At 50.0% G+C, this 57,671-nt stretch carries 51 protein-coding genes and 1 pseudogene (2 of these 52 only partly in view); 34 read left to right on the top strand and 18 right to left on the bottom strand.

Translation table 11 applies throughout. The annotated features are described in order from the left end of the window. The 5 genes from S7335_RS20940 to S7335_RS20920 form a co-directional block, all read right to left on the bottom strand. Positions 1 to 1,425, bottom strand: the 5' portion of a protein-coding gene (locus S7335_RS20940) for a CHASE2 domain-containing protein (protein WP_006458438.1). 702 nt of this gene lie to the left of the window's left edge; 1,425 of the gene's 2,127 nt are visible here — the first part of the coding sequence; its start codon is at positions 1,423 to 1,425; its stop codon lies off the left edge, out of view. A 159-nt stretch (positions 1,426 to 1,584) separates the two neighbouring features. After that, positions 1,585 to 2,568 (bottom strand): DUF928 domain-containing protein, encoded by a 984-nt coding sequence (locus S7335_RS28045; RefSeq protein ID WP_038019691.1) that lies wholly within the window; start codon positions 2,566 to 2,568, stop codon positions 1,585 to 1,587. 382 nt (positions 2,569 to 2,950) lie between these two features. After that, positions 2,951 to 5,593, bottom strand: a complete 2,643-nt coding sequence (locus S7335_RS20930; RefSeq protein WP_006458466.1) for a CHAT domain-containing protein — start codon at positions 5,591 to 5,593, stop codon at positions 2,951 to 2,953. A 233-nt stretch (positions 5,594 to 5,826) separates the two neighbouring features. After that, positions 5,827 to 8,283: an S-layer family protein gene (locus tag S7335_RS20925; protein ID WP_198011473.1), complete on the bottom strand. Its 2,457-nt coding sequence runs from the start codon at positions 8,281 to 8,283 to the stop codon at positions 5,827 to 5,829. 176 nt (positions 8,284 to 8,459) lie between these two features. Continuing rightward, complete coding sequence (locus tag S7335_RS20920; protein ID WP_006458121.1) at positions 8,460 to 8,822, bottom strand: sulfite exporter TauE/SafE family protein; 363 nt, start codon at positions 8,820 to 8,822, stop codon at positions 8,460 to 8,462. Between the two features lie 520 nt (positions 8,823 to 9,342). Here S7335_RS20920 and S7335_RS20915 point away from each other — a divergent pair. Together S7335_RS20915 and S7335_RS20910 are read left to right on the top strand one after the other, a co-directional pair. Then, the gene (locus tag S7335_RS20915) at positions 9,343 to 10,878 is read left to right on the top strand and encodes a hypothetical protein (RefSeq protein WP_157620603.1); all 1,536 of its coding nucleotides are present in this window, start codon (positions 9,343 to 9,345) and stop codon (positions 10,876 to 10,878) included. A gap of 126 nt (positions 10,879 to 11,004) precedes the next feature. After that, on the top strand, positions 11,005 to 11,499 hold the full coding sequence (locus S7335_RS20910; RefSeq protein ID WP_006458396.1) for a putative molybdenum carrier protein: 495 nt from the start codon (positions 11,005 to 11,007) through the stop codon (positions 11,497 to 11,499). 908 nt (positions 11,500 to 12,407) lie between these two features. On the opposite strand, the gene S7335_RS20905 is transcribed toward S7335_RS20910, so the two are convergent. Then, entirely contained in the window at positions 12,408 to 12,602 is a 195-nt protein-coding gene (locus S7335_RS20905; RefSeq protein ID WP_038019340.1) for a hypothetical protein, read from the bottom strand. On the opposite strand from S7335_RS20905, the gene S7335_RS20900 reads away from it, so the two are divergent. Next, positions 12,601 to 12,957, top strand: coding sequence for a hypothetical protein (locus S7335_RS20900; protein ID WP_006457792.1), 357 nt, complete (start codon positions 12,601 to 12,603; stop codon positions 12,955 to 12,957). The genes S7335_RS20905 and S7335_RS20900 overlap by 2 nt on opposite strands. Positions 12,958 to 13,165: 208 nt before the next feature. Here the strand turns inward: S7335_RS20900 and S7335_RS20895 are convergent, their stop codons facing one another. Then, positions 13,166 to 13,915, bottom strand: coding sequence for an IS6 family transposase (locus tag S7335_RS20895; RefSeq protein WP_006457764.1), 750 nt, complete (start codon positions 13,913 to 13,915; stop codon positions 13,166 to 13,168). A 132-nt stretch (positions 13,916 to 14,047) separates the two neighbouring features. Then, the gene (locus S7335_RS28040; RefSeq protein WP_006458450.1) at positions 14,048 to 14,530 is read right to left on the bottom strand and encodes a hypothetical protein; all 483 of its coding nucleotides are present in this window, start codon (positions 14,528 to 14,530) and stop codon (positions 14,048 to 14,050) included. An 810-nt stretch (positions 14,531 to 15,340) separates the two neighbouring features. Here S7335_RS28040 and hoxU point away from each other — a divergent pair. The 8 genes from hoxU (at position 15,341) to S7335_RS20850 (ending at position 21,082) form a co-directional block, all read left to right on the top strand. Further along, complete coding sequence (gene hoxU, locus S7335_RS20885) at positions 15,341 to 16,057, top strand: bidirectional hydrogenase complex protein HoxU (protein WP_006457842.1); 717 nt, start codon at positions 15,341 to 15,343, stop codon at positions 16,055 to 16,057. After that, positions 16,054 to 16,629: an oxidoreductase gene (locus tag S7335_RS20880; protein ID WP_006458029.1), complete on the top strand. Its 576-nt coding sequence runs from the start codon at positions 16,054 to 16,056 to the stop codon at positions 16,627 to 16,629. Before hoxU ends, S7335_RS20880 begins: the two co-directional genes overlap by 4 nt. A 116-nt stretch (positions 16,630 to 16,745) precedes the next feature. Then, the gene (locus S7335_RS20875) at positions 16,746 to 17,279 is read left to right on the top strand and encodes a CBS domain-containing protein (RefSeq protein ID WP_006457815.1); all 534 of its coding nucleotides are present in this window, start codon (positions 16,746 to 16,748) and stop codon (positions 17,277 to 17,279) included. A 142-nt stretch (positions 17,280 to 17,421) separates the two neighbouring features. After that, positions 17,422 to 18,879 (top strand): Ni/Fe hydrogenase subunit alpha, encoded by a 1,458-nt coding sequence (locus S7335_RS20870; RefSeq protein WP_038019336.1) that lies wholly within the window; start codon positions 17,422 to 17,424, stop codon positions 18,877 to 18,879. Between the two features lie 113 nt (positions 18,880 to 18,992). Beyond that, entirely contained in the window at positions 18,993 to 19,556 is a 564-nt protein-coding gene (locus S7335_RS20865; RefSeq protein WP_006457888.1) for a hydrogenase maturation protease, read from the top strand. 100 nt (positions 19,557 to 19,656) lie between these two features. After that, positions 19,657 to 19,998 (top strand): hydrogenase maturation nickel metallochaperone HypA, encoded by a 342-nt coding sequence (gene hypA, locus S7335_RS20860; RefSeq protein WP_006457934.1) that lies wholly within the window; start codon positions 19,657 to 19,659, stop codon positions 19,996 to 19,998. Between the two features lie 44 nt (positions 19,999 to 20,042). Then, on the top strand, positions 20,043 to 20,843 hold the full coding sequence (gene hypB, locus S7335_RS20855) for a hydrogenase nickel incorporation protein HypB (RefSeq protein ID WP_006458023.1): 801 nt from the start codon (positions 20,043 to 20,045) through the stop codon (positions 20,841 to 20,843). A gap of 2 nt (positions 20,844 to 20,845) precedes the next feature. Next, on the top strand, positions 20,846 to 21,082 hold the full coding sequence (locus tag S7335_RS20850) for a HypC/HybG/HupF family hydrogenase formation chaperone (RefSeq protein ID WP_006457777.1): 237 nt from the start codon (positions 20,846 to 20,848) through the stop codon (positions 21,080 to 21,082). Positions 21,083 to 21,115: 33 nt separating this feature from the next. Here S7335_RS20850 and S7335_RS20845 read toward each other — a convergent pair whose 3' ends face one another. From S7335_RS20845 to S7335_RS20835, 3 genes are all read right to left on the bottom strand, one after another. Continuing rightward, positions 21,116 to 22,426 carry a DUF4010 domain-containing protein gene (locus S7335_RS20845; RefSeq protein ID WP_006458229.1) on the bottom strand — a complete coding sequence of 437 codons (1,311 nt, stop codon included), beginning with the start codon at positions 22,424 to 22,426 and terminating at the stop codon, positions 21,116 to 21,118. A 12-nt stretch (positions 22,427 to 22,438) separates the two neighbouring features. Further along, positions 22,439 to 22,963 (bottom strand): universal stress protein, encoded by a 525-nt coding sequence (locus S7335_RS20840; protein ID WP_006458048.1) that lies wholly within the window; start codon positions 22,961 to 22,963, stop codon positions 22,439 to 22,441. A gap of 97 nt (positions 22,964 to 23,060) precedes the next feature. After that, positions 23,061 to 23,597 (bottom strand): universal stress protein, encoded by a 537-nt coding sequence (locus S7335_RS20835; RefSeq protein ID WP_006457846.1) that lies wholly within the window; start codon positions 23,595 to 23,597, stop codon positions 23,061 to 23,063. 265 nt (positions 23,598 to 23,862) lie between these two features. On the opposite strand from S7335_RS20835, the gene nifJ reads away from it, so the two are divergent. The 6 genes from nifJ (at position 23,863) to S7335_RS20805 (ending at position 32,868) form a co-directional block, all read left to right on the top strand. Next, entirely contained in the window at positions 23,863 to 27,633 is a 3,771-nt protein-coding gene (gene nifJ / locus S7335_RS20830; protein WP_006458144.1) for a pyruvate:ferredoxin (flavodoxin) oxidoreductase, read from the top strand. A gap of 76 nt (positions 27,634 to 27,709) precedes the next feature. Continuing rightward, a complete protein-coding gene (locus S7335_RS20825) occupies positions 27,710 to 28,690 on the top strand; it encodes a hypothetical protein (protein WP_006458116.1) in 981 nt (326 codons plus the stop codon). A gap of 106 nt (positions 28,691 to 28,796) precedes the next feature. Then, positions 28,797 to 29,822, top strand: coding sequence for a dihydroorotate dehydrogenase-like protein (locus S7335_RS20820; protein ID WP_006458137.1), 1,026 nt, complete (start codon positions 28,797 to 28,799; stop codon positions 29,820 to 29,822). Positions 29,823 to 29,934: 112 nt separating this feature from the next. After that, on the top strand, positions 29,935 to 31,242 hold the full coding sequence (locus S7335_RS20815; RefSeq protein WP_006458468.1) for an ATP-dependent 6-phosphofructokinase: 1,308 nt from the start codon (positions 29,935 to 29,937) through the stop codon (positions 31,240 to 31,242). Further along, a complete protein-coding gene (gene hypD / locus S7335_RS20810; protein WP_006458483.1) occupies positions 31,214 to 32,314 on the top strand; it encodes a hydrogenase formation protein HypD in 1,101 nt (366 codons plus the stop codon). The genes S7335_RS20815 and hypD overlap by 29 nt, the downstream gene beginning before the upstream one ends. Before the next feature lie 203 nt (positions 32,315 to 32,517). Beyond that, positions 32,518 to 32,868: a hypothetical protein gene (locus S7335_RS20805; RefSeq protein ID WP_227500084.1), complete on the top strand. Its 351-nt coding sequence runs from the start codon at positions 32,518 to 32,520 to the stop codon at positions 32,866 to 32,868. Between the two features lie 158 nt (positions 32,869 to 33,026). On the opposite strand, the gene S7335_RS26325 is transcribed toward S7335_RS20805, so the two are convergent. After that, positions 33,027 to 34,202, bottom strand: coding sequence for a hypothetical protein (locus tag S7335_RS26325; protein ID WP_006457821.1), 1,176 nt, complete (start codon positions 34,200 to 34,202; stop codon positions 33,027 to 33,029). Between the two features lie 212 nt (positions 34,203 to 34,414). On the opposite strand from S7335_RS26325, the gene hypE reads away from it, so the two are divergent. Further along, positions 34,415 to 35,476: a hydrogenase expression/formation protein HypE gene (gene hypE, locus S7335_RS20790; RefSeq protein WP_006457783.1), complete on the top strand. Its 1,062-nt coding sequence runs from the start codon at positions 34,415 to 34,417 to the stop codon at positions 35,474 to 35,476. A 374-nt stretch (positions 35,477 to 35,850) separates the two neighbouring features. Here the strand turns inward: hypE and S7335_RS20785 are convergent, their stop codons facing one another. After that, a complete protein-coding gene (locus tag S7335_RS20785; protein WP_006458006.1) occupies positions 35,851 to 37,134 on the bottom strand; it encodes a Glu/Leu/Phe/Val dehydrogenase in 1,284 nt (427 codons plus the stop codon). A 169-nt stretch (positions 37,135 to 37,303) separates the two neighbouring features. Between S7335_RS20785 and S7335_RS20780 the strand changes: the two genes are divergently transcribed. The 5 genes from S7335_RS20780 to S7335_RS20760 all read left to right on the top strand — a co-directional run bounded on the left by S7335_RS20780 (position 37,304) and on the right by S7335_RS20760 (position 44,002). After that, entirely contained in the window at positions 37,304 to 38,734 is a 1,431-nt protein-coding gene (locus S7335_RS20780; protein WP_006458131.1) for an NAD-dependent succinate-semialdehyde dehydrogenase, read from the top strand. Positions 38,735 to 38,745: 11 nt separating this feature from the next. Next, positions 38,746 to 40,422 (top strand): acetolactate synthase large subunit, encoded by a 1,677-nt coding sequence (locus S7335_RS20775; RefSeq protein ID WP_006458313.1) that lies wholly within the window; start codon positions 38,746 to 38,748, stop codon positions 40,420 to 40,422. A gap of 166 nt (positions 40,423 to 40,588) precedes the next feature. Next, a complete protein-coding gene (locus S7335_RS26320) occupies positions 40,589 to 42,280 on the top strand; it encodes a PAS domain-containing protein (RefSeq protein WP_006457817.1) in 1,692 nt (563 codons plus the stop codon). An 81-nt stretch (positions 42,281 to 42,361) separates the two neighbouring features. After that, positions 42,362 to 42,808: a response regulator gene (locus S7335_RS20765; RefSeq protein WP_006457972.1), complete on the top strand. Its 447-nt coding sequence runs from the start codon at positions 42,362 to 42,364 to the stop codon at positions 42,806 to 42,808. Positions 42,809 to 42,901: 93 nt separating this feature from the next. Then, complete coding sequence (locus S7335_RS20760) at positions 42,902 to 44,002, top strand: ATP-binding protein (RefSeq protein ID WP_006458031.1); 1,101 nt, start codon at positions 42,902 to 42,904, stop codon at positions 44,000 to 44,002. Positions 44,003 to 44,148: 146 nt separating this feature from the next. Here S7335_RS20760 and S7335_RS28985 read toward each other — a convergent pair. Next, positions 44,149 to 44,307 (bottom strand): annotated as a pseudogene (locus S7335_RS28985) (DUF6444 domain-containing protein); the annotation flags it as partial. A 341-nt stretch (positions 44,308 to 44,648) separates the two neighbouring features. On the opposite strand from S7335_RS28985, the gene S7335_RS20750 reads away from it, so the two are divergent. After that, entirely contained in the window at positions 44,649 to 45,533 is an 885-nt protein-coding gene (locus S7335_RS20750; RefSeq protein ID WP_006458273.1) for a CPBP family intramembrane glutamic endopeptidase, read from the top strand. Here the strand turns inward: S7335_RS20750 and S7335_RS20745 are convergent. Together S7335_RS20745 and S7335_RS20740 are read right to left on the bottom strand one after the other, a co-directional pair. Further along, complete coding sequence (locus S7335_RS20745) at positions 45,525 to 45,989, bottom strand: nuclease (RefSeq protein ID WP_038019329.1); 465 nt, start codon at positions 45,987 to 45,989, stop codon at positions 45,525 to 45,527. The genes S7335_RS20750 and S7335_RS20745 overlap by 9 nt on opposite strands. Further along, a complete protein-coding gene (locus S7335_RS20740) occupies positions 45,983 to 46,267 on the bottom strand; it encodes a hypothetical protein (protein ID WP_006457840.1) in 285 nt (94 codons plus the stop codon). Before S7335_RS20740 ends, S7335_RS20745 begins: the two co-directional genes overlap by 7 nt. A 260-nt stretch (positions 46,268 to 46,527) precedes the next feature. On the opposite strand from S7335_RS20740, the gene S7335_RS20735 reads away from it, so the two are divergent. The 4 genes from S7335_RS20735 (at position 46,528) to S7335_RS20720 (ending at position 48,894) form a co-directional block, all read left to right on the top strand. Continuing rightward, on the top strand, positions 46,528 to 46,866 hold the full coding sequence (locus S7335_RS20735; RefSeq protein WP_227500083.1) for a DUF1971 domain-containing protein: 339 nt from the start codon (positions 46,528 to 46,530) through the stop codon (positions 46,864 to 46,866). Positions 46,867 to 46,957: 91 nt separating this feature from the next. Next, positions 46,958 to 47,767: a hypothetical protein gene (locus S7335_RS20730; RefSeq protein WP_006457868.1), complete on the top strand. Its 810-nt coding sequence runs from the start codon at positions 46,958 to 46,960 to the stop codon at positions 47,765 to 47,767. A 67-nt stretch (positions 47,768 to 47,834) separates the two neighbouring features. Further along, positions 47,835 to 48,629 (top strand): DUF6544 family protein, encoded by a 795-nt coding sequence (locus tag S7335_RS20725; RefSeq protein ID WP_006458302.1) that lies wholly within the window; start codon positions 47,835 to 47,837, stop codon positions 48,627 to 48,629. Positions 48,630 to 48,651: 22 nt separating this feature from the next. Then, positions 48,652 to 48,894, top strand: coding sequence for a DUF3796 domain-containing protein (locus S7335_RS20720; protein WP_006458055.1), 243 nt, complete (start codon positions 48,652 to 48,654; stop codon positions 48,892 to 48,894). 25 nt (positions 48,895 to 48,919) lie between these two features. Here S7335_RS20720 and S7335_RS26315 read toward each other — a convergent pair whose 3' ends face one another. Continuing rightward, positions 48,920 to 52,213 (bottom strand): PAS domain S-box protein, encoded by a 3,294-nt coding sequence (locus S7335_RS26315; protein WP_006458015.1) that lies wholly within the window; start codon positions 52,211 to 52,213, stop codon positions 48,920 to 48,922. Positions 52,214 to 52,591: 378 nt separating this feature from the next. Next, complete coding sequence (locus S7335_RS20710) at positions 52,592 to 53,590, bottom strand: zinc-dependent alcohol dehydrogenase family protein (RefSeq protein WP_006457779.1); 999 nt, start codon at positions 53,588 to 53,590, stop codon at positions 52,592 to 52,594. A 172-nt stretch (positions 53,591 to 53,762) separates the two neighbouring features. Between S7335_RS20710 and S7335_RS20705 the strand changes: the two genes are divergently transcribed. The 6 genes from S7335_RS20705 to S7335_RS20680 form a co-directional block, all read left to right on the top strand. Beyond that, positions 53,763 to 54,734 (top strand): hypothetical protein, encoded by a 972-nt coding sequence (locus S7335_RS20705; protein WP_006457814.1) that lies wholly within the window; start codon positions 53,763 to 53,765, stop codon positions 54,732 to 54,734. Positions 54,735 to 54,905: 171 nt separating this feature from the next. After that, a complete protein-coding gene (locus S7335_RS20700; protein ID WP_006458442.1) occupies positions 54,906 to 55,310 on the top strand; it encodes a helix-turn-helix transcriptional regulator in 405 nt (134 codons plus the stop codon). Between the two features lie 169 nt (positions 55,311 to 55,479). After that, positions 55,480 to 55,896, top strand: coding sequence for a YeeE/YedE family protein (locus S7335_RS20695; RefSeq protein WP_006457935.1), 417 nt, complete (start codon positions 55,480 to 55,482; stop codon positions 55,894 to 55,896). Between the two features lie 18 nt (positions 55,897 to 55,914). After that, positions 55,915 to 56,343, top strand: a complete 429-nt coding sequence (locus S7335_RS20690; protein WP_006457917.1) for a DUF6691 family protein — start codon at positions 55,915 to 55,917, stop codon at positions 56,341 to 56,343. Positions 56,344 to 56,411: 68 nt separating this feature from the next. Beyond that, positions 56,412 to 57,128, top strand: coding sequence for an MBL fold metallo-hydrolase (locus S7335_RS20685; RefSeq protein WP_006457969.1), 717 nt, complete (start codon positions 56,412 to 56,414; stop codon positions 57,126 to 57,128). A gap of 46 nt (positions 57,129 to 57,174) precedes the next feature. Next, positions 57,175 to 57,671: the 5' portion of a sulfite exporter TauE/SafE family protein gene (locus S7335_RS20680; RefSeq protein WP_006458090.1), read on the top strand. It continues 79 nt past the right edge of the window; the window shows 497 of its 576 coding nt (coding positions 1-497); it begins with the start codon at positions 57,175 to 57,177; the stop codon falls past the right edge of the window.

Genomic DNA, 57,671 nt, shown 5'->3' with positions numbered 1-57,671 from the left:
TTGAAAATAGCCTTCAGCATTCGAAATACTACCACTTAGAAAACCAATCGGGTTGTTGATTTCGTGGGCAACACCCGCGACCAAATTTCCTAGAGCAGACATTTTTTCATTTTGCACTAGCTGTAGTTTGGACTGTTGCAATTCATCTAAGGCGAGCTGCAGCTCACTATTTGTTGCTTGAAGTGCCTGCTGTCGGTAAACATTTGTGGTAATTACGCCACTCATCAAAAAAGCTAAAAACGGAGCCGCAACCGGTAGGAGCCATCCCTGTAGAAACGCTAGATAAGCCCCGCCGAATAACAAACCGCTCATACAGAAAACTGTGAGCAAGGCATTGAGCAAAACATTTCTATGAAAATGGTACTGCTGTTGGGAGCGCTGCTTGGAAGAGATAGTCCAGCTGCTGAGAGCGCCCAGCAAAGACCATATCAATATCCCAACCGCCTGCTGTAGTCTGGATAATCCGGATATCCCTCGACGACCAGTCAGCGCGCTTTGGGTTAATTGACTGGCAATGTTAGCGTGAATAAACACACCTGCCATAACCCCTTGATCGGAGTTGTGTAAGCTGTTGTAGGGTGTCTCAAAAAGATCGTTTATGCTTGTGGCTGTGCTGCCAATGAAAACCATGCGGTCTTGCATAACATCGGGCTCTACTTGGTTGCTGAGTACGTCAGCCATCGAGACGGTGATAAAAGCATCCGCTCGACCCCGCCAGTTCATCAGTATCTGATAACCCCCTAAGGTTTGCTTTGAATAGCCTGCTTCGTTTGGCCGTAGCGGAAGAAAGGAAGCTTTACCCAGCAGAAACTGTTGCCGCTCGGTATCTACTGGTGTCAGCTCAATTCCTTCTGTCTCCAGATACTTCAGCGCAACCCGCGTAGCCAACCCAGCCTTGATCTGGCTATCTTCTTGGTCATCGGTACCGGTGAGTAAGGCCCGACGGATTTTGCGATCGCCATCTAACACTAAATCGGCTAGCCCGACTTGATCTCGTTCTTCAAGTGCAGGCGGCGGATTAACCCGATTGCCAAAGATCTTTTCAACCCCAATTAGGTTAGGCATTGACTGAAAAGTGTTGACGAGCGCCTCATGGCCGGGGTCTTCAGGTAAATCTCGGTAGATATCTAAGCCAACGGCACGAGGGGAATGTTGGTTTATCTTTTGTAGCAGCTCGGCTAACAAAGCATCGGGAACTGGCCAGTCTCCAGCCGCTTGAATATCTTGCTCATCAATGGTGACAACTACGATGTTTGGATCAACGCTCTCAACCGGGCGAAACCGGAAGAAGCTATCTCTGATTTCCCATTCCACAGTGCTAAAAAGAGACAGCGCATCGCCAGCAATCACTGCAAAAGCAACCGTAGTGGCCACCACATAAACACTGCGGGTGCGGTGTACGAAAGCTCGAATTTTTGACCACATTGTTTAAAGATCTATGGATAGATGGCAATGAATAGATGGTGGAAACTAGCGTATTGATAGCATTCCCGGTTTCACACACCTAGCACGACAAAAGACGGCACGACAAAAGACGGACAGTGCTAGCTACCATCCGTCTTTTAGGTCAAGTTTGAATATTAATTAGCGCTGGTCTAGCGATATCACAATTGGCTCAGTCGCAATATCTGCTAGCCCAACTGATTCGAGAAGCTCATACCAGTGATTGGCGATCGCCTGATTATCTTGGGCACCGCCCTGTAAACGAGCGAGTTGCGCGACAGTGTCATACCAGACACCATTTTGCGCTAACGTTTTAACGTTCGATAAGCCCTCACCATGGGCCAACGCTAGCATCAGTTCAGCACTAGGCTCAATCCGCTTTATCCAACCATCCACAAAGGGACTACCCGGGGTTAGCTCGCCCTCCACATGCAAGGCTACATACCATTGATAGTTTTCTGAAACCACAAGTTCAGGTGCTTCATCTGGCATTTCCACGGCCACTACACCGCCGCGCTTTGGCACCGCTAGGGTCATTTGATAGATCGTATGCTTAGCTTCGTTTTTCAAGCTAAAGACGGCGGTATCGGTATCAGAAGCTGGTACGTAGACCAGAATAGTCGGCCTTGCTTCTAAGGTAGTGCCATAGAAACTACTAGGCACTACCGCCAGCATGGACTCGGCGGTCGGTGATGCAATGGTAGTTGGTATTACCCCACCGAGGTTGCTGCTCGCGTTACTGCTGCTTGTAGCGCCTGCCTCATTTTGCCCTATAGGCAACCCTTGAGGGGCTGCTTCGGCTGACCCTGGGGAGGTGGCCTCAGGCGGGAGCATAAGAAAGTCTCCGCGAGAGGCTCCGCTTGCGGTATCTCGCGGCGCACTGCTACCTGTGGGGGGAGTGAAGAAGTTGTCGCGAGAGGCGCCTCCGGTTGCCGAACGAGGGGCCGAGTTATCAGCTGGCGGAGTAAAGAAGCTACCTCTCGAAGCGCCTCCGGTTGCCGAACGAGGGGCCGAATTATCAGCTGGGGGAGTAAATGGAATCGCATTGGCAACGTCCATCCGTACCCAGGCTGTGGCAATCACAAGTACAGCAGCTCTGATAGCTCCTAAGAACCAATGTTTCATGTCTATTTCTGTTGTTCCGATAGCTAGTGCCGTCAACTCTCGAACTATATAGCGTTCGCGACTTGGCTCTACACATTTTCTAGGGCTAAACCCTTGAGGCATGAAGAGCTAAGTGGTCAGCAATGACCGTAGGCTTTGCCTTCTTGCAGAGTATGCATCTGGCCATTGCTATAGCTTTCAAAGAGTTGCTTGAGACATTCTCATCGGCTAAAACTATCATAGAGCAACAGGCAACTCTTCCTACAAAGTAAGAATGCATCCTTACTTTGCTATATACAATTGCTAGCCTAAAGAATTCTCCTTTGAACCGTGAGGCGTACTTTCGCGGAACTTTGTATTAAACCTTACATAGAGTACAGACGGTAATTACGGTCATTACAGGCTAGCGCCAATTCCCCACCAGAGTGTATGCCGACCAAAAGAACGGATCGCTGTAGCTCGGATCTGCTATCAGCGTTAGCTGCGCTTGCCTTAGCGCTTCTGCTTTGGTTATTTCTGATGTACTAATGCTTTCGTACAAGGCTTGCATAAGCATAGCGGCGGCTTGATCCTTGACTGGCCAGAGGGTGGCCACTGTCGATCTTGCTCCAGATTTAACTGCTAAGCCTGCCAACCCTAGCACGGCTCGGTCGTCTCCTAACGCCGTATCACAAGCACTCAGCACCAGCAGCTCAATTGGATCCAACTGCCCTCGGCTCTGTAGAATCTCGGAGAGTTCTTGCACATTCAAGCGTCCTTCCCACGTAGAAAGAAAGGTATCTTCCAATCGAGAACTGAACTGACCGTGGGTTGCTAGATGCACAATATTAGCTGTGCTGTTTTTGATATTACTAGCTAGGGCAGTGCTGGTAAATGCTTCATTTAGAAGCGTGTCGGTGGGAATCAGCTTGTCAATATCAGCGAGTTCTGTTTCTACTGCAGGTAAAGCGCTTAAACCGTTTCGCGCTTCACTAATCCCACCAGCGATCGCATTAGCGTCAATCTCATCAAGCGATTGGGCACTCATCAGCTGTAGGCCCGCAGAAAGTGCAACGGCGTACTTTTCAATCAGGTACTGTTCGCCATCATGCAGCGCAGCCATCGGGACGTTACGCAGCAGCCCGTCTAAGACAAACACCACTGTTTCGGTTGTAGTCGTCATCTGGCGTTCTTCGGCGGGCCTGATTAGCCAGTCGTAAACCTGTTGTGAGAGCGCTAGGCGGCGCGCATTGTCGGCAGCTGGGTGAATGACACCGAGCAGCTCGCGCAGAGTATCTTCTACTGTATCGGCGCTCACTGGTGCGGCATGGTATGCCAGGGGTTGACCAGGGCTAGAGGTAATGACAGCCAGACGATCTGGCAAGATAATGGGATAGACAATGGTGGCTTGTGTATCGACCTGATCGATTTGTTGAGAGGCAATATCAATGCAGGCTTCCTTGAAAAAATCATCCAGCTCTGCTAATTGTAGGGCTTCAATCACCTCCCGGGCCTGGGCTAAGTTCTTTTGGCTCGGTTGCGCCGCACGTTTGTTGCCAGAGCTGCCTGTTTCTAGCAACAAGCTCACAAGTTCTCGATATATTGGCTCTGTGTTTTCTCGAAAAGAGAATTGAACAGCCGGATCAATAGCCACTAAGTCGCTGCGCAATGACTGCAAACTATCGACGGCCTCGCTGTAGGCGGTGATTGCCTCAGCCGTGTTGTTTTGCTGCTTGTGAATGCGGCCAAGCTGCCAAGCAGACTGCGAGGCAATATCATCGGCTTGAATGGAACGGGCGATCACCAGTGACTGTTCGGTGAGGGTCAGCGCTTCTGACCACTGTTCGGTGAGGGTATATAGCGCGCCCCACTGGTTCAAGGCGTGGGCTTCAGCCTGCGGATCGTTAAGCGCTCTAGCTGCTCTTACAGCCTTTGCTAAGAGTTGATTATGCTGCGTGATCGGCAGCGATCGCCCTAAAGCCTCTTCTCTAGCTAGGCTTGCACTTAAATTCACTGTGGCATAGACGGCTGTTCGGCTTGGTGGCAGCTTTTCTAATTGCGTTGCGATATTATTCGCCGTAGAGGTGCTCTGTTCTATGTCGCCAGAATTCACATAGAATCGCAGTCGCTCCAGATCGGCTTTCAGGGTATCGGTAGGGTTTTGGGCCGCTTGTCTGGCTCGCTCAAACATTGCGATCGCCGCTGCCGTATCTCCCCAGTCGGCGGCGGCTTTGCCCAAGCTCAAATAGGTTGCGCTCAGTTCGTTTGTTGCATTGATAGCGACGGCAATATTAGCACTTTCAAATAGGGCGGCTCGGCTACCTTCTAGATCACCAAGTACACGTAGCGCCTCGCCCAAAGTCCTCAGCCCGTTAGCCTTCAGCGCTGAGTCTGGCAGTGTTCTAAGCTGCTGGGTAATCTCTTCTAACTGCTGGCGCGATCTTCGATAATACCCCAAGCTTTGCAGCGCTTGAGCCTGGTTGAGCTGACTCCCCAAAACGCCTGAAGTATCCTCCGCCTGCTGGTAAAATGCTTCACTCTGTTGCCACAAATCTAAAGCGAGTTCGGCCTGTCCGAGGTGATAAACCAAGCTAGCTTGAGTATTGAGCACCTGTGCCTGCAGCATAGGATGCGGACCTTGACCAGCGTTCTGTTCACCACGACTTTCTAACAGTTTGCTATTTTCTGATAGCTCATCTAATAGCTCAACGCTCTGCTCGACAGCAGCTTCTGCTAAATCCCAGTGACCTAGCGCCTGATAGGCCAGCGACAAATAGCTAAGCGCCATCATCTGAGTTGTTTTGGCATCTTGTGCTCTGGCAGCATCAACTGCGCTTTGCCACGCCTCTACAGCGCCTGAAAACTGCCCTGATGTATAGCGCTGACGGCCCGTTTCTATTAATTCCGAGGCGATCGCCCGAGTTTCGCCAGAAATCTCGATAGCGCTGTCCATAATCTCAGCCGAGACAATTCCCGATTGATTAGCTGCCTTTGCCAGAGACGTCAGACTGCCAGCTAGACTAATGCCCAGAAAAGTTGTTACAGCATACTTCCAGTTACATTTCATTGTTATTTCTAGTCAGCCTGTTCTAACAAATTAAGGCACTTGGTAGTGGGCAATCGAGACTGGGTAATTCAACGGTGAGGCAGCAGCCCGAATAGCCACATTTGTCCAGCAATTAGGTTTTAATGTCTGTTTCAATATCTGTTCAGAGCATGCCCGATCGTCAGCAAAAGAAACTTTTGTAAGCCACAGCGCACTTAAAGTTTCAACAGACTCGCTCATCCTATAAAGCAGCACTACCTAGCGCAGGTGCCATAAGCTCTCAGACCAAAGGGAGCTGAATCTGTAGCCATCAACTCTATCTGACCTGATGGGCTAGTCCGCCAACCATTGGCTTCAATCACTTTCAAGGTTTCTGAAGCTAAGTCAGCGGCAATATCTGTAGGAGCATCAGGAACAATGCCGCTAGCTATAGGTGAATCGGTAACAGTTGATGGATCATCGCGCCAGAATGTAGATAGGTCACGCACGTCTGACCATGTGCGATTGTCTGCCACTGTCTGCGTTGGACTAATCGGTATGCCACCTCGCCCAGTTGCCACAAACCTGTTATCACCTGTAGCTGAGCAGCCCTCGATGATCTGCTCGCTAGCATCAGCGGTCTCTTCAGGAAGTACGCTGAGGTCAGAGGTTGGTGCTACACCAAAACTGTTGATTGCGACCGTGCCGTCAACACCAAACTGAGAGCTGGCAGTAATATCACTCTCCGGGGTAAGCTGCTCGCGAAACATGAAGCCAAAAAGACCTTGAGTTGAAATGTTAATATCGCCGCCCTCTCCTTGAAAGGCGTTGGCAATGATATCGCTGTTTTCAGAACCCACAATAGCCGGAGCGGAAATCTCGATGTTGCCACCATCTCCGCTTCCTCCCTGGGCCGAGGTTTCAATCCGGCTGCCATTGCGAGCAATCAAAACGTCTTGAAGCTGCAGGTTGATGTTGCCACCTCCCCCATCTGCTGTTACAGCATTGATACCTCCTTGATTTAAGAAAACAGAATCTGCATTAATTTGAATCTGTCCACCATCGCCTTGCCCTTGATTGAGAACAGCAACACTATTGCCTCTACCTAGCACCCTCAAAACCGGAGTGGTTAGCGTTACACTTCCAGCCGATCCTTGGGGCGTACCCGATAGGTTCAGCAACAATTGATAAGACAAGGGCGGAAAGTCAACTGTCGAGGCAATTGTACTGTCGTTGCTGCTGGGCATATTACGACTAATTTCTATCTGTTCGGAGGCTCGAACATCGATATTACCAGCATTGCCTAGTCCCACACTGGTTGTGGTTAACAGGCCACCATTTTGCACCAATAGATTGCGGGTGCTAATGTTCACATCGCCTGAATTGCCGCCCCGGCCCGCTGTATTAGCGATAACGACGCTAGGGATATCGGCTGCGCTCGCACCTACAACATCGACAGTATCTGCGTAGATCGTGACATCACCGCCCCGGCCGCTGCCTAAAGTCGTAGAGCCCAAATAGCCCCCATCGCGCACTGATAAAGACTGTAGAGAAGCTGTTACATCACCAGCATCACTACTGCCAGAACTGGTGGTGCCCACAACCGTAAATACATTGGGTGCAATCGGAACAAAACCAATAATCGTTGCTTGCTCAGCGTCAAGCATTAGGTTGCCACTGCCACCAGGGCTGAAAGAACGGCTAAAGATGGTTGCTCCATTTTGAACTGTGAGCTGGGGTGTTGTAATGTCTATATCACTTGCTGCTCCTAGCAGTACGGTCTCTGCAACGACACCGCTAACCGAACTCACTGTTGGGGATGCGCCATCTATCAATAACTGCTCAGTTGCATTGATTGAGATAGGTTCGGCTGCATTGCTACCTCGATTTTGGTTCCAAACCATTGAACCACCGCTAAGAGTAACGTTGCGCCCTCTTAGCTGGCTAGCACCCACAAGCGAGCCACTGGTATCGACAAGTGATTGTTGCGACAGCGTAATGTCGCCAAACTGCTCTACCTGATCATAGCTGGCTGAAAACCCTCGTTCTTGTAGATTTAGAACAACGCTGCCAGCAGCAACACCGCTTAGCTCGATATGACCCCCGGAAGCGGTGATGCTGCCCCCTTGTAAGTTAACCGACCCACCGACTAGCGCTAGCGTTTCACCCGCAGTCACACTCAAACCAGACGCCGTAGCCTGGGTATATGGCAGAAAGATTGGATTTGTGGATGAGACTGCATGGCCATCGCCTAGCACTGTGATTGCCTTAGGCATGCCCGATCCAAACTGTAGGCCAGTGGGCGTACTGACTGTTAGCAATGGCGGAGCCTGCGGCGCGATCGCCGAAAATATTAGATCGTCAGAGAACGTCACAGCATCGGCAGTACTAGCAAAGAACGCCCCCGGCAGCACTAGGCGAGCATTCTTCCCAAAACGAATACCACTAGGATTGATTAAAAATAGTCTGGGGCTGTTTCCTCCGCTCAGCGCCAGTTCTCCATCGATTAGAGAAGCATTACCTCCTACTACCCGAGTGATAACCTGCTCAATGTTTGATTGGCTACTATCTAACTGGAACAATACATCGGCAGCTTCTGGGGAAAAGTCTTCAAAGCTATGGAACAAGGTGTTGAGCTGCTGAGTGCCGCCTGTCACTGTAAAATCAGTGGTTCCACTAACAACAGTCCGTGCCCCCCGTGTGTTCGAAGCGGGCGTTACCGTTTGAGCCACGGCTGGCATTATCCAACAAAGCCCTACAGCCAAACCTGCAACTAAATTTCTGAGATGCCTGAGCAAGGCAGTTTTCCTCAAGAGCCTTTAGCAATGATTAGCGCTATTGTTCCCGCTGCGACTTGGTTCAATACAGCATGAAAGGGTAGAACAGCGGCAGATGCTGAGATTCTGGACTACCGAGCAAAAATCATTTTGAGCGCGATCGCCAGCATTGCCGCGCCAAAGACCTTTTCTAGAAGTACGTTGGGCAGAGTAGTCGCCAGCTTTGCCCCCAGCAACCCTCCGATAAAAAAGCCCACACATAGAAGTGCTGCCACCTGAAAATTGACGTATCCTTGTCGGTAGTATGTCCATGCAGCCAGTAAACCCACCGGCGGGACCAGCATGGCCAGGGTTGTGCCCTGAGCATCGTGTTGTGCGAATCCAAACCCGAAGATTAGTGCAGGGACGATAATAACGCCTCCGCCGATACCAATTAAGCCACTCACAACACCAGCAGACAGCCCTAACAGTAGGTACAGAAAGATATCGCTCATGGCAGTAGGTCGTAGGTAATATTTCCTTTCATTTAAGCACCGATAATCGGAATTTCCGTTAATACTCTCAAGACTTGCTTCTACATTTGCAGCGTCTGACCTTTGTTCTCAATCCTTTGCTTGTGAGTCAAGGGGATAGAAGAGTAGAGTTATTCGAAACTTTTCCTTCTATCCGACACACTTGTCAGGTCAACCGTTCAGAGCGACGGCATTCAATCCAATAGCCAGCTTCCCTACTTCTTCCCTACTTCTTCCCTATTTCACTTTATTGTCGAAGCCAGCTAGATAAGTCAAAAATCTAGAGAAGTAAGGAACTAAGCACCCCTACGGCACCGACAAGGAGACCGTTCTGCTGTCTCAAAGTCCTGGAAACATAGCTTGTAGAAGCAAGGAGAAAACGTTTTAGTGGACAGTTCTGTTCTAGTCATTCGCTAATTCTTAATGCAATTTATCCAAGGCAGACATGTTAGATACGCGCACAGCTTGTATTTCTTCTAAGGAACCTTCGACTTCCAGAGATATGACCTCTTCGCCTTATGACACTGCAGCCGTAGCTATGGCGCTAGATGACGCACAGGTTATAGATTGGCTGCTTGTCCGTCAGTACAAAGATGGGAGCTGGGGCGGCCATATCCCTTTTCGTGCTGACCGGCTTTTGCAGACCATGATGGTAGTCCGCAGCCTGCTGTTTTTACAGCGCTGGCAACCTAGCCGAACCATCTTGCAGGATGCAATTAGCAGAGGCATTAGCTTTATATCAGACACTCTTAATCAGTGGGGTGATGATGCTTTAGAAGAGTGTGATCTAGCGGGGTTTGAGCTGCTTATCTCTACTCACCATCTCTGCCTTCGCCGGGATAGCGTGGCAATCCCGGCACTGCCTCTTACTCTAGAAAAACGATGGCAACGCAAGCTGAGATTGTTGCCAAGTACGCTCTCTAAAGATATTCCACCATCTCACGTTCTGCATGCTATCGAAGCCCTAGAAGGATGGGCAGATGGACAGCGGTTGGTCCATCACATTGCGCTTACTTTAGATCCTACTCAGTTGGTAGGATCTTCTCCTTCGGCCACCGCATATCTACTTCGAGCTGGTGGGTTGAACGAAGATCAGAGAATCTCTTTAAAAAAAACGCTTCGCCAAGCTCAGGTTGAAGATCGAGGTTATCCTGCCACAACACCAGTCAGCAGCTTCACATCGCTTTGGAAAATGTATTATGGCCTTAGTACTGGCGGTGACACGACCCATGAGCACGCTCAAGTTTTTGATGCTCTAATCAGGTGTCATCGGCCTATTGCTGGTATTGGCTGCAACCCTGAGTTTATCGCTGATGCTGACGATACAGCGATCGCTCTTTTGCTAGCTGCGAAACTAGGCCGGGTAAAGACAGCCAACATCCTGGCAAACGCACTACTCGAGAACTTCTACGAGGTTGGTAGCGGGTTCTTTCGCACCTACCCGTTTGAGATGACCGTTTCTATCTCAACGAATGCTCGTGTTGTTGAAGCACTGAGAACAGCTGCTCCATTCCTAGCTCAAAGTGGAATATTTGGAAGTCGTTATGCCAAGGCGTACCACAGTACTGCTCAGTTTGTACTAGATAATGCTTGGCAGCGTGATAAGTGGCACGTGTCACCCTACTATGCGATGCATGCTTGTAGTCAAGCTCTACAGACTAGGGGAGGGTTAGGGGGACAATGTTCATGGCACCAAGAGAAACTTCAGCAGCTTTTAGACGAGCAGCATTCGGACGGCGGTTGGGGTATTTCGGGAACAACCTGTGAAGAAACATGCTATGCGGCTTTGACGCTGCTCAACTTAGCGAAGTATAGTGCGTGCTTCCAGCTTGAGCTACCGCTGACAAGGGCGCTGCTGTTCCTGCGATCGCCAAATAAAACAGAATCCACTGAGCTTTGGATTGATAAAACTCTTTATCAGCCCAAAGCCATGTTACAAGGTCTTTTCAAAGCTACTTGCGCTGCGATATCAAACTACCTTCTCGGTTTGACTGAAGTCACTAGGCAAGACCACATACGAAGCCTCGCCTACCTTTAGAGTCGTACCTGAACCTTCTTACTTGATAGCGAGCAATCTAGCCTCATACTTAGCAATAGCTATGCAACCCACGGCTATGACCTGATTCTTTGTTAGTCTAGGCATACCCTCAAAAGAGCTAGATGAGTGCTAATCACAAGAATCATTTCTGGGTGCCAAACTGGTGTTGATCGAGCTGCTGTTGACACTGCAATTGAATTGGGAATCCAACACGGTGGATGGGTTCCAAAGGGGCGAACCGCAGAGGATGGAGAACTCAACCATCAGTATCATGTCAGGGAAACACCTAGCCCCGATGTCAACTTGCGTACCGAATGGAATGTAAGAGATTCTGATGCAACGCTGATCATTTCAAGTGGACAACTGACGGGTGGCTCTAGGTTCACCCAGCAGATGGCACATCAGTACAAAAGACCTTTACTTCATATTGATCTTGTCAAACTGTCAATTCCTGAAGCTGTGGAGCAAATCATTCAGTGGCTATATTCGACTCAAGTTGGCACTTTGAACATTGCAGGACCACGACGCTCAGAAGATTCTGAAATCTATCAGAGGACAAAAGTATTATTGCGTACAGTTTTGCTCTTAGGAAAGATCGAAAGGTATTGTCCTTTTTGTTAAAGTATTGGTGATTGTTGGGGCAGTCACTGAGAAATTGAGCGTTGCACTACTACCCGCGGGGCCATGTTTTGGCAACCTACAGCGATCGCTCCAAAGTGATGACCCTAAATATGACCAACACTAGCTCATTATGATGACGTGGTTGCACAGCACACACATTGTTACGTTTCACCAGCTTCTACATAGAAGGCTCAGACTATTTTTCCCTTGAAAGAAGTAGGAGCACGGTCAACCTAGGATGGGGGAAACCCTATGCAGCAACTATCCCTTACGTGACAACGCCGTCAGAACAGGAAGGAGTAGGACCCGTGAAAAGTCGAGAAACTTGGTTGCTCGTGACCACTAGCTACTGCATAGTCCTCCTAGCTTACTTTTTCCTTGGTTCTCGAGATACGATACTCTCTCAAAGGTCTTGGTGGTGTACCAGTGGCATTGCGCCGCTATCCTTCTTGATTTCAGTAACCCTACTGACAGTAGGTCTGAGCCTGGCTAAGCCTATAAAGTTGAGAGCAGTGTTAGTATTTGTCGGACTCCCTTATGCAACGTTTCTGCTCTCTTCTCTTCCGTGTTTAGGACGACGGTTTGGACTTGATGACGTTGTGTTTATGGTGGCTGGAGCCTTTTTCTTTTATCTCATCAACTTTCTCATCGTAGCTAGTATCTGTATCCGCAAATCACGATAGAGAGCTTTCTCCTTGTGCTTACATTCCATACGAACGCCGCGAGATTTGCGTTGTGCGTATGGAGAATGCGACGAATAAGGGCATACTCTGACCAATGCTTTTTTTGTGGCTTAAAACCCAGCTACCGTGTTGGGTTTTAAGTCACTATGTCGATCGCGCTTTCACTCGCCAGACGCATGAGCTAGACCTTGAAGCCCCCTGACTAAGATAAGGCACTGCTCGACTCTAAATACTCCTAACCTTTGACTGATAGGCAGCTACGGTCGTTGACTTCTCTCCGTTAATCCTAAACGGGTCTAGCGAGGTTTTGATTAGATGTAAACAGCGCTTCCACTCCTTTGTCCATACTAGCAGTGCTCTGTCCATACTGGCAGTGCAGACCCCTAGAACAAATTCAATAATCAAAAAGGAAGTATCCATGAAAAGACTATTCAAGTTCGCTCTACTCTCTTTTGCTATTGCCACGACGGTGCTATTGGGCCTGGGTAGTTCGTCAGAGGCAAGGCTCTATCAACCTATTAGATACTCACTAGGCGGCACAAACTACGCTGAAATCTGTTTAGAAGAAACGCCTCACGAGTACAAATGCTATGAAGAGAGGACTAATCCAGCTACGGGTGAAGTAACCGGCAATACCTATATAACCAGCGCCAAGCAAATGACAGAACACATCATGCGCTACTCGGGCAACGTCTGTATGTCTGTTTATGATTCTGACTTTGCAGACGGCGAGTTTATCTGCCGCAGTCAAGACGGCTTTTACAGAGAAGATTAGTCATCCGAGATTGTCAAGTTAATACGTACTGAGTCAAACAAACTGGGTCAAACAAGACACTCTTATCGGGAAAGCTTTTGTCTGGTCGACCTATGCGCTCACACCAAACCCAGTCAGCGTTGACGCACTCTCTCCGAATTTGTCAGGACTGAGTAGCCACAATTCACCTGCTCATCAGTAGTGTGATCGCACCTACCCCTATTTCTGTTTAGGAAGCTTGGAACAGATCTTCCAATTCTTCAACTCCCTTCAGTAACTGCGCTCTGCGATCGCCAAGGCACACGAATTCTGCCATTCGGCTACGAGGCCTCAGGAAGTTGCCAACTTCATCGACTGCTCTGCAAAATCTCTGCGCAGCCTCAAACTCACCGAACCCCAGGGTTGGATAATAGCGGCGTTTGATGCGCCGATGACTTTGTTCAACTGGATTGGCTGTGCAGGGGCGGACTTCATGCTGAACTTTCTCACCTAAGTCTTCTTCAATCGCCCGTGGGTAAGATGCTAAGCCATCGGTCGCGACCTTGTCAGGAGCGTCCTCGTGCAGATCGATGGCTTGAGCAAAGAAGGCTTTGGTGCCAGCCATGTCGCGAGTTTTGCTAAGGCGAACGTCTACCAGATTGCCATCTTCATCAATGCCTCGGTAGAGGTAGCACCACTGCCCACAGACTTTCACGTAAGTCTCGTCAATCATCCATAATTTGCCGACTTTGCCCTTTCGCTTTGTTCTAATCTGCTCTGTAAAATGAGGTAGGAAACGTTCCTCCCAATCCCTTGCAGTTTCGTGGGTAAACTGAAAGCCTCTAAGCAAAAAGAACTCAGCCACATCCCGATAGCTGAGCTTATAGCGGACGCGGCAGAGCAACACCTGGAAGATAATGTCTGTTGGGACTTCCACAAAATTAAATGGCGTATCTGTGCGCTGATTGAACGTCCGGCGACAGCGTTTGCAGCGAAACATGGTATAGCCTAGATGGGTTTTGCGCTGGAGCTGCGAGATATGAGGCGAGTGGCAATGCGGACAATCCATGAGGTAGAGGTAGAGCTGATCGCACCTAGCCTATCAGCTGGCCGAATCCTTTATTTTGGCTACTCAGGGCTGACAGTATCGATCATAAAGCACTCTAGGATCAAATACATCGCTTCTCAAGATTCCAGAATCACGCCAAAATTGTCTGAGTGAATCGGTTTGCAGCTGTGTTCCATCGTCCTTATCGTAGACCGTGTACCTCCCATTGATTAGTTCAACAATGTGCTTCGGCCCCACTGCGCCCATAGTGTCGGGGGGAATAAAGTTAGAGTTCACGAAGAGTGTACTACTTGTGAAATTTAGGCCAATAGTAGGAAGCAGTGGAGCCTCTGCATTCAGAGAAGCTTCAAAAGCAGCATTGGAATTACCGCTGCGCTCCGTGGCGGTATTAGAACGCTCGATAACTGGGCGATCGGTTCCATTGTTGCTGAAAGCTGCCGTTTGGCTGAAAATCTGATCGGGATGACTCACCACGTCATCGCTGTTGAAGTAAAACTCGTGGCTGCCTTCTAACCCTGATAAAGTTGTGACCGTCTTCAATTTCATCTTTTAAGAACTCCTGATTTTTGACTGATAGCTATGATGCGAATTTGCCTTGAATGTTTAGGGATTAGATATAGAAGTCATAACCCGCTGTTACAGAGAGTTATGCTATTAATTATCTATAGCTGTTGAAAACTAAAACTAAAAAGAGTCATTAACACCTTTAAATCCAGATTGAGCGACAGAATTGAGTGTTAGCACTTGCTAAAAAGGCTCTACTTTTATGCGAACTAGGCGCACAAGGCTTCTAGGACTGATTTGCCATAACAAGTAGCGTCAGAATGCCTGTCAGCGTGGCAAACGAGTCTGAGCACAAGTGGTTTTTCTATTGAGGAATGAGAATTAAGTCACAGCCATTTTTGTAGGCTAGTTGGCTTTGGCTAATGCCTGCAGAGATGCTGAGCGAAGTTGTCCGCTCAGCATCTGGAGATCCTAATCACCGAACCTTGAGCGAAGTAGAACGGTGGCGATGGAAATCAGATCGAGTTGTTTAATCCTCTATTCTAGTGCTATAAACTTTGCGTAATCTCTACACATTGTCTAGCTTATATGAATTCTCCTATTCTCTAACGATCTCCGTTGCAGTTCTATACATCTGTATGAATCGGACCAGGCACGAGGGCTTAGTTTTGGGCACTTCACAGCCAAATGTTCAGTTCGCCAACGGTATCAGATCTTTTCTACATTAATCCATCTCGAAGGACCTGTAGGATAATCGAGTGTTAATTAAAGATATTCGAGTCGCATCCTCATATGTTCCTCAATATTTGGCCGTAACCTACAGCGTAAGGCCAGTACTAAATTGTTGTATCTATGGCAGTCCAAACGCTTACTATTAATAATCGGCTCGTTAGCGCCAGACCGGGCGAGACGCTGTTAGACGCAGCAAAAGAAGCTGATATCCATATTCCAACGCTGTGTTATCTAGACGGACTCTCCACAGTGGGCGCCTGTCGACTGTGCCTAGTAGAGATAGAAGGAACAGGAAAACTTTTGCCCGCCTGTGCGACTAGCGCCGTAGAAGGCATGGTGGTACAAACGCATACGGAGCAGCTGCAGCGCTATCGGCGCCTGATTATCGAGATGCTATTGGCTGAGGGCAACCATGTCTGCGCGGTGTGTGTCTCTAATGGTAATTGCGAGCTACAAGATTTGGCGGTCGAGATAGGTGTTGACCACGTGGGATTGGCCTACCAGTTTCCTGACCGACAGGTAGATATCTCTCACGAGCGGTTTGGCCTAGACCACAATCGCTGTGTGCTCTGCACCCGATGCATTCGAGCCTGCGATGAGCTAGAAGGCGCGCATACTTGGGATATGGCTGGTCGAGGGCGGACTTCTCATATTATTAGCGACTTGGCTCAGCCTTGGGGCACATCTGATAGCTGCACTGCCTGCGGCAAATGTGTGAATGCCTGCCCTACGGGAGCGCTATTTACTAGAGGATCAACGGCAGCCGAAATGGTGCATAACCGCGACCAACTCAGTCTGATTGCTCATACTCGCCATCGCAGAGAGAAAACCCCATGACTCGACTCAAGTTTGCAACTGTCTGGCTAGGGGGATGCTCTGGCTGCCATATGTCTTTCTTAGATTTAGATGAATGGCTCTTTGAGCTAGTGAACCAGGTAGATGTGGTGTATAGTCCCTTTGCCGATATCAAGACTTATCCCGAAGGGGTGGATGTGGTGTTAGTAGAAGGCGCGATCGCCAATCAGGATCATCTCGAGACAATTCATCGAGTACGTGATCGCACCCAATATCTCGTATCTTTTGGAGATTGCGCGGTGACGGGCAACGTGACTGCTATGAGAAACACATTAGGTAATCCAATCGACGGCCCAATCGGCAATCCATCGGGCAACGCCGAAGCTGTCCTCAATCGCGCTTATCTAGAAACCGCTACTCAGCCGCAGCACCCTGGAGGAGATCTAGTGCCTGCTCTGTTGGATCGGGTTTTGCCAGTTCATCAGGTCGTCCCGGTAGACTGCTATCTGCCGGGGTGTCCGCCAGACGCCGAGCGGATTAAGGCCGTATTAGCACCGCTTCTGAAAGGGGAGCGGCCTGTGATGACAGGCCCAAAGATGATTCAATTTGGGTAGCATGGGTGCAATTTTGATATTGCTAGCTTTTGATACTGCCTGCTCAGGCTTCACAAGTTCCTCAGACTATTGCTATACAACAAAGTTGATAATTCCGCTTACTCAGGAGCTTGATCATGCTAACGGTCAGAGATATTATGACTCGCCCTGTTGTCGTCATTCGCGATACGGCATCGGTGGCCAATGCAATTTGGTTAATGCGCGTGAAAAGAGTGCGATCGCTAATTGTAGAGAAAAGCTATAAAGGTCCGCCCTGCGGCATCTTGACCGAAAAAGATATTGTCTATAACGTGATTGCGAAAGGAGATAATCCGGGCTTTGTTCTAGTGGGCGATATCATGCGTCACCCTTGCATTCAGCTGTCGGTAGACGCAACCCTGCAAGAAGCCGCTCAGCTGCTGTCGGATACGGGTGTCCATCGCGCTCCGGTGGTTCAACATGGAGAGCTGTTGGGCATTGTTTCAGTCACGGACATTCTCGACAAAGGCAGTCTGCCCGCGCCTCCTCATGACGAGCTATCTAGGCGAATCCGAGATGCCTTGCAGCACGCACGCATCATTGATGACGACGAAGCCAGCATTCAGCAGGAATGTGACATTGCTTGGCAGGTGCTAGAAGATATGAAAAAAGGCTCAACTGTTTCGGCATAGGATATGTGCTGATGCAACATTCCGGCTGTGCATCGATACGTCGTAGAGGCATGGCATGCTATGCCTCTACGGGTTAGGACTATTTGTCCGACCGGCTACAACAAACTCTTTCTAGAACCCTTGTCTCAAGGTTTTTTTTACTGTGACCAACAGAATTGTGATCGATCCGGTCACGCGCATTGAGGGCCATGCCAAAATCTCTATCTATTTAGATGAACAGGGTGAGGTCAGCGATGCGCGATTTCACGTCACTGAATTTCGCGGCTTCGAGAAGTTTTGCGAGGGGCGGCCCTTTTGGGAAATGCCAGGAATTACCGCGCGGATCTGTGGGATTTGTCCGGTTAGTCATTTGCTAGCTTCCGCTAAAGCGGGTGATCGCTTGCTGGCCGTAGAGATTCCCCCTGCAGCGGAAAAGCTGCGTAGACTGATGAACCTAGGCCAAATTATTCAGTCGCACGCGCTGAGCTTTTTTCATCTCAGCAGTCCAGATTTACTCTTGGGCTGGGAGAGCGATCCGGCTGGGCGCAATATCTTTGGACTGATGGCGGCAGAGCCAGAACTGGCCAGAGGCGGAATTCGGCTGCGGCAGTTTGGCCAGCTACTAATTGACTATCTGGGCGGACGTAAGATTCATCCGGCCTGGGCGGTGCCGGGGGGCGTCCGGTCTTGTCTTTCTGCTGAACACAAAGCTGAGATTCAGTCGCGGCTGCCTGAAGCTAAAGAGATTATTTTGCGGGTGCTAGCACGCTTTCGGCGGCTGTTAGAAAATCTGCAAGAAGAAGCTCATATTTTTGGCAATTTTCCCAGTTTGTTTATGGGACTGGTGACGGCTGATGGTACCTGGGAGCATTACGATGGGTGGCTGCGCTTTGTAGACAGCGGCGGCAATATTATCGCCGATCGGCTAGACCCGGCTGACTATACCGATTGGATTGGCGAAAGAGTACAGTCTGACTCCTACCTAAAATCTCCATACTATAAGCCGCTTGGCTATCCAGATCGAGACGATCTCTGTCGGCTAAAGAGCGGTTTGTACCGGGTAGGGCCGCTAGCAAGACTGAATATTTGTGACCGCATTGGCACGCCGCTAGCTGAGCAAGAACTCCAGCACTTCCGAAAGCACAGCGAATCGACAAACGGAATCGTCAACAGCTCCTTCTTTTATCACTATGCTCGCCTGATTGAAATTTTGACCTGTTTGGAGAGAATTGAGTGCGGGCTAGCCGATGCGGATCTGCAAAGTGAGCGATTGCGATCGCGCGCAGACGTCAACCGACTCGAAGCCGTCGGTGTTGGCGAAGCGCCTAGAGGCACGCTTTTCCACCATTACAAAATCGACGAAACCGGGCTACTCACGCAGGTCAATTTAATTATCGCTACCGGGCAAAACAATTTGGCGATGAACCGCACCGTCGCCCAGATCGCTCGCCACTACATCCACGACGACACCATTCCAGAACCAGTGCTTAACCGAGTAGAAGCGGGAATTCGGGCCTTCGATCCTTGCCTGAGCTGCTCTACTCATGCGGCTGGGCAGATGGCGCTACAGATTGAGCTAGTCGATGCCAAAGGCCAGCAGCTGGACCAGCTCTTTCGCTAGAGGCTGCTTAGTATCTCTTTGCCCCTCATAAATTCCTCATGCTAACTATCTACGCTGAATTTATAGACATTTACGTACCACAGCAACAGCGTTAATAGCCAAGGAGATTCTCTATGGTGACTACCTCTATTCAGACAAATCGTGACTCTGTTAGCAAAAATGCTCTGAGTGCTCCTACAACTGAGCGCAAGGCCACCCATACTATTCCAGCAGCCTCTCAGCCTCGGTTTTTGGTCATTGGCTACGGCAATGAGCTGCGAGGCGACGATGCTGTGGGTCCCAAAGTCGCCACAGCTGTAGCCAAGTGGCAGCTTAGCGCAGTTAAGACCTTGGCGGTACATCAGCTTACGCCCGATCTAGCCAGCGATGTGTCTCGCGCTGACTACGTTATTTTTGTCGATGCCTGCGGCGGTGAACACTGTGCTAGAACCGTTCAGCTAGAGCCAATTGTGGGCGAGCGCGTGCCCAATTCACTGCCGCGCAGCACGTCTCACAGCGGTGATCCTTGGATATTACTCAACCTCACCCGTCAAGTCTATAGCCACTCTCCCCAAGCCTGGCTGTTGCAGATTCCGACTGAGAGCTTTAACTTTGGAGACGCACTCTCTTCGACTGCTCAAAGCGGCTACGATCTGGCCGTCAGAACTATCGAGCACTTCTTGCAAACCTACCAGTAAGTTCTGTAGCAATCTGCACTTAGCTTGCACTGTTTTCAGGGGGTAAACCCCTGTCATATCAAGCTAAAGGACTTTCTCTTTCGCCTACTATGCACGAACTATGCACGAAGTTAGCCTCATGCAATCCGCACTAAATCTTGCCATAGAACAGATCGAACAAGCAGGCGCCCAAAAAATTCATCGCCTTGAGCTGCACGTAGGAGAACTCTCTGGAGTCGTGCCCGATGCACTGATGTTTGCCTTTGATGTGGTCAGTACGGGGACGCCGGCTGAAGGGGCTGAGCTGTTGATCAAAACGGTACCGACGCAGTGCTATTGTGATCGCTGTGATCGCCTATTTCATCCAACTAGTTGGGTTTTTAACTGCCCGCGCTGTCAGCAGATCAGCACTGACATTCGCCAGGGACAAGACCTACAGCTCGCTTCCCTAGAAGTCTCGTAATCAACTTCGTTATCAAAGACCCAACAGTGTGTGTGGACCGTATTATGTGTAGACAATGTGGATGTAATCAAACACCGTCAGCCTCGACTGATACAGGCTCGACTGATCCGGTGCGGCAGACTTTGCACCTTCAAGCGCAGGTGCTAGCCAAAAATACTCAATATGCCGATCACAACCGAGCGTTGTTTAGCCATTTACTCGCTGTCAATGTATTGTCTTCTCCAGGTGCAGGCAAAACGACGCTGCTTCAGCAACTGCTGAAACGAGACAATTTGCTATCGGCGGTAGGCATTCGCCCAGGAGTTATCGTCGGCGATTTGGCCACCGAACGCGATGCCGAAAGGCTGCATCAAGCTGGCATCCAAGCGCGGCAAATTACCACCGGAAATCTCTGCCACTTAGAGGCTAGCAGCGTGGCCAAAGCCGCCCATCAGCTAGATTTGGCGACGCTCGATTTTCTCGTAATTGAAAATGTCGGAAACCTGGTGTGTCCTGCGGCCTACGATCTAGGTGAGGATCTAAGAATTGTGGTGATGTCGGTGACTGAAGGCGAAGACAAGCCGCTGAAATATCCAACCACATTTAAGTTGGCTCAGGTCGTGGTGATCAGCAAAATTGATCTGGCCGCCGCCGTTGAGTTTGACCGGGAAGAAACGCTACGTCATCTTCATCAGATTGCGCCACAGGCAGTCGTGTTTGAGCTTTCGGCCAAGACGGGAGAAGGTATGAGAGACTTGGCGGATTATCTCCGGCAGGCGATCGCAGACCAGCACAATAAAGTTAAAACAGATAGCGTCTCTATCACCAGTCGTGCTGCCAGTCCTATGATCAGCCAGAGACTTTAGCCATGTGCCTAGCCGTTCCTGGAAAAATTATCAGCATTGAGGGTGAAGATCTCGATCGCACAGGGAAAGTCAGCTTTAGCGGCATTCTCAAAACTGTGAGCCTTGCCTACGTTCCTGAAGCGCAGATAGGCGACTATGTTGTGGTGCATGTCGGGTTTGCTATTAGCAAATTAGACATTCAGGCAGCGGAAGAGACGCTGTACTATCTCGAACAAATCGATATGACAGCTCAGGTATAAGCGTTAGAACTAAGAGAGTCTGGTTTGTTAGGTCTAATTTATATAGATCAAAGCGGTGACACCGCCCAACCCCAACGATGCGATTAAAATAGTCGTGCTCCAGCGAGCCAGCCGATAGCCACCGATCGCCAAGGCGATGCCCGCTTTCACCAGCGTATTCACAGCCACCGCTAGCAAGATACCTCGGACGGCTATGCTATGAGCGAGGCCGCTGTTGGCAGAGGCTGCCAAAGAAAGACTGACCGCATCGACATCCGCAATTCCTGAAATAGCAGAGAGTAAGTAGATGCCTGACTCGCCGAGCCAAGCCTCAGCCGCGCGAACTAGAACAAACAGCAGCGTCAGTCCACCGCTGTAGATCAGTGCCGATCTCAAATCGATAGGATTGCCCAATTTGACAGCTGCTGGTAGGTTTGACGCCGCTCGCCGCGTCGCTGATTTCTGAGCCGAGGCGCGACGACTAAGCATGTATGAGATCGCCACCGTTGCCACTAGCGGCACAATAGACAAGCAGGCCATCGGCGGCACCAGTACGGATAATAAATCGGCATTGACCACAGCAATTTCTACTAGCAGCCGCAGCGCCATTGTGCCAGCAGCCAAAGAAATGCCCGCCCCTAGCAGCATCGGTGACACGTTTGCCTGCTTGTTCATCCGGGCAAACGCGATCGTCACCGCTGTAGAAGAAACCAGCCCGCCTAGGATTGCTGTGAGCAAAAGGCCCAGGCGCTCGCCCAACAGCCGCACCGCAAAATAGCCGCCATAGGCCGTCGCCGAAATCAGCATCACCAGTAAACCCACCGTGCGCGGATTGACCGCCTGCCAAGGCCCGAGTGGCTGATTTGGCAGCAGCGGCAGTGCTACGACCGCAATCAACAGTAGCTGCAGCGTCGCCAGCAGCTCTGCCCGATTGAGCTTGTGAATCGAACTGTGCATTTCTTGCTTAAAGCCCAAGATCGCAGCGACCACCACTGCCACGGCGATCGATTCGGCTGTGTAGCCGACCACCGAGAGGGCGCCCAAGCAAAAGGTCAACAGCAGCGTTAGCTCGGTCGTGATACCAAAATCGTGCGTTCGCTTGGCGGTGAGCCAGTAGGAAGCGGTGACTAACAGCGAAAATCCTAGAAATAGCCCAGCGATCAAAAGCGGATTGCTCGCACCCGCTAGCAGCACAGTCAGACCACCCAACAGCCCAACAATGCCAAAGCTACGCAGCCCGGCGGCCGCTTCTTCTGCCGAATTCTGCCAGTTTTCAACCTGCTGATTTTCCCATCCCCGTTCTGTGCCGAGAATGAGACCCAATGCGAGTGCGATCGCTAACCTAGTGACAATCGTCCAATCCATAGCTCTCTCTCGCTACACAGCCACATGCGAGGCAGCCACAGCCGCTGCTGGCTCATTCTGCTCAGAGTCTAGAGCGATAATCATCACCGAACAGGGGGCGTGGTGCATGACATAGTTACTGACGCTGCCTAGTACGATCTCTTCGATTCCTTGGCGATGGTGGCTACCCATCACGATCAAATCTGCTTGCCAGCTCTTGGCCGTCTGACAGATGCCCTGACCCGGTGCGTTTCTCGTTTGCAAAAAGTCAGCGATGACGCCTGCAGCTTCGGCCCGGCTGACATAGTCGCGCAATGTTTCTAGGCTTTGATCGACGTAGCTTCGCCACTGCGCCTGGTAGGTTGCTTGCGACTGTTCGCATATCGGCGTAGCATACTCTCGGGCGATCGCGCTCGGCGAGGGTGGACTGGCTAGATCTTGCTCCGAGAGGACGTGCAGTAAAAGTAGAGTGGCCTCTGTTACGGCGGCGATGTCTACAGCCGTCTCGAAAACAGCAGGCTCTAGCGTATCGAGCGCCACCAGTATTCTGTTGTACATATTGTTTAATCCTCTTCGATCTCTGTACTCAAGTGCTTTTGCTGCTCAAGCGCTTTAGAACAATCTCAATTGAGAAAGCTATGAGGATCGCAATTATCTATGCGCTCGCAGGTTCGCTTTCTACAGAGGCTGAATCGACAGCTTGCTCTCCGGCATAGACAACTAGAACCGAACAAGGCGCATGATGGACAATGTAGTTACTGGTGCTGCCCAGCATTATCTCGGCCATGCCTGTGCGCTGGTGACTGCCTACCACTAGCAGACTGACGTTGTGAGTTCGGGCTAGTTCGCAAAGTACCGATTCTGGCGAGCCGTGTGGGTGAATGAAATCGGCGTCTACGCCAGCGGCGATCGCCTCGTCCGTCTTCCGCTTTAGCATCGACTCGTAGCGGCTGACATAGCTGAGCCATTCCTGTTCATAGGCGCGCTCAGCCGCTGCTTCTTCACCGCTATAGATAGAAGCGGCTGCAGGGGACAGTCGCGTTCTATGAACATCGTGCGGATTGAGCGCATGCACAATCATCAGCTTCGCGTCGAGGGCGCTAGCCAATGTGGTGGCCGCCGCCAGCGCTCTGTTGCTCACCTCGGTGTCATCAATGGCCACCAAAATAGTTTGAAATGGAACAGAAGTCATCAAACGTCATCCTCAAAATGTCAGCTAGGTCAAACCGCTCGCAAGAGCCCCTCAAAAGGGCCGCTTGCAGTGACTCTATATCGATGAGCATAGAAATTAGAGATGAGGATCTTGTGAGGGGTTAGTGACCTAAAATTCAGTCCTTGCGCTGAGAAATTATCCTTCATAAGTTCCTCAAACTTTTCTCGTAGTTTGAGCTTTGTAGATTCAACTTCTTGGGTAATGCAACCAACTGAGAAGCTTCAACGCTAGTAGAGAAAAAACTATGCAAGCTAAAAACCCAGTTGAAGTTCAAACAAAAGCTCAGTTTGTAACGCTAGACGGCAATGAAGCGGTTGCTCGAATTGCCTATGCGCTCAATGAAGTCATTGCGATTTATCCGATTACACCTGCCTCTCCTATGGGTGAATGGGCAGATGCCTGGTCAGCAGAACAAAGACCTAATCTGTGGGGCAGCGTTCCGGCTATTGTCGAGATGCAGAGCGAAGGCGGGGTAGCCGGGGCGGTGCATGGCGCCCTCCAAACAGGCGCACTCACAACCACGTTTACTGCTTCGCAAGGGCTGCTGTTGATGCTGCCTAATCTGCACAAAATCGCTGGGGAGCTAACGCCCTGCGTGATTCATGTGGCGGCGCGTTCGGTGGCGGCTCAGGCCCTCTCTATTTTTGGTGACCATAGCGATGTGATGGCGGCGCGGGGCACTGGGTTTGGCATGCTGTGCTCAGCGTCGGTGCAAGAAGCCCAAGATATGGCCGCGATCGCCACCGCTGCCTCTTTTGCCAGCCGCATTCCTTTTATTCACTTTTTCGATGGCTTTCGCACCTCTCACGAAATTCAAAAAATCGAGCTGCTTTCAACAGAACAACTGCGAGAGTTAATGGACGATGAGGCGATTGCTCAGCACCGGCTGCGATCTCTCAGTCCCGATCACCCAGTCATTAGAGGCACCGCCCAAAATCCCGACGTGTTTTTTCAGGCAAGAGAAGCCGTCAATCCATACTACCAAGAGGGCGCTGGCATTGTAGAACAAACCATGGAACGCTTCGCTCAGCTCACCGGGCGGCTGTATCGTCCCTTTGAGTACTGGGGTAGTCCTACGGCTGAGCGAGTGGTTGTGTTAATGGGATCTGGCTGCGAGACTGCCCAAGAGACCGTGGATGCTTTGAACAGATCAGGAGAAAACGTAGGCGTTGTAAAGGTCCGTCTCTATCGGCCCTTTGATACCCGGCGGCTGGTGGCTGTTTTGCCCAAAACAGTTAAAGCTATCAGTGTGCTAGATCGGACTAAAGAACCCGGTAGCAGCGGTGAGCCCCTTTATCTAGATGTGCTGACCGCACTATTAGAACAGCGATTTACGGCTCCAGACAATAGCTTTCCTATAATTGTGGGCGGTCGCTATGGATTGTCTTCCAAAGAATTTACGCCAGCGATGGTAGAAGGCATCTTCAAGAATCTACTGTGGGACAGCTTTCAGCGCAACTTACCCGACCCCAAAGATCACTTTACCATCGGTATTGACGACGATCTCACCCACTCCAGCCTCAACTACGATCCTACCCTTTCAATTGAGCCAGCAGAAACGCTGCGCGCGGTGTTCTATGGACTTGGATCGGACGGTACAGTAGGCGCGAACAAAAACACAATAAAAATTATTGGCGAGCTGCCTAACACCTACGCCCAGGGCTACTTCGTCTACGACTCCAAGAAATCGGGCTCGGTGACTATCTCTCACTTGCGCTTTGGCCCTCGGCCGATTCACTCGCCTTATCTGATTACGCAGGCTAACTTTGTTGCCTGCCATCAGTGGCCCTTGTTAGACAAAATTGATGTTTTAGCACCGGCTGTGCAGGGAGGAACGCTGCTGCTCAATTCTCCTTACACACCAGAAGAAACCTGGCAGCGGCTGCCTGAGAGAACCCAGATGCAGATTGTTCAAAAGCAGCTCAAGGTCTTTGCGATCAACGCCTATCAGGTCGCTCGCGCAGCGGGAATGGGCGGGCGAATTAATACTGTAATGCAGACCAGCTTTTTTGCCCTAGCAGATATCTTACCTCAGCAGGAGGCGATCGCGGCCATCAAAGCCTCCATTCTCAAAACCTACCGGCGCAAAGGCGAAGCTGTCGTTGAAATGAACCTGAAAGCTGTCGATCAAACGCTGCAAAATCTGTATACCATTCCGATTCCACAGGACACAAAAGTTGGCTCGCTGCCCCCGATGAAACCAGCAGTTGCTAGCGACGCCCCTCCGTTTGTGCAGTCTGTATTAGGAAAGATGATGCAAAGGCAAGGCGATAGCCTGCCTGTCAGCGCTCTGCCTTGCGACGGCACCTATCCTACTGGCACGACTCAATGGGAAAAGCGCAATATTGCCCAGTCCATTCCTGTGTGGGACCCAGAAGTCTGCGTGCAGTGTGCAAAATGCGTCATGGTTTGCCCACACAGCGTGATTCGCGCCAAAGCATACGATCCTAGCCTTTTACGGAAAGCACCCAAGACTTTCTTGCATACTGAGGCTCGCGAATGGGAGGGCAAGGCGTTTACCCTTCAAGTCGCAGCAGAAGACTGCACTGGCTGCGGCATCTGTGTGGATGTGTGCCCGGCCAAAAACAAAGCAGTGCCTCGACTAAAGGCGATTAATATGACGCCGGTTTACCAGCCGTCTCAAACTGAGGCCTTAGATAATCGTGCAGACCAGGGCACAGAAGAACAGACCGCAGAAGAACAATCAGCCGAGAAGTCAGAAACTCTTGGTGATTTGCGACAGCAGGAGAAACCAAATTGGGATTTCTTCTTAGCTCTGCCCGCGCTAGATCGACAGCGGCTCAGCCTTCGCAAAATTAGTCAGCAGCAGATGCAAGAGCCGCTATTTGAATTTTCGGGAGCCTGCGCGGGCTGTGGAGAAACGCCCTATCTCAAGCTGCTCACTCAGCTGTTTGGCGATCGCCTCCTAGTGGCCAATGCCACTGGCTGCTCCTCTATCTACGGCGGCAACTTGCCCACCACACCCTGGAGCCACAATGCTCAGGGCCGAGGCCCAGCCTGGTCCAATTCACTGTTTGAGGACAACGCCGAGTTTGGCTTGGGCTTTAGAGTCTCGATCGATAAGCAAACGGAGTATGCCGCTGAGCTGTTAGAGAAAATTGCCAGTGCAGACAGATTTAGAGAATCGGCGCTAGTGCCCGTTGCCAAAGAGATTCTGCAGGCGCAACAGCAAGACGAAGCCGATATTGTAGAACAGCGTGAGCGGCTAGATCTGATTCGAGGAATGCTAGGGAAAATGCGTGAAACTGGCGTTTCAGTAGCGCTTGACCAGGACATTCAGCGATTTCTCTCGCTCGCAGACTATCTAGCGAAAAAGAGCGTGTGGATCGTTGGCGGTGATGGCTGGGCTTATGACATTGGCTATGGCGGACTAGACCATGTGCTGAGCGGCGATCGCAATGTCAATATTCTCGTACTCGATACCGAAGTCTATTCCAACACGGGCGGGCAGCAGTCCAAGGCCACGCCTAAAGGTGCAGTGGCCAAATTTGCCGCTGCGGGCAAAACCTCCGCCAAAAAAGACTTAGGTCTGATGGCTATGACCTACGGCAGCGCCTACGTTGCCAGCGTTGCGATGGGCGCTCGTGATGAGCATACGCTCAAAGCCTTTTTAGAAGCCGAGGCTTATGAGGGCCCCTCACTGATTATTGCCTACTCGCACTGCATTGCTCACGGCATCGACATGGCTCGGGCGATGAGTCATCAAAAGGCCATTGTCGACTCTGGCCGATGGCTGCTATACCGCTACGACCCGCGTCGTCAGACCGATGAGGGCGGCGGTCTAATCATAGATAGCCGTTCGCCAAAGCTGCCGGTAGAGGCATCTATGTACGAGGAAAACCGCTTCAAGATGCTGGCTCACAGTCATCCTGAAACGGCGAAGCGGCTGCTTCAGCAGGTGCAGCAAGACGTCAAAACTAGGTGGCAATTCTATCAGTATTTAGCGCGCTCACAGAACCCTCGGGCTCAAGTCTCTCCAGAGAAACACCTCTAAGAAACATCTCTTCAAGACACTTTCAACACAGAAGAGAATCATCGCTTGTAACCCGCCCCCCTAGGAGAAAAATCTCATGAAAGAACAGTTCTCACACCCCTTTGCATGGAAGCCGCTTAAGTGGTGGCTCACCAGCTTACTGGCTTTGATCTTGGCCCTGTGGTTTAGCGGCCTTTCTGTTCCGGTTCAGGCTGATCCTGCCATTAATGCCAACAAATCACCGACAGAACAGGACGTCTTCAAAATTGGTGGCGACTTAATCGTCACAGAATCTCAGACCGTTAATGATGCCTTTGCGATTGGCGGTGATGTCACCGTCGAAACAGGGGCGGTAATCCGAGGAGATACGTTTGCGATTGGCGGCGATGTGCAGCTAGCTGAGGAGGTCGTGGTAGACGGGGATGTCTTTACCATCGGTGGACAGATTATTCGCGCGGATAGTGCTGTCGTTAGCGGCAACGAGTTCACTATGCTAGAGGGATTTAGCGGCGTGTTTGATCGCTTTGGGGTCTTTGGCACGCTCTATCTAGGCAATGTGATCTTCTGGCTGATTGCTTTCATTGGCGTAGGCTTAATTGGACTCTTGCTACTGCTGCTGCTGCCTAATCATGTGGGCGCGATCGCCTCTACTCTTGAAGCCCATCCCTTCAATAGCTTGATCTATGGCATTGGCGGCATTGCGGCGCTATTCGTGCTCACGGTGCTCACCGCTGGCAGTGCCCTAGGCGCTGTTCTCATTCCACTGTCTAATCTAGCGGTTTTACTCACTAGCTTGTTCGGCGGGACAGCAGCCTGCCTATGGCTCGGCAGACGCCTACAGCGACGACACCCAGAAGTCTCCTTTCGCCAGTTTTGGACAGGGCTGATTGTGTTGTTTGTGGTTAGCCTAGTGCCGTTTATTGGCGGGGCGCTGATTAGCCTAGTCGCCCTCTTTGGCTTTGGCGCGACGCTCCTGGCCCGATATGGAAAGCAGCCCAAGTTACAGTCTGATTCACCCTCAGATCGTTTGGAACCAGGTCGATTAGAAGTAGATCAATTAGAACAACTACCCGAATAGGTAAGGGGCATGCGCCTAAATAATCTATCGGCTATGCATCAATACGCCGTAGGGGCATAGCATGCTATGTCCCTACGGGATAGGACTACACAAACGAGAAAACATCATGGATATCTCAACAACTTATTTAGGCATGACCTTGCGCTCTCCTTTAGTGGTCGGGGCCTGTGGGCCATTGACCGAAGATCTCTCGCATCTGCGGCAGATGGAAGACGCTGGGGCCGGGGCGATTGTGCTTCACTCTTTATTTGAAGAACAGCTACAGCGCGATCGCTTAGAGCTAGATTACTATATGACGCAGGGTAGCGAGAGCTACGCTGAAGCCCTCACCTACTTCCCAAAACGGCCTGCCTTCCCTGACGCTCTCTTTCCGGTCGGAGCAACGACCTATCTAGATCACATCGCCTCGGCCAAAGCGATGGTGGATATCCCGATTATTGCCAGTCTCAACGGGACAACGCCCGGCGGCTGGACCCGCTATGCCGAACAATTAGAAGAAGCAGGAGCTGATGCGATTGAGCTGAATATCTACGCGGTGCCTACTCAGCCAGAAACCACTGCTTTGCAGGTTGAACAAACTTATTGCGAGATTGTTCGAGGGGTTACCTACGCGGTGAATATTCCCGTCGCCGTCAAGCTCAGTCCCTATTTCTCTAATCTGGCCAACTTTGCAGAAAGCCTGACTAGAGCCGGAACCGATGGCCTGGTTCTGTTCAATCGGTTCTACCAGCCTGATATTGACATCGAGGCGCTAGAAGTCTCCCCACAAGTGCTGCTGAGCACTTCTCAAGATCTGCGCCTGCCGCTGAGGTGGATTGCTATTTTGTACGGCACGCTGCCGATAGATTTCGCGGCAACCAGCGGCGTGCATCAGGCTCAAGATGCGATCAAGCTGCTGATGGCAGGAGCAAGTACAACTCAGATGGTGAGCGCTTTGCTACGTTACGGCATCGACCATCTGCACCGCGTAGAACAAGATCTAAGAGATTGGCTAGAAGCGCATGAGTACGACTCACTAGAACAGCTTCAGGGCAGCATGAGCCAAGTCAACTGCCCCGACCCGAGTGCCTTTGAGCGAGCCCAATATCTCAAATCGATCCAAACCTACCGACTTCATCAAAACACCGTATAAACAAAACCGTGTGAACGAAACCATATGAACAAAATACCGTATGAACAAAACCGCATAAACAAAACCGCATAAACAAGGCAGCATAAACAGAATGCCGTATAGCACACTTCTTATGACCGACCCAACTAGCTCTCAGGCCCATCCCGATCACGATGGCAAACCTAAAAAGATTGGTATTCTTACCAGCGGTGGTGACTGCCCAGGACTCAATGCCGCCATCCGCGCCGTTGTTAGATGTGCGACTAGGCGAGGCTGGGAGGTGTATGGCATCCCCTATGGCACGCAAGGACTGATCAACTTAGAGAAAGGCGTTTGCAGCATTCGAGACCTGCAGCTGTACGATCATGGGTTTGACCTACCTGGACTACTCCACGGCGTTGATATCTTGCAGTTCCTCAGCGGCAGCGTCCTAGGTGCACTCAACAAAGGAAACCCCAGCGATCCCAGCGTGGCCAAAGAGATTCTTGACGGTTACCAACTGCTGGGACTAGATGCGCTAGTGGCGCTAGGCGGCGATGGCAGCCTAGATATTATCAACGACCTGGCACAGCGGGGCCACTGGAACTGGATTGCCATTCCCAAAACCATCGATAACGACGTGCCACTGACCGAGCGATCGCTTGGTTTTGATACGGCTGTAGACACCGTCACCCGCGCCCTCTATGACCTGACGTTTACCGCCGCAAGCCACAGCCGCATCATTGTTGTTCAGGTGATGGGGCGCGATGCGGGCCACTTGGCGCTGCAGTCCGGGATTGCTGGCGGTGCAGATGTGATTCTCATTCCAGAGATTACGCCGCAGCTTAGCGATGCGGTGGTTGGTGATATTTGTCAAAAGATTGTGAGCCTGCGGCAAAAAGAGAGACAGTTTGCGCTGATCGTAGTGGCTGAAGGCGTGCGTAACCAAAACGGCGGGAAAGAAAAATACATTAGCGATGTGCTGGCTCAGCAAATTCAGCTTTACAGCCAGCGGCTTTGCAATACCAACCAGCCAGAATACTGCTATCTCAAAGCCTTAGAAACGCGAGCCACCTCATTGGGTCATATCCAGCGGAGCAGCATGCCCTCTTCTTTTGACCGTTTGCTGGCTGCCGCTTTTGGCCGTGAAGCCGTCGAGCTGATTGCCGCGAAGAAATATCAGCGGCTGGTGGTTTGGTCTGGCGGAAAAGTAGACAGTCAGCCGCTTAGCCATATCATTCCAGCAATTAAGGCGCGTCACCTGGCCCATCAATGTACGAGACCCGTTGCCGTTGATAGCCACTGGGTGCGGACGGCTGGCGATTTAGGTATCTATATCGGCCTCTTTCCTGACTCAAAAGAGAAAGAGCCTGGCTCAAAAGAGAAAGAGAACCTAGCACAAAACACGAAGCCATCTAGTCATGAGGTATGCCATGAAGTACGTCAGCGAGTACCGCGATGAAGGCATCATTGAGCGCTATATAGCCGCGATCGCCGATCTCATCACTCAGCCCTGGACGCTGATGGAAATCTGCGGTGGCCAGACGCATACCATCGTCAAGCACGGTCTTGACCAGCTCTTGCCAGCAGAGGTTACTCTGATTCACGGCCCTGGCTGTCCGGTTTGCGTCACCGATACCGCCATTATCGATCAGGCGCTCGTACTTGCCGCGCAGCCAGATGTCATCTTCTGTTCGTATGGCGATATGCTGCGGGTGCCGGGAACCGAAACAGATTTGCTGAGCATCAAGGCTCAGGGCGGCGATGTGCGAATGGTGTATTCTCCTTTGGACGCGATCGCCCTAGCCCAAGCCAATCCCAATCAGCAAGTTGTCTTTTTTGCCGTTGGGTTTGAGACTACCGCACCCGCCACGGCGATGGCCGTGCACCAAGCGCACCAGCAGCGGCTCGACAACTTTTCTGTTCTATTGGCCCACGTCTTAGTGCCACCGGCTATGGAGACTATTTTGGCCTCGCCCCACTGCCAGGTTCAAGGCTTTTTAGCAGCGGGCCATGTTTGTAGCATTACTGGCTATGAGGGATATCGGGCGATCGCGCAAAAATACCGCATCCCTATCGTTGTTACGGGCTTCGAGCCAGTCGATATTTTGCAAGGCATTTACCTTTGTTTGCAGCAGCTAGAAACTGGGCGCACGGAAGTCGAAAATCAGTACGCTAGAGCCGTCGCTGCTCAAGGCAATCAGTCAGCTCAGCGGCTCATCTCTCAATTCTTTCGGGTGGCGCCGCGTACCTGGCGCGGACTTGGCAATATAGAGCAGAGCGGTCTCTGTTTGCAAGATGCCTACCGCTATATGGATGCCCAGCGACGATTTTCAGACCAGCTTCAGCCTCACAATGGCGTGATCCTCGCTGACGCCGACTGCATCAGCGGCCTAGTGCTTCAAGGAAAGTGCAAACCACATGACTGCGTCGCCTTCGGCAACCGTTGCCGCCCAGAGCATCCGCTAGGCGCACCGATGGTTTCATCAGAAGGGGCCTGCGCTGCCTACTATCGCTATCGGCTTGCCTCATAGCTTCTACATTTTTGTTGTTTATGCTAACAACTGCAATTAGGAGTTCACAGAATTAGAAGGCAACAGACCGGGAGATAAGGTGAAACCAAATGAGCAGACTTTACACACCAAAAAAGTTGTATAGAGACAATATCGCTGTCAAAATCGTGGTTCTTTGGACGGTGTTTCTCCTTGGAACACTGTTCCATACGCAGCTAGCACTTATGCCACTATTCCATGGACTTGGTGTCGCTAGCTCCCATACTCACGAAGCCATCGGACTAGAGGCGGTGATGTGGCTGATGCTGGCTTTCTTTGCGCTACCGCTTCTAGCGATGATGGCCTGTATAATGATTCCTTCGCTGTTCTTCCGGCGCATTCACTTTGCGATGACCCTACTGTACACAGTGCTCAACTTAGCCCATTTGATCATGGATGAGCTGGTTTCGGTTCCCGGCTATCAGCTCGTACTGATGTTTCTGCTACTGTTTGTTGGCATCGTACTCAACATAATCTCCTATCAGTGGATGAATCAGTTGGTGAGAACGAAAAAACGACCTGAGCTATTCAAGTAGTGCAACCTTAGAGTGCAGCCTGATTGAACAGGACTGTTCGACACTTGTCGCCTACAGCACAGCTTTCTATAACATAACGTCAAGGGTCGTCAACCATTGATACGACTAGCCTTCAAGCAGATAAGAATAGTGGCTGTTGCTGATCGATTCATCGCTGATCAGTTTTGTTCTTTAGTTACCTTCCAGGCGGTTTGACGACCTACTTTACCGACCTTAGTAAAGCACCATTCCCCCCGGCGATAAACGGTTTCGCGGGCTTGGCACCTGGGCGTCACGCCTAGCAGCTGCTTTATCTCTTCGGTAGTGAGCTGCCAGCTAGCTGCGTAGGCTTTTTCTAGCACTTCTAAATAGGACAAGGGATGGGGCGATCGCACTGTGGTCATGGTTTGGTTGAGCTGCTCTAACGCGTCGGCAATTGCTTGGAGTGACTGTGCGATCGCCTGCTGAGCTGCTGGTTGAATCGGTGACTGTCTAACCGCTTGAGTGAGTCGTTCAGACGCTGAGGCTGAGGCGATCGCACCACTAGAGATGGCTCGATTAACTGTGGTTTCATAGTCGCTCAACTGAGGGGAGTCAGACAGGCTAGTAACAACTCCCTGCTTTGGCTGAGTCGAGTTGACCAGTGGCTGTGTGGGTGAGGAGATCACAGATCGAATAGCCCCGAAACGACTGTCCTCGGCATCGAACCATACATCATCAGATAGATCGTCAGATAGATCGCCCAGGGCATGATCTTCAGGTGATGCAGCCGAGGTAGAAGACTTGTTCTTGGCCTGATGCTTGAACTGAGGCACTGATTGAGAAGTTGATTGAGGTGAGGTTGACTGGGTAGAAGGCTTTTCTAACCGAGCAGAAAAGTCATGTTCTACGAGCCAGCTCTGGCTTAGCTCATTGGCAATCGACTCCAGGTACGCAGCGGGTTCTGCTTCACCCTGCTGCTTCAGCTGTTTGCTCACCTCCTGCATTTTGTGAACCAGCCCCGGCCCAATCAGCGTTTCATGGGCAATCAACAGATGCTCTTCCATCTCCTTCGGACAATCTAGAAGCTGTTGAATTAAGCTTAGATAGGCTTCTGTTTTATCTTCTTCTGGCGCTGCTGGGTCAATTTCCTTTAACCAAATATGATGAAGCTTGGCCGCCCAGTTGTGCAAAAAAGCCGCAGAAGCCTGATCGCCCTGCTGTCCTAGCTGAAGCGCCACCTGCTCCATAAACTGTAAAAATTCGGCATCGACGATCTTCTCATAATACTTTAGGTAAACCCACTCTTCGCCCTGAGGACAGGTCAACAGCGTTTTGATCAGGTTCAGATTAGCGCTCAGACGAGTCTTGTCCATCAGTGTTCTCCTATCACGATAAAGGTATCAATATTACAGGTCGGCAAATCAAAGATCGGTAGACAGTCTATGGGTACTGTCCCAATTTACATAGACGTTCTGAGGAAGTTGTGAGTAATCAGCGACAGCATTCCTAAGAGAAACTTCACTAGGTTTTATTGCTATTGTCTAGATAGAAAAGACGCATGCTCAACTGAGTAAGTGACCTCTGCATGACTGATCATTCGGCACCCGATCTAACGCCCAAAATCGCCTGTCCAATTCCGCTTCAGCGGTACCCACAGGTGCTGCTGGCTCACGGTGGCGGCGGACGCCTAATGCATCAGCTCATTGAGGAAATGCTGCTAGCAACTTTTCAGCCCAATCCCGAGTGGCGACACGATGCGGCGAGGTTGTCGATACCCAATGGCTCCGATGCTCAGCTAGCATTTACAACCGATTCCTATGTCGTGACGCCACTGTTTTTTCCGGGCGGCAATATTGGCTCTCTTGCCGTTCATGGCACTGCGAACGATTTAGCGATGGCAGGCGCAAGACCTCGATATCTTAGCTTGAGCTTTATCCTAGAAGAAGGCTTGCCGATGGAGACGCTCTGGCAAATTGTACAGTCCATTCAAGCGGCAGCGGAACAGGCGCAGATGCGTGTAGTCACTGGGGATACTAAAGTTGTTGATCGCGGTAAAGGCGATGGCATATTTATTAACACTGCTGGTATTGGTGTTTTAGAACATCGTGACTATATAGGGCCAAGCGCCATACAGCAGGGCGATATTGTTTTACTCAGCGGCGATGTGGGTAGGCATGGTGTCGCTATTCTTTCGGCGAGAGAAGGACTTAGCTTTGAGACTACGATAGAAAGCGATTCTGCGCTTTTAGCACCTGCGGTTCTCGATTTGTTGGAGCAGGTTGCTGTCCACTGTATGCGTGATTTGACCCGAGGCGGACTTGCCAGTGCTCTCAACGAGATTGCGCTAGCGACTGGCCAGCATATTCAATTAGATAGGGCTATTCCTGTACAGCCGGAGGTGCAGGGTGCATGCGAGCTGCTAGGACTCGATCCGCTGTATGTAGCCAATGAGGGGCGCTTTGTTGCCTTTGTTCCCGAGTCGATGGGAGCGATCGCGCTGAAATGCCTCCGCTACTATCAACCCTCTGCACAGATTATCGGCAAAGTTATCAATAGCCCGACCGCTCAGGTTACCTTGAAAAGCGCCACTGGTTCGCAGCGCGTCCTCGATCTGCTTAGCGGAGAGCAGCTCCCTCGTATCTGCTAAGAAAGGGGTTATGTATAGCAGTCGTTAAAATTCCTAGCAGTCTGTGACTAAAGCTCTTCCCAGCTTTTGGTGATCGGTAGTAAGGCGTGCCTCTCAAGCCACTCTATTGCTCTATCCACAACTGACTAGCCGCGCCAGCCCGGAAGAAGCAACTAGCTGAAAAGCAAAAGATATATTTGTTGAAGTAAGAAGCTTCGAAGCTTTCAAACATCTGCATATAGGTGCGATAGCAGATCCGCCAAAATGGGTTCAGTTCCGTATACAGCACCTTTTGTTAGTCACTCAGTACACTGGATATAGGCGTTTCATAAATGGCGGGGGATGGCTATATTTCGGTTGCTTTTAGGCAGCGGTGTTACATCGCAGCATCAAAGTCAGTATGTGTAGTAATCACGAGTGCCTCGGTCGTTGAGTGCTTCGCCAATGCGACTCAGCGCATGAATATAGGCGGCTGTCCTAAACGAAACATCTTTACGACGGGCAACTTGCCAAATAGTTGTAGCTTCTTCAATAATGCGAGATTGCAGTTTTTTGTTGACTTTATCGAGCTTCCAATACAGCCCACTTCGGTTTTGTACCCACTCAAAGTGGCTTACCATGACACCGCCAGCGTTCACTAATATGTCAGGGAAAAGAGCGACTCCCTGAGCTTCCAAAATTTTATCAGCATCGGCAGTAACGGGGCCGTTGGCAACCTCAAAAATATAGTTAGCTCGAACATTATGAGCATTGGCAACCGTAATTTGATTCTCTAACGCTGCTGGAATCAAGATATCTACATCCAAAGAGAGAATCTCTTCGTTTGTGATCGTATTGTGATTTGTTACATTACATACTGTATCTTTGCAGTATACGTCTTTCATCTTTTGATATGTCTGCTTAAACTGGCGTACATCGGGAATGCTTAGTCCATTTTTGTTGTAGATGCCACCTTTAGAATCACTGACTGCAATCACTTTGTAGCCAGCTTCAAAAAGATGTTGAGCAACCACGCTTCCGGCATTGCCAAAGCCTTGTATAGCTACTGTCAGTGTCTCAGGCCGCTTACCCAGCTTTTCCATCATTGAATTGATTACAAAAAAGGCTCCTATACCAGTCGCTGTATCTCGACCTAAGCTCCCGCCCATACTAACGGGTTTACCAGTGATAACAGCATGAGATCGCACCCCTTTAATAATGCTGTACTGATCCATCATCCACCCCATAACCATCGAATTGGTGTACATATCAGGGGCAGGAATATCCAAATCTGGGCCAATGAAAGGCGCGATCGCATCTATATAGCCTCTACTTAGCCGCTCTAGCTCCAACTTAGAAAGGTCTTTGGGATTCAGCGTAATCCCACCTTTTGCACCGCCAAACGGCAGGTTTACTGCCGCACACTTGAAAGTCATCCAAAAAGCGAGAGACTGCACCTCATCTAGCGAAACATTGGGATGGAACCGGATGCCGCCCTTGGTTGGCCCTCTGGTATCGTCGTAGCGAACTCGATAGCCTTCAAACACTCGCAAAGAGCCGTCGTCCATTCGTACAGGAATAGCCACTTTCAAGCTGGCTTTGGGGAATTTTAAGCGCTCGGTAGCATCGTCTGAGATCGGCGCGTACTGCGCAGCTTTTTCCAGTCGGCGGCTGGCATCAGTGAGTAAAGTAGCAGGCATAGGATGTTCTTTTTTGCTTTAGTGGAAAGGTAGAAAGGCTTCAATTAAAGTAGACCAAGTTTAAGCGTAAGGGCCGTAGCATCTAATTAAAGGTAAATAATCTGTACGAATAGCTACGAACTAAGAGAGTTCTGTACAAGGAGGTTTTTGTGATGAGTACAGTATAGATATGGTTGGGTCAGCAACAGGCGCAGCTGGGGAGGGAATTATGACCATTGCAAGCATTAATCCAACTACAGGCAAGACCCTGAAAACCTATCAGGCGCTGACACCTGAGGGTATAGAATCTGCACTCTCTCAGGCTCAGGCGGCCTTCTTATCCTATTCCAGAACAACTTTTAGCCGAAGGCGGCAGTGGATGCACAAAGCCGCCGATATTTTGTTAGAGCGAAAAGAAGACTTTGGCAAAACCATGACGCTAGAGATGGGCAAGACGCTAAAAAGCGCGATCGCTGAAGTTGTAAAATGTGCTTGGTGCTGCCGCTATTACGCTGATAAGACCGAAGTTTTTTTGCGAGATGAACCAGCCCAAACAGATGCTAGCCAAAGCTACGTGCGTTATTCGCCCTTGGGCATTTTGCTAGCCGTAATGCCTTGGAACTACCCTTTCTGGCAAGTGTTTCGAGCGGCAGCTCCAGCCTTGATGACGGGTAATCCGGTATTGCTCAAGCACGCCTCTAACGTGCCACAATCAGCATTAGAGATCGCCTCTGTCTTCGAGCAAGCGGGCTTTCCAGCCAATATGTTTCAAACCTTATTGATTGGCGCAGATTCGGTAGAAGCAATTGTTGCTGATAATCGGATAAAGGCCGCAACACTTACAGGAAGTGGGCCAGCGGGTGCAGCCGTGGCACAGACAGCGGCGCGTCATATTAAGAAGGCGGTGTTAGAGCTAGGGGGTAGCGATCCGTTCATTGTGCTGCCAAGTGCAGATTTGGAGCAGGCGATCACCACGGCGGCTAGCGCCCGATTACTAAACAATGGTCAGTCTTGCATTGCTGCTAAACGATTCATTTTAGTCGGCGATATTGCCGAGCCATTTGAAAAAGGACTGGCTGAAAAGTTTGCTCAGCAAAAGGTGGGAGATCCGTTGAAGCCAGAAACCGATATTGGGCCGTTGGCAACGCCCAGCATTTTGAAGGAATTAGACAAGCAGGTGAAAGCTTGTATAGAGAAAGGTGCAACGGTATTGGTAGGGGGAAATATCGAAGCCCTAAATCAGCAGCTACCAGATGAACTACGATCAGGTAATTTCTATCCACCGACGGTGTTAACGGCGATTCCACCAGGAACCCCCGCTGATAAAGAAGAGTTTTTTGGCCCGGTAGCGTTGGTGTTTCAAGTAAAGAACATTGAAGAGGCGATCGCGCTAGCCAACGGCACTGAGTTTGGCCTTGGTGCAAGTGCTTGGACGACAGATGAGAACGAACAGCAACAACTTATTAACGAATTAGATGCAGGCGCTGTTTTTATCAATGGATTGGTAAAATCCGACCCGCGTTTACCTTTCGGCGGTATTAAGCACTCGGGCTACGGGAGAGAGCTAGGACGCTATGGCCTGATGGAATTTGTGAATGCCAAAACAGTTTGGATAAGGTAGAAGCTTAAATTATGAACACTGCCGAATTGCTCGTAAGCTGTCTGGAAAACGAAGGCGTCGAATACATTTTTGGACTCCCTGGAGAAGAGAATCTTCAGTTGCTACAAGCGCTAAAACGCTCTTCTATCCAGTTTATTACCACACGGCACGAACAGGGGGCAGCCTTCATGGCCGACGTGTACGGACGGCTCACTGGAAAGGCAGGCGTTTGTCTTTCTACCCTAGGGCCGGGGGCAACCAATTTGATGACAGGTGTAGCCGATGCTAACTTAGACCGTGCGCCACTGGTAGCCATTACCGGGCAGGTCGGCACCGATCGGATGCATATAGAATCGCATCAGTATCTTGACTTGGTAGCGATGTTTGAGCCGGTCACCAAGTGGAACAAACAGATCTTACGACCTGATAATACGCCTGAAATTGTGAGAAAGGCTTTTCGGCTAGCACAGAACGAACCGCTAGGCGCAGTACATATTGATCTGCCTGAAAACATTGCGGCGATGGAGGCGAGCGGAGCGCCTTTACGCGTGGTTCAGCCGCCGCATCCAGTAGCCTCAGAGGAGAATTTGCAGAAGGCCGCCATTGCCATATCACAAGCAAACAAACCCATCATTCTGGTGGGTAATGGTGCTATTCGAAACTTAGCCAGCGAGTCTATCACTCGGTTTGCTCAGCAGATGAACATTCCAGTGACCAATACCTTTATGGGCAAAGGCGTTTTGGACTATCGAGATGAGCGATCGCTCTGGACAGTTGGGCTTCAGCAGCGCGACTACATTGCCTGCGCGTTAGATGCAAGCGACTTGGTCATTGCCATTGGCTACGATCTGATTGAATACAGTCCTACAAAGTGGAACCCTCAAGGTCATCTGCCTATTGTTCACATTTCAGTAACACCTGCCGAAATCAACGGCTGCTACATCCCTAGTGTAGAGATTGTTGGTGATATCTCAGACGCGCTGACTGAAATTGGCAAACGCCTTCAACACTCTCAGCCAATAATCTTGAGCAGATCAAAAGAGGACAAGCTTGAAGCGCGATTTTCAAACCTTCGAGCTGAGATGCAAGAGAACTACGAGCAGTATGCAAACGATGCTGGCTTTCCCATTAAGCCACAGAAGCTGCTGTACGATTTGCGTCAGGTACTCGATCCTGAAGACATCGTGATCTCTGATGTAGGTGCGCACAAGATGTGGATTGCCAGACATTATCACTGTGCTAGACCAAATACCTGCTTAATCTCTAATGGATTTGCTTCTATGGGCATTGCCATTCCAGGGGGCGTAGCGGCTAAGTTGGTGCATCCCAATCGCAACGTAGTCGCTGTCACAGGCGATGGCGGATTTATGATGAATTGCCAGGAGTTGGAAACAGCTCATCGCATTAGCGCTGCGTTTGTCACTATCATTTTTAACGATGGCGGCTATGGGCTGATTGAATGGAAACAGGAGTCTCAATATCAAGAGGCTTCTTATATAAAGTTCAACAACCCTGACTTTGTAAAGCTAGCAGAGAGCATGAATATAAAAGGCTATCGCATTAAGTCAGCAGAAGATTTTATGCCCGTTCTGACAGAAGCCTTGGCTCAAACAGTGCCTAGCATCATTGATTGCCCTATTGACTATCGAGAGAACTTACTATTTAGCGAGCAGGCAAAGGCATTACACTGCCCGTTACCACAGAATTAATATGATGCCTTCAAAACGTAAGTGCCTCTACCTTAACAGCCTCAGCAGCTTCAACAATCCTTCAGCTAAAGCTTACCAACATCAATTAGCGATCTAAGATGGAAAGCATTGAACCGTCATCGGTTCTTCACTCCACACACTAGCCTCATCTGTTGAGCGATCACTGATGCCTTCAACCAAGATACCTCAGAGCGACTCTCAAGCCGCAGACTTGAAGCAGCTCAATGCCTTGCTGCGCGAGAAAGTTGAAAAGTTACAGCAAACCGAGGCCGCTCTCAGAGAAAGCGAAGAGCGATATGCTTTGGCAATGGCAGGCTCTCGTGATGGGCTCTGGGATTGGAATGTTGTCACTAATGAGGTGTATTACTCACCTCGATTTAAGGCGATTTTGGGTTACGAAGAAGACGAGATTGCCTACGAGTTCAGTGAGTTTAAGTCCAGGCTACATCCAGACGACCGCGAGCGCATCTTATCAGCCGTCCAAAATCATCTCAGCCAAAAAGTCCCCTACGATGTGGAATATCGCCTGCGCACAAAGCAGGGCGACTACCGCTGGATTCATGCACAAGGACAGGCCATCTGGGACGACGCGCAGCAGCCCATACGCATGGCAGGCTCTATTAGCGACATCACTGAGCGCAGGCAGGCCACTGCTCGTATTCAGGAAGTGACGCAGCGGTTGGCGCTCGCTACCGATTCTGCGGGCATTGGCGTGTGGGACTACTACCCCATAGAAAATCGGCTGATCTGGGATGAGCAAATGTACGCGCTCTATGGCATCACAGCCTCGACCTTTGGCGGGGCTTACGAAGCTTGGCAGCAGGGAGTTCATCCAGAAGATTTACCGGCGGCTCATACGAACCTCCAGGCTGCTTTAGCTGGAGAGCGCGATTTTCACCCTGAATTTCGGGTGGTGTGGCCCGACGGCCAAGTTCGCTATATTGAAGCGCATGCTATTGTGCTTAGGGACGATAGCGGCAAAGCTCAGCGCATGATTGGTGTCAACTGGGACATCACTGCCCGCAAGCAAGCCCAGGATGATCTCCGTCAGCTCAACGAAGACTTAGAGGCGCAAGTCAAAGCTCGGACTAGAGAAGTAGAGCTTAGGGCAAAAGAACTAGAGCGCTCTAATGCAGAGCTTCAGCAGTTCGCCTATGTGGCTTCTCACGACTTGCAAGAGCCACTGCGGACTGTCAGTAGCTTTACCGAGTTACTGGTGCAAGAGTACGGGGATCGGCTCGATGGTGAAGCAGAAGAATACGTAGAGTTCATTGTCGATGGGTCGTTGCGGATGCAGCAGCTAATCAAAGACTTGTTAGCGTATTCGCGGGTGGATAGCCGAGGAAAAGCTTTTGCCCAAACAGACTGCGAGCAGGTACTTAAGCGAGTACTTGTGAACCTGAAGTTTGCGATCGCAGACGGTCAAGCCAACATCACACATGACCCACTGCCTGAAATCTTCGCAGATGAATCACAGGTGCAGCAGCTCTTTCAAAATCTAATCAGTAACGCGCTCAAGTTTCGCGGTGAAAAACTACCGCACGTTCACATTTCAGCGTCGCTACAGCCCGCTCAGCCCGCTGAGCAGATAGACAACCAGGCATGTACTCACAATCAAGCCAGTTCGGAGCAGCTATCTTGGCGATTCTGCGTCAGCGATAACGGTATTGGCATTGAGCCTGACTACCGCGAGAAAATTTTTGAAATTTTTCAGCGGTTACATTCTCGCCGTATTTATGCTGGTACAGGTATTGGCTTAGCCATTTGCCGTAAAATTGTTCAGCGACATGGCGGGCATATCTGGGTTGAAGAGTCCGCCGATAAAGGAGCTGCTTTTTGCTTTACCCTGCCTAGCTAACCAGTAAGCGAGCAGTGGCACTTCTGAATAATTCTTAACGACCTGGATTATTCGTCTCAATAAAGTATACAAATGAGCAGTATGCAATTAGTAAATACTATGGCCATCGACGTTTTGCTGGTCGAAGACTCCCCCAGCGACGCCAAACTCACTGCCAAAACTTTCAAAACGGCTAAAGTGCTGAATACTTTGCACATCGTCGAAGATGGCGTAGAGGCGATGAACTTCTTACATCAAACGGGCGAATATGAAGGATCGCCCCGACCTGATTTGATTCTTCTAGACCTCAATCTTCCCAAAAAAGACGGCCGTCAGGTTTTAGCAGAAATTAAGGAAGATTCAAGGCTTAAAAATATTCCTGTCGTAATACTCACAACCTCAGAAGCAGATGAAGACATTCTTAGAAGCTATGAACTACAGGCCAACTGCTACATTACTAAGCCGGTAACCTTGCAGCAGTTCGTTCGGGTTGTAGAGTCGATTGAGAATTTCTGGCTAACGGTTGTAAAGCTTCCGCCTGTAAAATGAGGCTAACAGACAAAATATAATGAATAGGATTTTATCTATCCCAGAGCCGTCTGCCCGTCACTTGCATAATCCCCTCATCACTCTCTCTCGCTTGTGAACAATGCCTCCATAAACATTCTCTTAGTCGAAGACAATGCTGCTGATGCTCACCTGATTTGGAAGTTTCTCGCGGACGAATCTAACATTAGCCTGACCCACGTAGAACGCCTAGACGACGCTATTGCTAACCTCAAGCAGACTCATTTCGACGCTATTTTGCTAGACTTGACACTACCTGATAGCCAAAATTTAGCAACGCTCAAAGGGATGCATCTTGCCAACACGGAGCTGCCTATTATTGTGCTGACCGGGCTTGATGATGAGGAAATTGCGATCGCAGCTCTTCGGGAAGGCGCACAGGATTATTTAGTCAAAGGAGAAATTCCGAAAAGAACTCTGGTTAGAGCTATTCACTACGCCATTGAACGGCAGCAAACCCTAGACAGACTACAGCATCTTAATCAAGAACTCACACGTTCAAACGAGGAGCTAGAGCGCTTTGCTTATGTCGTTTCCCACGACCTACAGCAGCCGCTCCAAAGCATCTTGGGTTTTGCTCAGCTTCTGGTAATGACCCAGCGAGACCAGCTAGACGACGATGCCAACGGCTACGTGGATAGAATCGTCACATCTAGTAAGCAGATGTCGCAGCTAATTCAAGATTTGCTCGCTTATGCTAAAGTTGGAGCCGCTGGACAATCCTATTCACTAACAAACTGCAAACAACTAGTTCAAGAAATATTGACTGAGCTGAATTCTAGCCTCGACAAGCAACAAGCTGAAGTCACGCTAAAGAATCTCCCAACCATTCAGGCCAACCCATCGCAGCTCAGGCAGCTATTTCAAAACCTTTTGAGCAACGCGCTGAAGTACCATCCTCCTGCGCAAGTCCCCAAAGTAACCGTCACAGCCGAATATAGAGAAGGCTATTGGCATTTCAGAATAAAAGATGACGGTATTGGCATCGCGCCAGGATGCTTTGACCAGATATTTCAAATTTTTGAAAGACTCCACAATAAAGACATCTATCCTGGTACAGGCATTGGGCTATCTACCTGCAAAAAGATTGTAGAGAGCCACAATGGCCGCATTTGGATCGAGTCTGAGCCAGACGTTGGTACAACGGTTCACTTTACACTACCGGATTCTCACTAAGTCCTCGAACCGTCGTTATAAACTCCGACTATAGAGCCTATTTGAGATCTTTTACTAAATGCGCGAAAATTCAGAGAGCCGTCTATCGTAGCTATCATGGCATATTCAAGCAGTCTGACCGATGCCGAATGGGAAATTCTTTGGACGTTGGCTTTTTTTCGCAAACTGCTCGTACGTTTCCCGAAGCCATCGCCTGATGGCGGCTTACTGCTGTTGCGGCTGTTTTTCTTTTGTTTATCTTCGAGTGCTTTCATTCTCGCCTCTAGCGCTAGCTGCTGTTTCAACAGCTTTTCGACTAACGTCAAATGTTGAGCGTTTAATCCTTCGACTAGCTCTATCGCTGCTGCTTCGCCTGCTGCTTCGCCTGCTGCGTAAATTGCTTTTATCTCTTCGCAGCTGATACTGGGTTTAGGCGTGTCTTTGATCAAAACAGAGGAACCTTGGCTAGGGCTAGTTACACTCGAACACTAGCTTTGTTTGGTCTTCATCGTATTTTCTTTCATGATGTATTAAGCCTGAGTAGTTACCTGCGGTTTTCGATTACTCCGGCGGTTGAATAGGCGAGCTAGATAGAGAAGTAAAACAGTCAAGTATTGATGAAAAACCCAGTAGGACTACCCACCTGTTTATTTATGGCTACCTACTTATGAACATGCTTAAAAACCAAAAAGTAAAAAAGCGTAACCGTCAGGCGACTCGTTTGATCTCTCGTCATCCGTTCGCTTCGTTTACAATATTAAGCTACCTGTTCTCTTGGACATTTTGGGCGATCGCATTACTCCTACCGCAAAGTGCGATCGCCACTCCCTTTTACTATATTGCTGGCTTTGGCCCATTCGTCGCCGCGATGATGCTGGTGAAGCTGCAAGGGCGATCGCTCAAAGGATGGGTAACTGGCCTGTTCAAGTGGCGGCTCCATCCGGGGTGGTACCTTTTTGCTTTTGGCTTTCCCATCTTTCTAATTGGCCTAGTTTCAGTAATTTACGTCCTGCTCGGAAATTCTCTCGATTTTACGCTGTTGCCGGCTCGCCTGGCACCGTATCTGCCGATGCTTTTGATGTTGTTTTTGATAGGCGGCGGCAACGAAGAACCTGGCTGGCGAGGCTTTGGTTTGCCAGCCTTGCAGCGACAACATAGTCCGGTGGTAGCAACCTGCATCCTAGGAATTGTGTGGGCCTTTTGGCATTTGCCGCTGCTAGCGGCAAATCCAGGTGTTACCAGCGGTGCAATTGGCCTTCAACAAATTTTGCTAGTAGCGGGCGTCACGTTGGTGAGCATAACGACTCACGCTTTTTGGTACACCTGGCTAATGAACAAAACGGGCAGCGTACTGCTATGCAGTATTCTCCATGCCAGCTACAATGCGGCGAATGGTTTGCTGTTGCTTATTCCTGATGAGGCGTTGCGCGGCGGTGAGTATCAGCTGGTTTTAGCTTTAATGACAACGGTACTGATGGCTTCGGTTGCTGGGCTAGTCATAGCTACGAAGGGACGTTTGGGATTACAGACATCAAAACCTAACTCAAGATGATCTGTCGGGCTGGATGTTCTGCCATGAATTAGCTGCTATGAACCTCGATAAATGCCCTACGTTTGTTGTCGCGATTACCACATCTGTAACTTCTAGTGTCATAGCCTGAGCGATCAAAATCATGTCAGCATCAATAGTTTTATTGCCCGCTGTCGGCTGTCCCTGTTGTCGTGCCTGCGCCCAGAGTCCAGCGGCTTGACGAATGGAGGCTGTTGTAATCGGCAGGTATTCAACCAGTTGAGACAATCCATCCAATCGGAGCAACCCTTTCTTCTTATCAGCTCGCAACAACTCACGGCGAACTTCATAGTCTGCAATCTCAGGAAGAATAATTCGACTCCCCGCCTCTAGATGGGACTGGAGCCACTGGTTGCAAGCGATACCTTGATCAGAAATTTTTGGATTAGTGATAAGTCCGATCGGGCCCGCATCTAATACGATTACCCGACCTACCATGCAATTCCCTTCATGTCAGGCGGGAATAGCTTGCGGTCAGAAAGTCGATCCTCGTCTAGCGATTGAATCAAATACTGACCTGTCTCTTGCTGATCTACGAGGTCATCGTCGTCTATCCAAGACTGAAGCTTATCAATCGCTTCAGTTTGTTTTTGCTTCATCAGTATAGAGTTTGTCAAAAGCTGCAATGCCAAGGCATCAACAGTCAGCCCGTGCTGATTAGCTGTCTGTAGAAGGTACTGCTCTAACTCTGGTGATAAGTCTAGGATTAATGTCATATGTCGCTTTGAAAGCTCACGCTAACATTTTAACCCCAACGAGTCATGACTTCTTTAGAATTTCTGACGGCAGGAGCTGTAGCTAATTAATCTTTGTTAGAGACATAGGTAATCAATCAAGCGGTAGTAAATTTCCTTTCTAATACTGCTGCTATTAAAGATGTTGTTCTTTGCTGATCAGAACTTAACGCACAAAAAACCTTCATGAGATCCTCATCCTTTCGATCTAGAGTCAGTTGTCAGCCTGAGAAAAGTCTGAAATGAGTGCCCCTATAGTTGATAGTGCAGGAGAATATCTCTTGGTATTTGAGATGAAAATTTTGCCTGCAGATGCTGTGAGCTATAAGAAAACATCAGAGTTTACCGCCTTATCGGTGCCTAGCAAGTTGCTTCATGCACATCGAACAAAGTCAGGTGTCTGGGGGAAGATAGTTGTTTTAGAAGGTGCGCTAACCTACCGTATCTTAGAGCCAACGGTTGAAGAGGTTTTGCTGAGTCCTGATCGCTTTGGCGTTATAGAACCTACTGTTAAGCACGAAGTCATGCCGCATGATGACTGTCGTTTCTATGTGGAGTTTTATCGGCAGAAGATCACATAGCTGATTAAAACGCGGCACGACCTGTAGCCCTGCCCAGGGGTGACCGACAGACTTTGACGTAAGTTCTTTAAGCTTGAAAAGAGAACAAGGTATGGTTAAGGCAGCTAGTCAAAAAGCATTGTTTACGCTTTCTAGAATTATCTCTATTATTACTTTGAGCGTTGCTAGCTGTGGTGTGATAGATCTCAGTCTATATCGACCCAGTGTTCCAGAGAATTTTATTCCAGGCGTGCTGAGTCAGGACTTGGTTTCGCTATGGGTCGCTGTGGGCCTACTGCTGTGCGAGTGGCTAATTCGCCGGGGGCGAAATTTGGTCTGGCTAATCTGGGCTGGGCTGATAGGGTATCTCTTTTATGCCTATGCGCTCTATAGCTTTGATGGTGTATACAATCCGCTCTATCTTTTCTACCTCGCGATTATTAGCCTCGCGATATATGCGCTCATTCTGTTCTTTACTCATGCAGACTTTCGAGATATTCACCTCAAGACAATTCAGAAACCGCCGCCTCGAAAGCTCACGGCGGTGCTTTTTCTCTTTCTGGCTTTGCTGTTTGCAGGGCTGTGGCTACGTATTTTGATACCTGCTATGCGCGATCGCATTCCTCCTGACGGCAACAGCATTTTCGTCCTAGATCTCTCTTTTGTCTTGCCTCTGTTGGTAGTTGAGGCCAGACTTTTGATTAAAGGAACACGTCTCGGCGATGTGTTAGCTATTCCGTTGTTAATAAAAGCAGGCACTTTGGGCCTTTCGGTTTTCTTAGGAACGCTGCTGGCCCCATGGTTTGATCGCCAAATTGATTTTGCTTCAGTTGGCATTTATGCCGTTATGGGCCTTGGCCCGCTGATTTTGATCGGCCCTTTTCTACGGTCGCTGAGCGCGTTACCTTCCAAAGCAGTATGAGCGCCACAGTCTAAAGAGTCAGCCTTAAAGATGCGAGAAAAGACGCAAGGAATAATACGAAGACACTATGCCGAGTTCGAAAATTTCGCTCAATAAACTATGGCAGTCTGTGCCAACTACAAGTCGTAATTTTCAACCCCAGCCGCTAACAAGTTTGCCAGAGCCCGTTAGACGGTATTTGAGCCATGCAATTTCTTTTGAGGGTGCTGCCGATACCTCTAAAACCCAACTCGCCGCTGCCGTTCGCTTAAAGATGCACGGCGAAATTAAGCTCAAGGGCTGGCATCCTTTTCGGGCGGAACAGGTCATTTGTGCAGGGCAAGGCATGATTTGGCAGGCTACGGCGTGGATGAACGGGTTGCCTGTATCGGGTTGGGATCGATTGATCGAGGGCGAAGGCGCGTTGCAATGGAAGCTGCTAGGCCTCTGGCCGGTGATGCGGGCAGAAGGAGAAGATATCACTCGATCTGTGATTGGGCGAATGCAGGGAGAATACGCGTGGCTACCTTCCGCTTTCCTCAACCGTGCGGTCAAATGGACGGCCTTGGATAATACTCACGTCTGCGCTGAACTCACGCTGTTAGCAGAAACCACTCGGCTCCATCTGAAAATCAGCGAATCTGGCAGCTTGCAAGCAGCTTACTTCCAGCGGTGGGGCGACCCAGAAGGGCAGGCCCCTCACTATGAAAACTTTGGCATTGTTGTAGAAGAAGAGGGAACTTTTTCTGGCTACACCATTCCGAGGCGTTTGCGGGCTGGGTGGTTCTTTGACGGTAGTTCTCTAGGAAAGGGGCCAGGCCAACGCTTCGAGTCGGAGGGTGAGTTTTTCCGGGCCACGATTGATAAGGCCACGTATCGATAGCTGAATTCAGGAGAATATCAACGTGAGTATTCTTAATATGAGAAATAGCAAGAAAGCTGGCTGGATTGGCTGCTTGGGATTTCTAGGCTTGTTGGGCACCTTAGGGTTTTCCCAAGATGCACCAGCTATGCTGTTCTATTTCGCCTTCTTTTCTTTTTTTAGTGCTTTTCGCCATTGGAGAGATGAACTAAAATATTTGGGATTGTTGGGCTTGGTTGGATTAGTCGTTGCCATTCTTGGTGTGCTAGGTGTCGTGCCTGTTTGACTAGCTTTGGTCTCACTCTATGATTTCAATACTGGGCCTCAACGATAGGAAGATACACTTCCATTTCGGTACCTTGGCCCAGTTCGCTCAGAACTTTTAGAAAGCCGCCTGCTTTTCTCACAATGCCTAGAACTGTTGCTAATCCTAGTCCGGTTCCTTGGTCTGGCGTTTTGGTCGTGAAGAAGGGATCGAATATGCGATCGCGCACCTCAGATGCAATCCCCGCACCCGTATCTGCAACAGTAACTACCATATAGTGACCAGCCAGCACCTCTGGATCTTTGCGAGCCGCCGCTTCAGTCACTGAGACCTGATCCAACACGATTGTCAGTACCCCGCCATTGGGCATGGCATCGCGCGCGTTGACGCACAGATTCATCAATACCTGATGCAGATGTGTCGAATCAACCGCAACCGCTTTATGACCCGGGTCGTCTTCTAAAAGAGACATCTCTAAGCGGACTTCGATTGAGCTAGGGAACCCCTGCCGGACAATATCAACAATCTCTTGCAAGAGAGCTGAAATATCTGCCGTCGTTTTAGACTCGGGGCTACCTTGGGCAAAGGTGAGGATCTGTCGAACCATCTTAGTGCCCCGTTGGGCGCTCTTTTCTAGAATATCTATCTGTTCTTGAGTTGAGGCATTGGCATCTGTCAGCGTTAGACGTAGGAGCTGAGCAATGCCAAGAATGGGGGTCAAAATGTTGCCAAGATCGTGGGCAATGCCGCCAGCTAACTGGCCTAGACTTTCGAGCTTCTGAGCTTGATAGTAATGAGCTTCGAGCTGTTTCTTTTCGGTGATGTCGGTATTGACTTCTAGCAGGAACTTGGGCTGTTGCGCCTCGTCTCGCACCAGCGTCCAACGGCTCGCCACTAGAATGTCTTGGCCTGTCTTGGTCGATTGAGTGAGTTCGCCTTGCCAAAAGCCCTGCTCTAGCGCTATCGTCAGGGCGGTTTGAAGGGCTGCACCATTTCTCTTTTTCAAGAGCTGCTGAGCGGTTTTCCCAAGGGCTTCCTCTGCCTGCCAACCGTATAGTCTGGTGGCTCCTTTGCTCCAGAAAGTAATCTGGCCTGACAAATTGCGAACAAAGATCGCGTCGGTGGCAATATCTATCAAAGCTGCCTGCTCTCGAAGCTTCCGCTCGGTGCATTTGCGCTCGGTGATGTCTTCATTGATGCCGACGTAGCCAATGATCTCTCCTGTGGGCAATTCTCTAGCGTCCCCACTCAGCGATTCTTCAGTGGAAGCGGGCTCTCTCTTTGAGACGTTAGGTGCCCGCATCGCAATCGCCCGCCCAAAAACCCAGCGTTCCTCTTTCTCAAACTTGTTGAAGAAACGAAACTCCATCGAAAAGTCGCTTTCTCCAGCAACAAACCGATTCCAAGCTGTGAATACACGTTCTCTATCGTCAGGATGAATCGCCTGTCCCCAGCTGTCTCCAAGGCTTTCTTCTAGGGTTATTCCGGCAATCTCTTGCCACTTAGCATTGGTATAGATGCAGCGGCCTTGCAGGTCGGTTTGGTAGATGCCGACTGGCGCAAAGGCGCTTAGTGCGCGAAACCGGGCTTCACTCGCTTGCAGCGCCACTTGGATCTCGCGGCGTTCTACGAGTTCGCGACGGGTCGCCTGGTATAGCTCTGCCTGCTGAAGGGCGATACCTAGCTGAGTGGCAACTTGTTCTAGTAGCTGAATGCTCTCTGGCTGCCATTGTCTAGGGGCAGCGCATTGGTGGGCGATTAGCAGTCCCCACAAATAGTCGCCTTGCAAGATAGGAACAACTAGATTGGCACGCACCTGAACGCGCTTCAAAAGCTCTACATAACAGGGATCGACCGTGGTTGTGTTGACATCTGAGATGGTTCTAATTCGCCCTCTGCGGAAAGTCTCTGCATATTCTTCGTTGAAGCAGTCGTCTTTGATATCCATACCCAGTGTCGCAGGCCAGTCAGCGCTAGCCGATTCGGCCTCGACAATGCCTTGCCAATCGGGATTAAATCGAAAGACAAGGACGCGATCTGTCTGTAGAAGATGGCGAACCTGATCGACTGCAGTCTTGAGAATTTGATCGAGATCGAGCGTTCGGTGAATAGAATCTGTAATGCTGCTGAGCAGCCGCTTTTGGTCTAGCTGTTTTTGAAGCCTGTGTTCTGCTTGTTTGCGATCGCTCACATCCAGCATGAAACTATTGAAAAGCATGTCACCATTAGGCTGTCGCTCTGGCTGCGAAACTGTCCTGATCCACCGCAGTCCGCCAGAAGGTGGCAACACCCGAAACTCAAAGTCTAGCGGCTGCAAATCTCGCGCTGCCGCTTCAACCATACGCCGCACTCGTTCTACATCCTCTGCATGTATGAGCGACCAAGCCCTTTGAGCATTCTGCAACAGCGCTGCTGGCTCCATCTCCCAGATATCTCTACAGCCAGCACTCACGTAGGTGAACGCCTCGGTGCCATCAGCGCGCAAAATGTATTGGTGAACCATGTCGGGTACATTGTTGGCAAGCCCTTGCAGCTTGGTTTTTTGCGTTCTCAAGGCTAGTTCAACCTGTTTGTGAGTCGTCACGTCTCGTGAGATACACAGAATTGATTGGATGACTTTCCCTTTGGTTAGCTCTGGCGCTAGCTGCATTTCAAAGTAACGTAGACCCGCATCCGTAGGTAGCTCAAACTCGATGGTCTGGGTCTGACCTTCGCTCAATAGCCGACGCGCTGCGCTCTCCCAGCGATCTACCATGCTTGTCGGCAGGCCCAGCTCACGACAGGTCTTGCCAACGAACTGTTCTACCGGAATGCCTGTAATCTCTTTTAACTGAGGACTAACATAGAGATGACGCAAGTCTGTATCGAAGCGCTCGATGATGTTGGGTGAGGTCTCTACCAACGCTTGATACATTTGTGCTTGCTGCTGCGATCGCTTGTGACGCTCACGGTGCAACAAAAACGCAATCCGAGTAAGTAACGTCTTCTGGTCAAAGGGCTTTGTCACATAATCATCTGCGTCCGCTGTGATCGCAGCAATGTCCTCGCAGTTATCTTGCGGGTCTATCAACAGCAGTATGGGCGTCTCGATGCTTTGGGCGCGTAGCCGCTGGCATAGAGCAATCCCACTTAGATTCGAATCAGCCAATCCCGAGCTATCTTGATGTGCGGTATCTAATACGATCAGATCGTAGTCAGCAGTGTTTCTATTTGGTTCCATGATTAGCTGAGATTTGGCCTCTGTATATCTTGCCGTATCTAGCTCGTAGCGATCGCCCAAAGAACTGTTCTGTGGAAAATGGCCTATACTGTGGCCGCTTTCCAGAATCAGGATTTTCATAATGGAACTAGCTAGGAAGAAAACTTCTCTACGGCTTTCTTTCGAGCCTCCGTTAAGTTTTTATTGGGCTTGGTTAAAAAGAATTGCGATTTGAAGGTCTTATGTTTCTTAAGATTCTCTGTAGTTTCGCACATTCTATGACTCTCCCATGCTGGTCAATACAATTCTTAGTCAGCAGAGCTAAGATATTTGGGCAGTGGCAGTCAAAGCAAAGGTAGCTTAGTAATCTGTTTACGCATGTGTTTAGCGCTACGTTCTTCTACAGTGACTCACAGACTTCTGATGAATTGTTTGTGGCTTTTGTATGCTGTGCTAGATGGTTGATTATGATGAGACACCCTACCGAAGCTCAGCTAAAAGAACTCGTTAAATATCAATTCATCGATGAGTCTCGGGGACTAGAACTGCCGCGCCGTCTATATGGCCTGCACGTAAGGCGGTGATCGCGTCGTTAGCAGCCTCCAGCGAAAAGCGAGTCACTTCTGTTTTGATCGGCACTTGAGGCGCTAGTCGAAGAAAGTCTTCGCCATCTTGACGAGTAAGGTTAGCCACAGAGCGTACCTGCCGCTCTCCCCACAAAATATCGTAGGAAAAAGCTGGAATGTCACTCATGTGAATGCCTGCGCAAACAACAATGCCACCTTTGATGACTGCCCTGAGCGCCGCAGGTACCAGTGATCCGGCAGGTGCAAAGATAATCGCAGCATCTAATAACTCCGGCGGTGGCTCATCAGAGCCGCCTGCCCAGACGGCGCCCAGTCGCTTGGCAAACTGTTGACTGCTTACGTCTCCAGGCCTGGTGAAGGCATAAACTTCGCGAGACTGAAACCGGGCGAGCTGAACGAGTATATGGGCAGCTGCGCCAAAGCCGTAAAATCCAATACGTTTGGCGTCTTTGACCATTCGATAGGCCCGGTAGCCGATGAGCCCAGCGCATAGCAGCGGCGCAGCCTGCAAGTCGGGAAAGGTGTCTGGAATAGGGAAGCAGAACTGCTGGTTGGCGATCGCATATTCCGCATAGCCACCGTTCAGGGTGTAGCCAGTAAATAGCGCATTGTCACAAAGGTTTTCTTGATGGTTGAGGCAATAGCGGCAGTGCTGACAGGTTTGGCCTAGCCAAGGAACGCCGACTCGCTGACCGGGTTTAAACACAGAAGCGTGATTCTCTGTTTTGATGACTGTGCCGACTATTTGATGGCCTAGAATTAACGGCAGCTTGGGCGCGGTCAGTTCACCATCTATGATGTGCAAGTCGGTGCGACAAACCCCACAGGCTCTAACGCGCAGCAGCACCTGATGCGGCCCCGGCTGAGGAATGGGCAGTTCGGCTAGCCGCAGAGGTTGACCTGGTTTATTCAATAGCATGGCGCGCATCATAGTCTTTCTCTCAATGACCCGTTTATACCAGAGTCTATGGAAAAGATGAGGATCTTGTGATGTCTAAATTGTTGTAAAACAACGATAGTTGGGTGAGGTGTTGGCTAGTCGATCTTCACAGGTTTCTCACAAGTTGTCTGTAGCTTTTGTGTGTTGTGCGAGGTGATTGACGATGATGCGACACCCTACCGAAGCTCAGCTAAAGGAACTGATTGAATACGCTACCTTAGCGGCCTCTAGCCACAATACTCAGTGCTGGCAGTTTCAGATCAAAGAGAATGCGATCGCCATCCTGCCAGATCTGTCTCGGCGCTGTCCGGTCGTCGATCCAGACAATCATCATCTCTATGTTTCGCTGGGCTGCGCCACCGAAAATCTGGTTCAGGCTGCCGATGCCTTTGGCCTCTCTGGGCAAGTCACTTTTGACGACACAGGCGCAGGGACAATCAACATCGAGCTTGAGCCTGCTGCCGTTAAGACCAGTCCCCTGTTTGAAGCGATTCCCGTTCGACAGTGTACGCGCAGTGAGTACGATGGACAGCCGCTGAGAGAATACGAGCTTCGGAAGCTAGAATCTGCTGGCACTGGCAACGGCGTACGTGTTGTGATGCTCACTGAGCCAGAGGAGATCGAAACCATAATCAAATATGTGGTGCAAGGCAATACTGCTCAAATGACCAATTCCGTTTTTTTACAAGAGCTGAAGTCTTGGATTCGGTTTAGCGATCGCGAAGCTGCTAAAAAAGGAGACGGCCTATCTGGTAAAACATCTGGCAAGCCATCTATTCCCCGTTGGCTAGGCGAGCCGCTGTTTCCACTGCTGCTGCAAGTGCCCGCCGAAAATGAAAAGTACGCGCGCCATATCCGCAGTTCTGCAGGCGTGGCCGTCTTTGTCTCTGAGGTAAATGACCGGACTCATTGGATAGAGGTAGGCCGCTGCTACGAACGATTTGCCCTTCAAGCTACCGCTCTAGGCATTCGGAATGCGTTTATCAACCAGCCAGTTGAAGAGTCTGATCTGCGATCGCGACTCACTCAAGCGTTAGGGCTAGGCCAGGTCAGACCGGATTTGTTGGTTCGCTTTGGCCGGGCTCAGCCGATGCCCAGCTCGCTGAGAAGGCCAATTGAGGCGGTTCTTGTGTAGGTTTGCCTGCGCTAGAAAGCGTCTACAAACTGATTGCTTAATCGTTATACAGTAATATAATGGAGGTAAATAAAGCTGTTTTCTGTATTTACCAGAGTACTGAACGAAAGTACTGGATGAAGGTACCGAAGAAAAATACTGAAGGCAGATACTACAAGGAAAAGACTCACCGTGTCGAGAGCGACTAAAAAATCGGCTAGGAAGGATCAGCCAGCTAAAGCGACTTCTGCGAATAGAGTAGCTCAGCTTTCTCCTGAGTCGCTAGCGCTGATTGCCAATTTCTTCAAAGTGCTCTCCGAACCCAGTCGGTTGCAGATTGTTTGCACCCTCAAGACTGGCCCGCATAATATCACCGAGATTATCGAACAAACAGGATTAGGTCAAGCAAACGTCTCGAAACATCTAAAGCTACTTTCTCAAGCAGGCATTGTCTCAAGGCAGCCTCGTGGCGTATCGGCCTACTACGAAATTGCTAATCCCGCTTTCTTCCAGCTCTGTGAAATTGTGTGCGAGTCGCTCTCTATTCAGCTTGAACAACAAACTCGTCGGGTTGAAGAACTCACGGCTACCTCGTAAGGTCTTCAACCGCCTTTTAGAGATTCTAAATACAATAGCTCATTTTGTATAATTATATAGTTATATAATAAATATAAAGCTAATTCGACAAATCACTATGGCAAAGCGAATATTCGCTCCATGGATTAAACAAGATTGAATAGTTTCCACTATTTGGAGAATCGCTGCTATGGCGGATTTTAATTTGACGACGGCTTTGCTAGGCGGCCTGCTGATTGGCCTAAGCTCGACTTTGTTGCTGCTGTTCAACGGTCGAATTGCGGGCATTAGCGGCATTGTGAACGGTGCCATTCGCTTGGGGCGTGATAGTCGCTGGCGATGGCTGTTTATCGCTGGGCTGCTGTTAGGCGGCGGGCTGTACGAAGGGGCGATCGCACCTCAGCCGACCCCAGTATCTGAATTCGCGCCAGTTTCTATGATTGCAGGCGGGCTATTAGTCGGCTTTGGCACACGCTTGGGCAATGGCTGTACGAGTGGGCACGGCGTATGCGGACTGGGCCGACTGTCATTTCGCTCTTTGGTGGCGGTGCTGACCTTTTTGGCCACCGGGTTTATTACTGTATTTATCACGCGACATTTATTCTAAGACCTTAGAGAGACCACAATGAAACAGCTTATAAAACAAGACTTTTTGGCGTTGGGTTCGGGCATCGTCTTTGGCGTCGGACTGGGCCTTTCGCAAATGATCGATCGGCAGCGGGTGCTGGGGTTTCTAGACCTAGCGGGCACCTGGGATCCGACGTTGCTGTTTGTACTAGCGGGGGCAGTGGCCTTTACGGTTGTTGCATTTCGCTTTGTGCTACGCCGTAAAACGCCGCTGCTAGCAGACAAATTTTATGTGCCCAGCCGCAACGACGTTGACAGCAGGCTGGTGCTGGGCGCTGCTCTATTCGGCATTGGCTGGGGTCTTTCGGGCTATTGCCCTGGGCCTGGCATTACCGCGCTGGTGCTCGGTAGCTGGAATCCGGTACTGTTTGTCCTAGCCCTCATCGCTGGCATGTTTGCTTTTAGTTACTACGAAGCTCGCCAGTAAATTTTTTCAAAGCCGCTACTCATACTACTTCAAAGAACCACTTCAACAAAGAATAGGAGATTCTTATCATGTTATTTCGCCAACTGTTTGATGACGAGTCAAGTACCTACACCTACCTGATTGCCGATCCGCAGACTCAGGAAGCAGTTCTGGTCGATCCCGTCGTAGAGAATGTAGATCGAGATCTGAAGCTTATTCGTGAGCTAGATCTCACTCTCTTGTTCTGTTTAGAAACGCATATTCACGCTGACCACATTACCGGAACTGGCAAAATCAGAGACCGCACTGGCTGCAAGGGGCTAGTTCCTGAAAATGCACATACAGACTGCGCTAGTGAATTTGTAAAGCATGGCCAGATCTTAAAAGTTGGCAGTGTCACTATCGAGGCAATTGAAACGCATGGCCATACCGATAGTCATATGGCTTATTTAGTAGAAGGAGACAGAGTTCTGACTGGCGACGCGCTACTGATTCGCGGCTGTGGCCGCACGGACTTTCAAGGGGGCAGTGCCAAAACGCTCTATGACCACATTACGCAGCGGCTGTTCACCTTGCCCGATAGCACGCGGGTATATCCAGCTCACGACTATCACGGCCAAACGGTATCCACCATCGGTGAAGAAAAGCGCTGGAATCCTCGGTTTGTAGAGACGGATGCCGACCCATCACATCTGCGTGAACGCGCAGACTTTGTTCAGCTTATGAACAACCTAGACCTGCCCGATCCGAAGAAGATTATGGAAGCAGTGCCTGCTAATGAACACTGCGGTAAAAAAGCCGCTTAGCTTTTAGCTTGAGTGTCCTTGCTAGTCTCTAAAGGATCTGACCCAGATGAAAGTGATCGTTTTAGGCCATATTTTAGCGATTGGCATTGGCCTGAGTCTGGGCCTGATTGGTGGCGGTGGATCTATCTTGGCGGTGCCTATCTTGGTCTATGTGATGGGAGTAGGTAGCCGAGGTGCGATCGCCATGAGTTTGTTCATTGTGGGTTGCGTTAGCTTGCTAGGCGTAATTCCCTATGCCCGGCAGGGTCACGTTAGCTGGCAAATCGTTGCAGGGTTTACCCCCGCTGCAATGGTAGGCGCTTATCTAGGCACTCAGCTAGTGAAGCTGCCTTTTATTACGGATGCTGTGCAGCTAGTTTGCTTTGGGCTAGTGATGTTGGCCGCTAGCTTGCTGATGATTACAAAGGGATCAAGTCGGCCCAAGCGCCCAGAAGTTAGCGCGGCACTGTCTCGATCAAACAACTCTGGATCGAAGAGACCCAAATCAAGAAGATTCGAATCGAAAAGATCTGGATCAAAAAGACTATTTACTCGAAGATTTCC

This window comes from Synechococcus sp. PCC 7335, assembly GCF_000155595.1.
Classification (GTDB): Bacteria; Cyanobacteriota; Cyanobacteriia; order Phormidesmidales; family Phormidesmidaceae; genus Phormidesmis.
This window is presented reverse-complemented; position numbering and strand designations above follow the sequence as displayed.

Excerpts from the sequence above, each read along its gene's own strand:
- hypB (WP_006458023.1), top strand. The coding sequence starts at position 20,043 with ATGTGTAGACAATGTGGATGTAATCAAACACCGTCAGCCTCGACTGAT.
- S7335_RS20745 (WP_038019329.1), bottom strand. The coding sequence starts at position 45,989 with ATGGTAGGTCGGGTAATCGTATTAGATGCGGGCCCGATCGGACTTATC.
- S7335_RS20835 (WP_006457846.1), bottom strand. The coding sequence starts at position 23,597 with ATGACTTCTGTTCCATTTCAAACTATTTTGGTGGCCATTGATGACACC.
- S7335_RS20900 (WP_006457792.1), top strand. The coding sequence starts at position 12,601 with ATGAAAAGACTATTCAAGTTCGCTCTACTCTCTTTTGCTATTGCCACG.
- S7335_RS20705 (WP_006457814.1), top strand. The coding sequence starts at position 53,763 with ATGATGCGACACCCTACCGAAGCTCAGCTAAAGGAACTGATTGAATAC.
- S7335_RS20735 (WP_227500083.1), top strand. The coding sequence starts at position 46,528 with ATGAGTGCCCCTATAGTTGATAGTGCAGGAGAATATCTCTTGGTATTT.
- S7335_RS20875 (WP_006457815.1), top strand. The coding sequence starts at position 16,746 with ATGCTAACGGTCAGAGATATTATGACTCGCCCTGTTGTCGTCATTCGC.
- S7335_RS20765 (WP_006457972.1), top strand. The coding sequence starts at position 42,362 with ATGCAATTAGTAAATACTATGGCCATCGACGTTTTGCTGGTCGAAGAC.
- S7335_RS20725 (WP_006458302.1), top strand. The coding sequence starts at position 47,835 with ATGCCGAGTTCGAAAATTTCGCTCAATAAACTATGGCAGTCTGTGCCA.
- S7335_RS28045 (WP_038019691.1), bottom strand. The coding sequence starts at position 2,568 with ATGAAACATTGGTTCTTAGGAGCTATCAGAGCTGCTGTACTTGTGATT.
- S7335_RS20710 (WP_006457779.1), bottom strand. The coding sequence starts at position 53,590 with ATGATGCGCGCCATGCTATTGAATAAACCAGGTCAACCTCTGCGGCTA.
- hypE (WP_006457783.1), top strand. The coding sequence starts at position 34,415 with ATGACTGATCATTCGGCACCCGATCTAACGCCCAAAATCGCCTGTCCA.
- S7335_RS20775 (WP_006458313.1), top strand. The coding sequence starts at position 38,746 with ATGAACACTGCCGAATTGCTCGTAAGCTGTCTGGAAAACGAAGGCGTC.
- S7335_RS20850 (WP_006457777.1), top strand. The coding sequence starts at position 20,846 with ATGTGCCTAGCCGTTCCTGGAAAAATTATCAGCATTGAGGGTGAAGAT.
- S7335_RS20880 (WP_006458029.1), top strand. The coding sequence starts at position 16,054 with ATGACTCGACTCAAGTTTGCAACTGTCTGGCTAGGGGGATGCTCTGGC.
- hypA (WP_006457934.1), top strand. The coding sequence starts at position 19,657 with ATGCACGAAGTTAGCCTCATGCAATCCGCACTAAATCTTGCCATAGAA.
- S7335_RS20690 (WP_006457917.1), top strand. The coding sequence starts at position 55,915 with ATGAAACAGCTTATAAAACAAGACTTTTTGGCGTTGGGTTCGGGCATC.
- S7335_RS20825 (WP_006458116.1), top strand. The coding sequence starts at position 27,710 with ATGAAAGAACAGTTCTCACACCCCTTTGCATGGAAGCCGCTTAAGTGG.
- S7335_RS26315 (WP_006458015.1), bottom strand. The coding sequence starts at position 52,213 with ATGAAAATCCTGATTCTGGAAAGCGGCCACAGTATAGGCCATTTTCCA.
- S7335_RS20845 (WP_006458229.1), bottom strand. The coding sequence starts at position 22,426 with ATGGATTGGACGATTGTCACTAGGTTAGCGATCGCACTCGCATTGGGT.
- S7335_RS20685 (WP_006457969.1), top strand. The coding sequence starts at position 56,412 with ATGTTATTTCGCCAACTGTTTGATGACGAGTCAAGTACCTACACCTAC.
- S7335_RS20920 (WP_006458121.1), bottom strand. The coding sequence starts at position 8,822 with ATGAGCGATATCTTTCTGTACCTACTGTTAGGGCTGTCTGCTGGTGTT.
- S7335_RS20930 (WP_006458466.1), bottom strand. The coding sequence starts at position 5,593 with ATGAAATGTAACTGGAAGTATGCTGTAACAACTTTTCTGGGCATTAGT.
- S7335_RS20820 (WP_006458137.1), top strand. The coding sequence starts at position 28,797 with ATGGATATCTCAACAACTTATTTAGGCATGACCTTGCGCTCTCCTTTA.
- S7335_RS20915 (WP_157620603.1), top strand. The coding sequence starts at position 9,343 with ATGACCTCTTCGCCTTATGACACTGCAGCCGTAGCTATGGCGCTAGAT.
- S7335_RS26320 (WP_006457817.1), top strand. The coding sequence starts at position 40,589 with ATGCCTTCAACCAAGATACCTCAGAGCGACTCTCAAGCCGCAGACTTG.
- S7335_RS20730 (WP_006457868.1), top strand. The coding sequence starts at position 46,958 with ATGGTTAAGGCAGCTAGTCAAAAAGCATTGTTTACGCTTTCTAGAATT.
- hoxU (WP_006457842.1), top strand. The coding sequence starts at position 15,341 with ATGGCAGTCCAAACGCTTACTATTAATAATCGGCTCGTTAGCGCCAGA.
- S7335_RS20780 (WP_006458131.1), top strand. The coding sequence starts at position 37,304 with ATGGTTGGGTCAGCAACAGGCGCAGCTGGGGAGGGAATTATGACCATT.
- S7335_RS20750 (WP_006458273.1), top strand. The coding sequence starts at position 44,649 with ATGAACATGCTTAAAAACCAAAAAGTAAAAAAGCGTAACCGTCAGGCG.
- hypD (WP_006458483.1), top strand. The coding sequence starts at position 31,214 with ATGAAGTACGTCAGCGAGTACCGCGATGAAGGCATCATTGAGCGCTAT.
- S7335_RS20740 (WP_006457840.1), bottom strand. The coding sequence starts at position 46,267 with ATGACATTAATCCTAGACTTATCACCAGAGTTAGAGCAGTACCTTCTA.
- S7335_RS26325 (WP_006457821.1), bottom strand. The coding sequence starts at position 34,202 with ATGGACAAGACTCGTCTGAGCGCTAATCTGAACCTGATCAAAACGCTG.
- S7335_RS20815 (WP_006458468.1), top strand. The coding sequence starts at position 29,935 with ATGACCGACCCAACTAGCTCTCAGGCCCATCCCGATCACGATGGCAAA.
- S7335_RS28040 (WP_006458450.1), bottom strand. The coding sequence starts at position 14,530 with ATGAAATTGAAGACGGTCACAACTTTATCAGGGTTAGAAGGCAGCCAC.
- nifJ (WP_006458144.1), top strand. The coding sequence starts at position 23,863 with ATGCAAGCTAAAAACCCAGTTGAAGTTCAAACAAAAGCTCAGTTTGTA.
- S7335_RS20840 (WP_006458048.1), bottom strand. The coding sequence starts at position 22,963 with ATGTACAACAGAATACTGGTGGCGCTCGATACGCTAGAGCCTGCTGTT.
- S7335_RS20695 (WP_006457935.1), top strand. The coding sequence starts at position 55,480 with ATGGCGGATTTTAATTTGACGACGGCTTTGCTAGGCGGCCTGCTGATT.
- S7335_RS20865 (WP_006457888.1), top strand. The coding sequence starts at position 18,993 with ATGGTGACTACCTCTATTCAGACAAATCGTGACTCTGTTAGCAAAAAT.
- S7335_RS20905 (WP_038019340.1), bottom strand. The coding sequence starts at position 12,602 with ATGGATACTTCCTTTTTGATTATTGAATTTGTTCTAGGGGTCTGCACT.
- S7335_RS20895 (WP_006457764.1), bottom strand. The coding sequence starts at position 13,915 with ATGTTTCGCTGCAAACGCTGTCGCCGGACGTTCAATCAGCGCACAGAT.
- S7335_RS20805 (WP_227500084.1), top strand. The coding sequence starts at position 32,518 with ATGCCACTATTCCATGGACTTGGTGTCGCTAGCTCCCATACTCACGAA.
- S7335_RS20785 (WP_006458006.1), bottom strand. The coding sequence starts at position 37,134 with ATGCCTGCTACTTTACTCACTGATGCCAGCCGCCGACTGGAAAAAGCT.